Source organism: Sphaerisporangium corydalis, from assembly GCF_025506355.1.
GTDB lineage: Bacteria > Actinomycetota > Actinomycetes > Streptosporangiales > Streptosporangiaceae > Sphaerisporangium > Sphaerisporangium corydalis.
On record NZ_JANZYP010000079.1, the window covers coordinates 1 to 43,930 of the forward strand.

Annotated in this window: 41 protein-coding genes; 12 read left to right on the forward strand and 29 right to left on the reverse strand. The window is 70.4% G+C overall.

Annotation, left to right across the window (positions count from 1 at the left end):
• Positions 1–17: 17 nt before the first annotated feature.
• The 7 genes from NYZ98_RS36180 to ligD (NYZ98_RS36210) all read right to left on the reverse strand — a co-directional run bounded on the left by NYZ98_RS36180 (position 18) and on the right by ligD (NYZ98_RS36210) (position 4,877).
• Positions 18–614, reverse strand: a complete 597-nt coding sequence (locus tag NYZ98_RS36180; protein WP_262848886.1) for a methyltransferase domain-containing protein — start codon at positions 612–614, stop codon at positions 18–20.
• The gene (gene tgmB / locus NYZ98_RS36185; RefSeq protein WP_262848888.1) at positions 611–1,570 is read right to left on the reverse strand and encodes an ATP-grasp ribosomal peptide maturase; all 960 of its coding nucleotides are present in this window, start codon (positions 1,568–1,570) and stop codon (positions 611–613) included. The genes NYZ98_RS36180 and tgmB overlap by 4 nt, the downstream gene beginning before the upstream one ends.
• A 29-nt stretch (positions 1,571–1,599) precedes the next feature.
• On the reverse strand, positions 1,600–1,869 hold the full coding sequence (tgmA, locus tag NYZ98_RS36190) for a putative ATP-grasp-modified RiPP (RefSeq protein ID WP_262848890.1): 270 nt from the start codon (positions 1,867–1,869) through the stop codon (positions 1,600–1,602).
• Between the two features lie 152 nt (positions 1,870–2,021).
• Positions 2,022–2,861, reverse strand: coding sequence for a helix-turn-helix domain-containing protein (locus NYZ98_RS36195; protein ID WP_262848892.1), 840 nt, complete (start codon positions 2,859–2,861; stop codon positions 2,022–2,024).
• A 9-nt stretch (positions 2,862–2,870) separates the two neighbouring features.
• The gene (locus NYZ98_RS36200; RefSeq protein WP_262848895.1) at positions 2,871–3,404 is read right to left on the reverse strand and encodes a DUF6879 family protein; all 534 of its coding nucleotides are present in this window, start codon (positions 3,402–3,404) and stop codon (positions 2,871–2,873) included.
• The gene (locus NYZ98_RS36205) at positions 3,385–3,618 is read right to left on the reverse strand and encodes a hypothetical protein (protein ID WP_262848897.1); all 234 of its coding nucleotides are present in this window, start codon (positions 3,616–3,618) and stop codon (positions 3,385–3,387) included. Before NYZ98_RS36205 ends, NYZ98_RS36200 begins: the two co-directional genes overlap by 20 nt.
• A gap of 248 nt (positions 3,619–3,866) precedes the next feature.
• Positions 3,867–4,877: a non-homologous end-joining DNA ligase gene (gene ligD / locus NYZ98_RS36210; protein WP_262848900.1), complete on the reverse strand. Its 1,011-nt coding sequence runs from the start codon at positions 4,875–4,877 to the stop codon at positions 3,867–3,869.
• A gap of 394 nt (positions 4,878–5,271) precedes the next feature.
• Here ligD (NYZ98_RS36210) and msrB point away from each other — a divergent pair, with 394 nt between their 5' ends.
• Positions 5,272–5,673 (forward strand): peptide-methionine (R)-S-oxide reductase MsrB, encoded by a 402-nt coding sequence (gene msrB, locus NYZ98_RS36215; RefSeq protein WP_262848902.1) that lies wholly within the window; start codon positions 5,272–5,274, stop codon positions 5,671–5,673.
• A gap of 312 nt (positions 5,674–5,985) precedes the next feature.
• Here the strand turns inward: msrB and NYZ98_RS36220 are convergent, their stop codons facing one another.
• The 3 genes from NYZ98_RS36220 to hemG form a co-directional block, all read right to left on the reverse strand.
• On the reverse strand, positions 5,986–6,543 hold the full coding sequence (locus NYZ98_RS36220) for a hypothetical protein (RefSeq protein ID WP_262848904.1): 558 nt from the start codon (positions 6,541–6,543) through the stop codon (positions 5,986–5,988).
• Positions 6,544–6,750: 207 nt separating this feature from the next.
• Entirely contained in the window at positions 6,751–7,392 is a 642-nt protein-coding gene (hemQ, locus tag NYZ98_RS36225; protein WP_262848974.1) for a hydrogen peroxide-dependent heme synthase, read from the reverse strand.
• A gap of 114 nt (positions 7,393–7,506) precedes the next feature.
• The gene (gene hemG, locus NYZ98_RS36230; protein WP_262848906.1) at positions 7,507–8,955 is read right to left on the reverse strand and encodes a protoporphyrinogen oxidase; all 1,449 of its coding nucleotides are present in this window, start codon (positions 8,953–8,955) and stop codon (positions 7,507–7,509) included.
• A 144-nt stretch (positions 8,956–9,099) separates the two neighbouring features.
• Here hemG and NYZ98_RS36235 point away from each other — a divergent pair, with 144 nt between their 5' ends.
• Positions 9,100–10,143, forward strand: coding sequence for a DUF4349 domain-containing protein (locus tag NYZ98_RS36235; RefSeq protein ID WP_262848908.1), 1,044 nt, complete (start codon positions 9,100–9,102; stop codon positions 10,141–10,143).
• Here NYZ98_RS36235 and hemE read toward each other — a convergent pair whose 3' ends face one another.
• A complete protein-coding gene (gene hemE, locus NYZ98_RS36240; RefSeq protein ID WP_262848910.1) occupies positions 10,144–11,181 on the reverse strand; it encodes a uroporphyrinogen decarboxylase in 1,038 nt (345 codons plus the stop codon).
• Positions 11,182–11,886: 705 nt separating this feature from the next.
• Between hemE and NYZ98_RS36245 the strand changes: the two genes are divergently transcribed.
• Positions 11,887–12,489 carry a DUF3000 domain-containing protein gene (locus tag NYZ98_RS36245; protein ID WP_262848913.1) on the forward strand — a complete coding sequence of 201 codons (603 nt, stop codon included), beginning with the start codon at positions 11,887–11,889 and terminating at the stop codon, positions 12,487–12,489.
• Entirely contained in the window at positions 12,486–13,733 is a 1,248-nt protein-coding gene (locus NYZ98_RS36250; RefSeq protein WP_262848915.1) for an HRDC domain-containing protein, read from the forward strand. The genes NYZ98_RS36245 and NYZ98_RS36250 overlap by 4 nt, the downstream gene beginning before the upstream one ends.
• A gap of 24 nt (positions 13,734–13,757) precedes the next feature.
• On the opposite strand, the gene NYZ98_RS36255 is transcribed toward NYZ98_RS36250, so the two are convergent.
• The 3 genes from NYZ98_RS36255 to dxs all read right to left on the reverse strand — a co-directional run bounded on the left by NYZ98_RS36255 (position 13,758) and on the right by dxs (position 18,394).
• Entirely contained in the window at positions 13,758–14,762 is a 1,005-nt protein-coding gene (locus NYZ98_RS36255; protein WP_262848918.1) for a LacI family DNA-binding transcriptional regulator, read from the reverse strand.
• Positions 14,763–14,846: 84 nt separating this feature from the next.
• Complete coding sequence (locus NYZ98_RS36260; RefSeq protein ID WP_316249642.1) at positions 14,847–16,319, reverse strand: amino acid permease; 1,473 nt, start codon at positions 16,317–16,319, stop codon at positions 14,847–14,849.
• A 170-nt stretch (positions 16,320–16,489) separates the two neighbouring features.
• On the reverse strand, positions 16,490–18,394 hold the full coding sequence (gene dxs / locus NYZ98_RS36265; protein ID WP_262848976.1) for a 1-deoxy-D-xylulose-5-phosphate synthase: 1,905 nt from the start codon (positions 18,392–18,394) through the stop codon (positions 16,490–16,492).
• 245 nt (positions 18,395–18,639) lie between these two features.
• Here dxs and NYZ98_RS36270 point away from each other — a divergent pair, with 245 nt between their 5' ends.
• Together NYZ98_RS36270 and NYZ98_RS36275 are read left to right on the forward strand one after the other, a co-directional pair.
• Positions 18,640–19,428 (forward strand): neutral zinc metallopeptidase, encoded by a 789-nt coding sequence (locus NYZ98_RS36270; protein ID WP_262848923.1) that lies wholly within the window; start codon positions 18,640–18,642, stop codon positions 19,426–19,428.
• 107 nt (positions 19,429–19,535) lie between these two features.
• Positions 19,536–20,366, forward strand: coding sequence for a neutral zinc metallopeptidase (locus NYZ98_RS36275; RefSeq protein WP_262848925.1), 831 nt, complete (start codon positions 19,536–19,538; stop codon positions 20,364–20,366).
• A gap of 48 nt (positions 20,367–20,414) precedes the next feature.
• Here NYZ98_RS36275 and NYZ98_RS36280 read toward each other — a convergent pair whose 3' ends face one another.
• The 9 genes from NYZ98_RS36280 to NYZ98_RS36320 all read right to left on the reverse strand — a co-directional run bounded on the left by NYZ98_RS36280 (position 20,415) and on the right by NYZ98_RS36320 (position 32,867).
• Entirely contained in the window at positions 20,415–21,947 is a 1,533-nt protein-coding gene (locus NYZ98_RS36280) for a carboxylesterase/lipase family protein (RefSeq protein ID WP_262848928.1), read from the reverse strand.
• A 170-nt stretch (positions 21,948–22,117) separates the two neighbouring features.
• Positions 22,118–23,320, reverse strand: coding sequence for an ROK family transcriptional regulator (locus NYZ98_RS36285; protein ID WP_262848930.1), 1,203 nt, complete (start codon positions 23,318–23,320; stop codon positions 22,118–22,120).
• Positions 23,320–24,573 (reverse strand): sugar ABC transporter permease, encoded by a 1,254-nt coding sequence (locus NYZ98_RS36290; protein ID WP_262848932.1) that lies wholly within the window; start codon positions 24,571–24,573, stop codon positions 23,320–23,322. Before NYZ98_RS36290 ends, NYZ98_RS36285 begins: the two co-directional genes overlap by 1 nt.
• Positions 24,570–25,346 carry an ATP-binding cassette domain-containing protein gene (locus tag NYZ98_RS36295; RefSeq protein WP_262848934.1) on the reverse strand — a complete coding sequence of 259 codons (777 nt, stop codon included), beginning with the start codon at positions 25,344–25,346 and terminating at the stop codon, positions 24,570–24,572. The genes NYZ98_RS36290 and NYZ98_RS36295 overlap by 4 nt, the downstream gene beginning before the upstream one ends.
• Before the next feature lie 100 nt (positions 25,347–25,446).
• Positions 25,447–26,565 (reverse strand): sugar ABC transporter substrate-binding protein, encoded by a 1,119-nt coding sequence (locus NYZ98_RS36300; RefSeq protein WP_262848936.1) that lies wholly within the window; start codon positions 26,563–26,565, stop codon positions 25,447–25,449.
• Between the two features lie 230 nt (positions 26,566–26,795).
• Positions 26,796–27,485, reverse strand: a complete 690-nt coding sequence (locus NYZ98_RS36305) for a sulfite exporter TauE/SafE family protein (protein WP_262848938.1) — start codon at positions 27,483–27,485, stop codon at positions 26,796–26,798.
• A gap of 87 nt (positions 27,486–27,572) precedes the next feature.
• Complete coding sequence (locus tag NYZ98_RS36310) at positions 27,573–28,769, reverse strand: cytochrome P450 (protein ID WP_262848940.1); 1,197 nt, start codon at positions 28,767–28,769, stop codon at positions 27,573–27,575.
• A 374-nt stretch (positions 28,770–29,143) separates the two neighbouring features.
• Positions 29,144–31,936 carry an aconitate hydratase gene (locus tag NYZ98_RS36315; RefSeq protein WP_262848943.1) on the reverse strand — a complete coding sequence of 931 codons (2,793 nt, stop codon included), beginning with the start codon at positions 31,934–31,936 and terminating at the stop codon, positions 29,144–29,146.
• A 199-nt stretch (positions 31,937–32,135) separates the two neighbouring features.
• Positions 32,136–32,867, reverse strand: coding sequence for a metal-dependent hydrolase (locus NYZ98_RS36320; protein ID WP_262848945.1), 732 nt, complete (start codon positions 32,865–32,867; stop codon positions 32,136–32,138).
• Positions 32,868–33,388: 521 nt separating this feature from the next.
• On the opposite strand from NYZ98_RS36320, the gene NYZ98_RS36325 reads away from it, so the two are divergent.
• From NYZ98_RS36325 to NYZ98_RS36335, 3 genes are all read left to right on the forward strand, one after another.
• Complete coding sequence (locus NYZ98_RS36325; RefSeq protein WP_262848948.1) at positions 33,389–34,123, forward strand: PadR family transcriptional regulator; 735 nt, start codon at positions 33,389–33,391, stop codon at positions 34,121–34,123.
• A 6-nt stretch (positions 34,124–34,129) separates the two neighbouring features.
• Positions 34,130–34,657: a DUF1707 SHOCT-like domain-containing protein gene (locus NYZ98_RS36330; RefSeq protein ID WP_262848951.1), complete on the forward strand. Its 528-nt coding sequence runs from the start codon at positions 34,130–34,132 to the stop codon at positions 34,655–34,657.
• A gap of 265 nt (positions 34,658–34,922) precedes the next feature.
• Entirely contained in the window at positions 34,923–35,555 is a 633-nt protein-coding gene (locus NYZ98_RS36335; protein ID WP_262848953.1) for a DUF6879 family protein, read from the forward strand.
• A gap of 7 nt (positions 35,556–35,562) precedes the next feature.
• Here NYZ98_RS36335 and NYZ98_RS36340 read toward each other — a convergent pair whose 3' ends face one another.
• The 3 genes from NYZ98_RS36340 to NYZ98_RS36350 all read right to left on the reverse strand — a co-directional run bounded on the left by NYZ98_RS36340 (position 35,563) and on the right by NYZ98_RS36350 (position 40,612).
• Entirely contained in the window at positions 35,563–38,052 is a 2,490-nt protein-coding gene (locus NYZ98_RS36340; protein WP_380706556.1) for a polynucleotide kinase-phosphatase, read from the reverse strand.
• Positions 38,053–38,068: 16 nt separating this feature from the next.
• The gene (locus tag NYZ98_RS36345; protein WP_262848957.1) at positions 38,069–39,583 is read right to left on the reverse strand and encodes a 3' terminal RNA ribose 2'-O-methyltransferase Hen1; all 1,515 of its coding nucleotides are present in this window, start codon (positions 39,581–39,583) and stop codon (positions 38,069–38,071) included.
• 105 nt (positions 39,584–39,688) lie between these two features.
• The gene (locus tag NYZ98_RS36350; protein ID WP_262848959.1) at positions 39,689–40,612 is read right to left on the reverse strand and encodes an LLM class F420-dependent oxidoreductase; all 924 of its coding nucleotides are present in this window, start codon (positions 40,610–40,612) and stop codon (positions 39,689–39,691) included.
• A gap of 85 nt (positions 40,613–40,697) precedes the next feature.
• On the opposite strand from NYZ98_RS36350, the gene ligD (NYZ98_RS36355) reads away from it, so the two are divergent.
• Positions 40,698–41,690: a non-homologous end-joining DNA ligase gene (ligD, locus tag NYZ98_RS36355; protein ID WP_262848961.1), complete on the forward strand. Its 993-nt coding sequence runs from the start codon at positions 40,698–40,700 to the stop codon at positions 41,688–41,690.
• Positions 41,691–41,757: 67 nt separating this feature from the next.
• On the opposite strand, the gene NYZ98_RS36360 is transcribed toward ligD (NYZ98_RS36355), so the two are convergent.
• Both NYZ98_RS36360 and NYZ98_RS36365 read right to left on the reverse strand, forming a co-directional pair.
• Positions 41,758–41,955 (reverse strand): transposase, encoded by a 198-nt coding sequence (locus NYZ98_RS36360; protein WP_262848963.1) that lies wholly within the window; start codon positions 41,953–41,955, stop codon positions 41,758–41,760.
• 103 nt (positions 41,956–42,058) lie between these two features.
• A complete protein-coding gene (locus NYZ98_RS36365) occupies positions 42,059–42,907 on the reverse strand; it encodes a helix-turn-helix domain-containing protein (RefSeq protein ID WP_262848965.1) in 849 nt (282 codons plus the stop codon).
• A gap of 236 nt (positions 42,908–43,143) precedes the next feature.
• Here NYZ98_RS36365 and NYZ98_RS36370 point away from each other — a divergent pair, with 236 nt between their 5' ends.
• Both NYZ98_RS36370 and NYZ98_RS36375 read left to right on the forward strand, forming a co-directional pair.
• On the forward strand, positions 43,144–43,377 hold the full coding sequence (locus tag NYZ98_RS36370; RefSeq protein WP_262848967.1) for a hypothetical protein: 234 nt from the start codon (positions 43,144–43,146) through the stop codon (positions 43,375–43,377).
• Positions 43,378–43,381: 4 nt separating this feature from the next.
• Entirely contained in the window at positions 43,382–43,591 is a 210-nt protein-coding gene (locus NYZ98_RS36375) for a hypothetical protein (protein WP_262848970.1), read from the forward strand.
• A gap of 35 nt (positions 43,592–43,626) precedes the next feature.
• Here NYZ98_RS36375 and NYZ98_RS36380 read toward each other — a convergent pair.
• On the reverse strand, positions 43,627–43,930 hold a 304-nt coding region (locus tag NYZ98_RS36380; protein ID WP_262848972.1), incomplete at its 5' end, for a hypothetical protein.

Below are 43,930 nucleotides of genomic sequence, written 5' to 3' on the forward strand. Positions count from 1 at the left end.
CCGCACCCCCCGTTCCTTCAGCTCCGGTGGATAGCGACGCTGGGCAGGGTGAGGGGAACTGGATCGACCTGACATGGACTCCATCCTTTCCAACCGATGAAGTCTCCATCAATCCCGGCGCGGTTCAGTGTGTATCCGGCCTCGGTGATCGCCTTCCCAGCGCGGGCGGCGACCTCCTGGTCGTACTCGATCGAGGTGACGGCCTCCTGACCAAGCCGATGACACATCAACGCTGTCGAGTACCCCGTGCCGGTACCGATCTCCAATGCCGTGTCACCCTCGGCGATCTGAGCGGCCTCCAGCATCAGCACCACCAGACTCGGGAAGGTGGAGGAGGAACTCGGCGATCCCGTCACGACGTCGGTCGCCTCGTCCGCGAGGACGCCCCCGACCTGAGTCACCCAGGTCTGGTCGGCGTAAGCCAGGGCGAGCCACTCGTCCATGCCTACATCGGCACGACGGATGGGAGTCCACAAATCACCACGAGTCTTGTCGGGCCGGTAGACGGCGTCGCCCAGGAACAACTCACGCGGCGTCGCCTCCAACGCCCCGCGCCAGCCGGGAGAGCCGATGCGGTCCGCCAGCGCACGACGGAATTCGGCCGTATCGGTCACGGCCACCATCCTTTCACCAGCACCTCAGCGAAAGCGTCCGCCATCGCATCGGAATCGGGCAGCCAACCCCACTGCCCGTTGGGGTTGCACTCGATGAAAGTCCATCGGTAGGGACCGGCGCTGTCATCTGCCGCTTCGAGAGCGAAATCGAAGCAGCCGAACACCAGCCCGAAGTGATCGAGATATGAGTAAAGAGCGTTCTTGACCGCCTCGGGCACCTCAAGGGGGTCGTGCATCAGTCCGTCCCAGTCACCCGCGCGCCAGTCGACCGCGCCATCGGGCGTGGTGATCCTGCTGGCGAACACGTGCCGGCCAATCACGGTCACCCTGGCGTCGGCAACCTTGTCTATCTCCTGTTGGAACAGGTGGGCGGTCATCGACACCGAATCATCAAGATCCCGCCGAGCGATCCGCTGCGTCCATATCGCAGCGACATGCCCCTCTGGGGTGGGTGGCGCTCCCCGAAACGATTTGTAGACGACGGGCTCTCGCTCAGCGACGAACTTCTTGATCTCCTCCAGGTCGTTCGAGATCAGCGTCACCGGCACCGCGAGCCCCATCCGAGCGGCCACCCGCAATTGCGCCGGCTTGAAATCACTCTTGGTGATGCTGGCCGGATGATTGACGTAGCGGCAGTTCGGAAGGTTCGCGAGCAGCCCGCTCAGGCCGTGGCGAGCTTCGGCGACAGCGAAGTCACGTGCTTGCGGCTCCAGTTCCCTGAACCGCCACGGAGACGGACGGCGGTAGTACACCGCACGCACATCCTCCAGGGCGATGTCACGGCTCGGTGTGCGCAATCGTCCAGACCACTGCCTCTCGCCCCCGCCCATCAGGGCGCTGAACAGCAGGCCTGGCCCGACGTCGGCGGGATCGACGCGGGCGACCAGCGCCCGGCGCTCGTTCAGCACCTCGATGACCAGGTTGGCGGTGACATCCGCCTCCGAGGTGATCACCATCACACAGTCCCGAGCGGGCCGCATCACGGCTAGTCCGTCGCGGTGTCGTTGTTGGAGTCGTCCGCCACCTGCGCCGCCCCGCCCGACCCATCCCCGCCGCCGCCCTTCGACACGGTGACCGTGACGAAGGTCCTGCTGGTGCCATCCTTACCCATGTCCACGATCGCACCCTGTGCGTCGTAGAAGCGGGTGAGCTGAGTCTCGGGATCGAACGATGTCGTTTCGTACGGCGGCGGGGCGGCCGGAAGATGCTCGGTGCTCCGGCTCAGCCCCCACGGCTGGGTCATCAGGCTTCCCATCAAATCCCCTTCTCGGGCCCTGGATGATTCATCTATCTCGGCTTGCCTTTTCGCTCGCCGGAAGGTCCGCGTCGAACCGGTACGGGTTCGGTCACTCAGGTGACGCTAGGGACAGGGAGAAGGAAGCTCCAAGAAGTTTGCCGCAGTTTGCTTCAGTCCGCTGCGAGGGCCCTCAGGGCGTCTGAGATCAGCGCGCGGGCCTTGGGTCCGTAGACGGCCGCCTTTGACATGGTTTGGAAGGCTTTGGCATACAGGGCGATCTCACGGGGTTGCATGATGGTCAATTCCGCCGACACCGCTTCCACGTGAACCATCCGATCATCGAAAATGATGAACTGGTTCGTTGGCACCTGATAGACGGATCGTGCGGGCAGGATGCCCAAACTGACTCGGGCAAGTGAAGATATGGCCAAGAGTCGATCGAGTTGGCCAATGGTGACCGCCGGACTATCGACGACAGTCCAAAGCGCCTGTTGTGCGAGGATGACGTGGAACCGGTGATCTCCTTTGTACAGGATTTGCTGGCGCTCCATTCTCGCCAGGACGCCGGCTTCCAGATCGTCCGGTATGCCATAAAATTCGATGACACGGGCCAAGACGCCAGCCGCGTATTCTGCGGTATGAAAGATGCCTGGCACGAGGACGGGCTCAAACCAGCGAAACAACCTGGTTTCGGCCTCAAGTTTGACGGACTCCGCTTGCCGCCTTCTGGTGCCCGTCCGCAGGTTCCGGCGCCACTCGACGTACATCGATTCGATGGAGCGGACGACCGCGATCAGATCGTTCGCCTGATCGGCGACATCGCACAGCCGACACCATGCCCGGATGTCATCTTCCGAGGGATTCTGCTTGCCGTACTCGATCTTCGACACCTTAGAGCTGTGCCAGCCGGCAAGCGTGGCCAGTTGTCTACCGGTCAGCCCAGCGTCCCTGCGTAGCTCGCGGAGCGCCTGCCCGAGAGCTTCTCTCGCCTGATGAACCGTGCTTGGCAAAGAACACGCTCACCTGGAAGTGTGTTCAGAGTGGACATATTTCCCGCGCGGTATCGCTATGGCCCAGACTTCGTCCCGAACCCTACGGCACTGCTCCACCAGAACCGGGTATCTTACGTCAACGCCGCCAATGAAACGGCCACCCGGCTCGAACACGGTGAAGACGAGACGATCGTCATCGAAGAGCCAGAAGTCATCAGCCGGAAAATCGATGCCTCGCGCCAGATGCCGAGGAAGGTAGCGGATGTCCTCTCCCGCTTCGATATTGAGTCTCGCAACTTCCAGCCCCCATCGCGTGTAGTCCACGTGGGGCACGGTGACGAGTCGGGCTCGTTGGATCTGCTTACCTTGCTGCGTCACTTCGCGAATGAGATTCAGCCAGGACCGATGCCATGCGTATTCATCGAGCCTTCCTTCGAGGAAGAGGCCGAACGGTCCTCTTTCTTCCGGCGTGTCATAGGAGTCTTTCAACTCCAAATGGAATGCCGACCGCTCGAAGGCGTGGAAGAGGTCCTCGAAGTCCTCACCCTTCAGTAGCTCCATGCGGGGTTTCCTCTGGTAGATGACTCATGAGTGCCTTGGGGACTGCGATCACGGTCTCGTGGTCGGGGATGTCGAGTTGCGCCAGCGTCTCAGGATCGGTGATCCGCCAGCCCTGGATCACATAGACCTCCTTGCCGTTCACGATCTCGTCCGTGTCGAACAGCGTCGGCGAGCCGCCGCCCTGCGTTTCCTTACCGAGGAACCGTAGTCGCACGATCTTGTCTCCTGTTAAGCGGTTGCTGGGGTTTGCTGCGTTCTCCCTGGATGGTCGGTCAGATTGTGCGCAAGGTCAAGGCGGCCAGCCGTGACATCTCCCTGGCCAAGCCGGGTTCTGGTGTCCCGCGCCGGCCATCTCCCTCGTTCAGGGCGTGCCGGACCATCGTCTATTGCCTGATCCGGCGGCGGGCGCAGCGACCGGCCGAAGGCCCTTGGGAAACACAGCCCGAGCCGAAGGCGAGGACCTTATTCGGGGGGGTCTTCTGGGCGGGCTTTGCTGGGTTGGACGCGTTTGGGCTCGCCGGGCATTTTGGGGTAGTTGGGGGGGTAGGGCATGTCGCCGCGCTGGTCTTTGGCGTACCACTCCAGGAGGGGGTCGATGGAGAACGCGCGGTCGTCGATCTCGGCGTGGACGTCGCCCAGTTCGGCGAATCGGGGTGGGACGGTGCGGATGTCGAAGTCGCGGGGGTCGGCGTCGGCCAGTTCCTCCCAGGTGAGCGGTGTGGACACCGGGGCGTGCGGCCTGGCGCGCACGGAGTAGGCGCTGGCGATGGTGCGGTCGCGGGCGTTCTGGTTGTAGTCGATGAAGACCTTCTCGCCGCGCTCCTCCTTCCACCAGGCGGTGGTGGTGAGGTCGGGACGGCGGCGCTCCACCTCGCGGGCCAGGGCGATGGCGCTCTGGCGGACCTCGGTGAACGACCATCGGCGCTCGATGCGCACGTTGATGTGGATGCCGCGGGTGCCCGAGGTCTTGGGGAAGCCGCGCAGCCCCAGCTCGTCCAGGACCTCGCGGACGGCGAACGCCGTGACGCGGGCGTCCTCGAAGTCGGTGCCGGGCTGGGGGTCGAGGTCGACGCGCAGCTCGTCGGGATGCTCCACGTCGTCGGCGCGGGTCGGCCACGGGTGGAAGTCGATCGTGCCGAGGTTGGCGCACCAGGCGATGGCGGCGACCTCGGTCACCCGCAGCGCGTCGGCGCTCCGGCCGCTCGGGAACCGGACGGTGACGGTCTCCAGCCAGTCGGGGTGCCGGGGCGGGAGGCGTTTCTGGTAGATCGCCTCGGACTCGACCCCGTCGGGGTGACGCTTGAGGTAGGTGGGCCGGTCTCTGAGCGCGCGGAGAGCACCCTCGCCGACGGAGGCGTAGTACTCGACCAGCTCGCGCTTCGTCGCCCCGATGCCGGGGAAGTAGATCTTGTCGGGGTTGGTGACCTTGATGAGCCGGTCTCCCACGTTGAGCTCGATGAACGGCGACGCCATGTCCTCGACCGTACTCCTCGCCTGTGACAGAACCCGGGATGGGCGGGCCCGTCCCGGAGCACCTCGGTGGCGGACCAGGCTCTCGAACGGGACGGACCTCACGACCGCCCGCCACGACCCTCGGGCGGGCGCTGACGTGCGCCCGCCCACGGGCCTCCCCCGACCGTACGACGGCGCCCGGCGTAGCCGCGGGCACCGCCTGAAGCGGGGATGGACCGGCGATCTCCCTCTAGCCGGAGGTGATCAACCCTCCGCCGATGAAGACGCCTGGAACACCCCGAAAGGATGCTCGGGCCGGGGAATCACCACAAGGACTTTCCGTCGTGTTCTGACGAGGTTCTTACGTCCGGGTGCCCGGGAGCGCCCCGGCGCCGCGCCCGCATAGGCTGGAGGCATGGAGAAGGTGGTCAAGAGTGACGCCGACTGGCGTGTTCAGCTGTCCCCAGACGAGTTCCGTGTGCTCCGCCAGGCGGACACGGAGCGGCCGTTCACCGGAGAGTACGTCGACACCAAGACCGTGGGCGTCTATTCCTGCCGCGCCTGCGGGGCGGAGCTGTTCCGGTCGGAGACGAAGTTCGACTCGCACTGCGGGTGGCCCTCGTTCTTCGAGCCGTCGGAGTCGGAGGCGGTGACGCTGATCGAGGACAGCTCGCTCGGCATGACCCGGGTCGAGGTCCGCTGCGCCCGCTGCGACTCCCACCTCGGGCACGTCTTCCACGGTGAGGGTTACGGCACGCCGACCGACGACCGTTACTGCATCAACTCGGTCTCGCTCCGCCTCCAGCCGGCCGAATAGGCCGCCGGGATCCTGACGTCGCATGGCGGGCGCGTCGCCGCCCGTTCGCGCGTGCCGCGAACGCCCGCTATTGTGATCAAAGGCATACAGAAAGTCACGAGTGGCGCATGCGGGCCCCATCGCCGGGGTAAGAAGGGCGAGGGGTCCCCCTCCCACATGCCAGAGCGCGCCACGTGTCGTCCGGGGGCTGTGTGCATTTACGCCACAGGTGGGAGACCACCGAGGCCATAGGCCAGGTGGTCATCCAGCGCTGCGAGGTCTGCGGCAAAACCCGGGTGCGGGTGTCAGGAGCTCCGAAGCTCCCGGAGCCTCCTACTCCGGAGCCGGGTGGGTGAGCCGGCAGGAGCCGTCGCCGGGGCCGAGGATGTTGGCGAGCACCGGGTTGCCGTTCTGGCCGAAGTGCGCCTGGACGAACACCACGGGGTGCTGGTCGCCGACCTCCTGGACGAGGTACTCAAGGCCCCGCTTGCACAGGTCGATGGCCGGTTTGGAGTTGTGCGCGCTGTCGGGGAGGTCGGTGTAGATGCGGAGGTACTTCCCGACCGTCCTGATGTCGGTGATCCGCTTCACCGCCTTGTCCCGCACCCACCGCGTTTTGAAGTAGTTCACCGCTTTGACGTCGGTGTGCTTGGACGGGCCCGAGGCCGTCTCCGCCGCGCCGCGCGTCTTCTTGGCCTTCTTGCTGGCCGGTTTCACGCCCGGCCCGCCGGTCGCCTCGCCGTCCGGACCGCCGGGCGTCCTTGCCGGGCTCGGCGCGCCGGACGGGACGCCGGCGGCGGCCGTCCCATCGTGCGGGCGCGCCACCACCGCGCCGACCCCCAGGGCCGCCACGGCGACGGCCGCCAGCGCGACCGAACCTTCGAGAACCATCGACCGGCGCGACTTACGGCGCCGGTGCCCCCCTCGCCTGGAACGTGCCAGACCTCTGCCCCTGTTCACCCTCTGCCTCACGTCGACACGGGATTTGCACCGAGTATGGCAAAGATCCCATAGCTGCGGAGCTTCTTCCAAAAATGTGAGACATGAGGCGTTCGGGGTGCATGTGACGCATGTCCGTATATGTCGGCGTATGGGTGGTTACGGGAGGGCGGCGACGAGCTCCTCCAGGGGCTTGCGCGTGCCGGTGTAGAACGGCACCTCGATGCGGGTGTGCCTGCGGGCCTCCGAGGCGCGCAGATGACGCATCAGGTCGACGATGCGGTGCAGCTCGTCGGCCTCGAAGGCCAGGATCCACTCGAAGTCGTTCAGCGCGAACGACGCCACCGTGTTGGCGCGCACGTCGGGGTAATCGCGGGCCAGCCGGCCGTGCTCGGCCAGCATGGCGCGGCGCTCGGCGTCCTCCAGCAGGTACCACTCCAGGGAGCGCACGAACGGGTAGACCGACACGTACCCGCGCGCCTCCTCCTCGGCCAGGAAGGCCGGGATGTGCGACTTGTTGAACTCGGCGGGGCGGTGCAGCGCCATGACCGACCACACCGGCTCGCTCGCCCGGCCGAGGGCGGTGCGCCGGAAGCGGCCGTAGACCTCCTGCAGGTCCTCAGGGGAGGGGGCGTGCCACCAGAACATGTAGTCGGCGTCGGCACGGAAGCCGGCCACCTCGTAGGACCCCCGGGTGACGACGTCCTTCTCTGCGGCCTGGGAGAGCACGTTCTCGACCTCGTGGGACAGCTCCTGCCGGTCACTCGGCAGCGGCTCGCGCACGCGGAAGACCGACCACATGGTGTAGCGGATGACCTGGTTGAGATCGCGCGCCTTGGGCCGCGCACTGCTCTCCGTCACTGATCGCACTCGCCTTCCATCGACAGGTTCGTTCGGACCGGGACGGCCGGCGGCTCAGCGGGAGCCCGCCGCGGGCTCGTCCTCCCGCCATTCTCCCTCGTGCTCCCGCCGGAGGTGCGCGAGGACCCTGCCCGCAGCCGTGCGCGCGGTGGCGACGCAGGCGGGGACGCCGAGCCCGTCGTAGGCGGCGCCGCACACGGCCAGACCGGGTTGCACGGCGACGGCCGCCCGGACGCGGGCGACCCGGTCGAGGTGACCGACATCGTACTGCGGGAGCGCGCCGCCCCAGCGGGTGACCCGGGTCGACAGGGGCAGCCCGCGGACCCCCATGACCTCGGCCATCTCCGCCATGGCCAGCGCCACCAGCTCGCCGTCGTCCCGCTGCAGGACGAACTCCTCGCCCAGGCGGCCGATGGAGCAGCGCAGCACCAGCAGGCCGGGGTCGGCCTCGGCGAGGTGGGGCCACTTGACCGTGCTGAACGTCACGGCCTTGACCGGGCGGCCCTCCACCGAGGGCACCAGGTAGCCGCTGCCGGACGGCGGCTCGGGGAACGCCGAGCGCTGGTAGGCCAGGGTGACGATCGCCATGCTGGCGTACTCGATGCGGGCCAGCTCGGCGGCGGCCTTGGGCACCTCGGCGGCGAGCAGCCTGCCCGCGGCGGGCGCAGGCACCGCGACGATCACCGCGTCGGCCTCGATCGTCTCGGGGTCGCGGGTGGACCCGGTGACGACGCTCCAGCCGGTGGGGGTGCGCCTGAGCTCGCGCGCCGTCACGCCGGTCCTGACGTCGGCGCCGGACGCGGCGGCGACCGCCGCGGGCAGGCCGCCCATGCCCTCGCGCAGGGTGGTGAAGACCGGTCCCGCGTCCTTCGGGGCGTTGCGCGAGATCGCCTTGGCGGCGGCCAGCAGCGAGCGCTCGGTGCGGGCGGCCGTGGCGACGTGCGGCATCGTCGCCTCCAGCGACAACAGGTCCGCGCGCCCGGCGTAGACGCCGCCGAGAAGCGGTTCCACCAGACGGTCGACGACCTCGCTGCCCATGCGCGCCCTGATGTACGCCGCCACCGACACATCGGAGGTGACCAGCGTCGCGGGCAGGATCTGGTCGAGCGGCACCCGGGCGAGGCCGGCGGGCGACAGCAAGCCTGAGCGGGCGAGCCCGACGACGTCGGACGGGACGCCCATGACGTGGCCGGGGGGCATGGTCCGCAGCGCGCCCCTGGTCCACACCGAGGCGCCGGTGGTGCCCGGATGGACCAGATGGTCGCCGAGCCCGACCATGCGCGCGAGCTCCTTGCCCTCGGGGCGGCGGGCCAGCATCGCCTCGGCGCCCTCGTCCACGAGCACGCCCTCGATCTCCGAGGCGCGCAGTTTGCCCCCGACGCGCGGGGAGCCCTCCAGCACGGTCACCGCGATGGTCGCGTCCTCACGGTGAAGATGCCATGCCGCGGCCAGCCCGGCGATGCCCCCGCCCACGACCACGACGTGCCGCCGAGTCCCTTTCATGTTTTCAGACGTTACCCGTCCCCGGCCACCGCGCGCGCTGGCCACGACGGGGCTCCGAGCCCGGGAAGGGAGAACGTGACGCCATTGTGACGCGTACCCCCAAACCCCGCCATCGCCGGTCCCGTCAACAACAGCATGAGGACTTTGAGGTTCAGTCCGCCTGTGGCGGTGGCCCTGGCGGCCGTCGTCCTCACCCTGTCGGGGTGCGGCGGCGCGGACAGCCAGTCGAGCGACGGCGGCGGGATGGCCGCCGCGCCCGTGCAGAACCAGGCCGCCCAGCCCGAGCGGGCGACGGCGGGCGGCGTCGCGAAGGACGCCGGGGTACCGGCCCCGAAGGCGACCTCGGCGTCCGGGGCGCCCTCCACGGTGGAGGTCGAGAAGGCGGACCGGGCGATCGTGTACACCGGGGAGATGACGGTCCGGGTCAAGGACGTCGCGGCGGCCTCCGACCGGGCCAAGCAGACCGTCACGGCGGCCGGCGGGCGCCTGGACCGGGAGCAGGCCGCCTCCTACAGCGGCGAGGACACCTCGACCCTCGTCTTCAAGATCCCCCCGGCGAACTATCCGGGCATCGTGGACCGGCTCGGCAAGGAGCTGGGCAAGCGGCAGTCGATCAACCTGGGCACCGACGACGTGACCCAGCAGGTCGCCGACGTCGAGAGCCGGGTGAAGTCGGCGCGGTCGTCGCTGGAACAGGTCCGCACGTTCCTCGCCAAGGCCAAGACCATCACCGAGGTGCTGGAGGTCGAGCGGGAGATCTCCTCCCGTGAGGCCGACCTGGAGTCGCTGCAGGCCCAGCAGACGTCCCTGGCCTCCCAGACCGCCATGGGGACGCTGACCCTGCGCCTCGTGCGCGTCGGCGGGCCCCCGACGGCCAAGCCCAAGGCCAAGCCGGCGCCGAACTTCCTGAGCGGGCTGAAGTCCGGCTGGGGCGCCCTGACCGGCACGACGCGGGTCGTCCTGACGGTCATCGGCGCGCTGCTGCCCTGGCTCGTGGTGCTCGCCGTGCTGTGGATCGCCTACGCGGCCGTACGGCGGCGGGTGCCGTCCCTGCCGTACCCCGCCCGCCGTCGCCGCCCCGCACCGGGCGTACCCCCGGCGGACGCGCGCCCGCCGGACGCGCCCGAACCCTCCGTGCCCGCCGCGATCGGCGACGCGGGTGGGAAGGACCGGCCGGGCGAGGGGTGATCAGCGGGCGGAGACCTCGTGGACGAGGTCGGTGAGGCGGCCGAGCTGGCCGGGGTCGGTGGTGGGCGGCACCCCGTGGCCGAGGTTGAACACATGCCCCTCGGCGGCCTCGCCCCTGGTCAGGACGTCGCGGGCGCGGCGCTCGACGACCTCCCACGGGGCGAACAGGATGGCCGGGTCCAGGTTGCCCTGGAGCGCCTTGCCCGGGCCGACGCGCCGCGCGGCCTCGTCCAGCGGGACCCGCCAGTCGACGCCCACGACGTCGGCGCCGGCCTCGCCCAGCAGGCCGAGCAGCTCTCCGGTGCCCACGCCGAAGTGGATGCGCGGCACGTCCAGGTCGGCCAGGCCGGCGAAGATGCGGCTGGTGTAGGGCAGGACGAACTCGCGGTAGTCCTCGGGGGCGACGGCGCCGACCCAGGAGTCGAAGAGCTGGATCGCCGAGGCGCCGGCGTCGGCCTGCAGGCGCAGGTAGGCCAGCGTGATGTCGGTGAGCCGCCCCATGAGCGCGTGCCACAGCGCGGGGTCGCCGTACATCATGGCCTTGGTGTGGTCGTGGCTCTTGGACGGCCCGCCCTCGATGAGGTAGGACGCCAGCGTGAACGGCGCGCCGGCGAAGCCGATGAGCGGCGTCGCGCCGAGCTCCTTGGTCAGCGTGCGGATGGCCTCGGTGACGTACGGCACGTCGCCGGGGTCCAGGGCGCGCAGGGTGTCCACCCCGGCGGTGTCCCTGATCGGGTCGGCCACGACGGGGCCGACGCCGGGCTTGATGTCGAGGTCGATCCCGATGGCCTTCAGCGGCACCACGATGTCGCTGAAGAAGATCGCCGCGTCGACTCCGTAGCGGCGCACCGGCTGCATCGTGATCTCCACGATGAGGTCGGGGGTGGCGCACGCCGTCAGCATCGGCACGTCGGCGCGCACGGCCCGGTACTCGGGAAGCGAGCGGCCGGCCTGGCGCATGTACCAGACGGGCGTGTGCGGCACGGGCAGTCGCCGGCAGGCGCGGACGAACGGGGACTCGGCGGTCTCGGGATTCACGTTTCCAGGGTGCCATGCGAGGGGGCCGGTCCACGCACCGCGTGCGCAAGGGGAGCGTCTTAAGTCGTACTCGGCGATACCAAAGCTTGCCGTAAAAGAGATATTTACTAGGCCAATGTCCGGTGATGCTAATGGAAGCCGCGAAGCATACGCTATGTCTGATTCGGCGAGGCAGGCCGGGAAGCGGTACGCGGCCGGCCGCGCCAACCCGTTCCAAAGCGCCGGTACAGTACGTCTCACGTGAGGTCCGTGATCATGTCGCGGCTGGCCCAAAAGTTCGTCAAATCCCCGCGCGGCGCTGATTCGGTGACCACTTTCGGGACACGCCGAGCGCGTTGCGGGGAAATGTCGCCGCGACGTGTCAACGTCGGACCAGCCCTCGAGCTCACGGACAAGGGCGCGCGGGGGGAGCGCCGGCCAGGCCACGCGCACTCCTGTCCGTGCGAGCTTTCGATCTTGGGACCCGACGAAAGGCCCGCGATGACCGCGATGTGGAGTTCCTCCGAGCACCGCAGTGTGCATTGTGCGCGCCGTGCCGGTGAACCGGCGTTCGAGCGGCGACCCCGCCTCGACGGGCACGACGACCACGGCCGGTCCTACGTGGAGCGTCGCGGCGACCCGGTGATCGTGGCTTGATCACCACTCATGTTCACCGCGCATACCCCCCTGCTTCCGGCTCCGCCCGCTCCGGCCTACTCTGCAACCATGACCATCGGTGACGCGCCGCCGGCCCCTGCCGCATTCCGGCGGGCGCTGGAGAGCCTGCGCCCGGCCGAGGTCAGGCCCGAGATCGAGCTGGAGGACATCCCCGCCCCGCAGCGGCTTGCCCCCTACTCCGGCGCCGTTGGCGCCTCGGTCTACCGCGACGACGACGAGCTCGCGGTCGGCCGGTTGATCATGCTGTTCGACCCCGACGGCCAGCGCGGCTGGGACGGCCCGTTCCGCCTGGTCGCCTACGTCCGCGCCGACATGGAGCCGGAGATCACCTCCGACCCGATGCTCGGGCCCGTCGCGTGGAGCTGGCTGACCGAGGCCCTCGACTCCCGGTGCGCCCGCTACGCCGCCGCCGGCGGCACGGTCACCCGCGCCGTGTCCGAGGGGTTCGGCAACAAGGCCGACGATCCGGTCACCACCGAGCTGGAGCTGCGCGCGTCGTGGTCCCCGCTGGAGGAGGACCTGTCGGCGCACGTCGCCGCCTGGTGCGACCTGATGTGCCTCGCGGCGGGCATCCCACCCCTGCCACCCGACGTCGCGGCCCTCCCACCGCGGTCCGCGCGTCGCGAAGACCCGGAGTCCTTCAGGACGTGACCGACGACGAAGACATCCCCGCATCCGAGATCGAGCCGCTCCTGGAACCCCGTGAGGGCATCCCGCCGGTCATCGAGGACCCCGCCGCGCTCGCCGCGGTCGTACAGGCGTTCGCCGGCGGCACCGGCCCGGTCGCCGTCGACGCCGAACGCGCCTCCGGCTACCGCTACAGCGGCCGCGCCTACCTGGTACAGCTCCGCCGCACCGGCTCGGGCAGCGCGCTCATCGACCCCATCGCCTGCCCCGACCTGTCGGGCCTGGACGCGGCGGTGGCCGGCGCCGAGATCGTCCTGCACGCCGCGACGCAGGACCTGGCCTGCCTGGCCGAGGTCGGCTTCACCCCCCGCGAACTGTTCGACACCGAGCTGGCCGGGCGGCTGCTCGGCTACGAGCGCGTCGGCCTCGGCACCATGGTGGAGAACGTCCTCGGACTGCGCCTGGAGAAGGGGCACTCCGCGGCCGACTGGTCCCACCGGCCGCTGCCCGAGGACTGGCTGCGGTACGCCGCCCTGGACGTCGAGGTGCTCATCGAGCTGCGCGACATCCTGTACGACGAGCTGGACGCCGCCGGGAAGCTCGCCTGGGCGCAGGAGGAGTTCGCCTCGATCCTCGCCGCTCCCCCGGCTCCGCCGCGCACCGACCCGTGGCGCCGCACCTCCGGCATCCACCGCGTGCGCTCGCTGCGCGGCCTGGCCGTGGTCCGCGAGCTGTGGACGCTGCGCGACGAGCTGGCGCGCGAGGCCGACCTCGCGCCGGGACGGGTGCTGCCGGACTCGGCGATCGTGACCGCCGCGCTCGACCAGCCGCGCACCACCAAGGCGCTGACCGACATCGCCCCCTTCACCGGCCGCAGCGCCCGGCGTCACCTGCGCGACTGGCTGAACGCCATCGGGCGGGCGCGGGTGCTGCCCGAGACCCAGCTCCCGCAGCCGAGCGGCCCCGGCGACGGGCCGCCGCCGGCCAACCGCTGGGCCGACCGCGACCCCGCCGCGGCCAGGCGCCTGGCCGCCGCCCGGGCGGCCGTCGCGACGCTGGCCACCGAGCACCACATGCCCACCGAGAACCTCCTGCAGCCCGAGGCGATCCGGCGCCTCACGTGGGAGCCGCCCGCCGAGCTCGACGAGGACACACTGGCGGCACGGCTGCGCGAGCTGGGCGTGCGCGAGTGGCAGATCGCGCTGGCGGCCGGTCCGATCTCCGCGGCGCTGACCCGGCTGTCCGCCAAGGGCGACCCCGAGGACTGAGCCATGCCGCCGGGCCTCACGTGCTCACGGGAGTCTTCTGACGCTCTCGCGGAGGACGACCTCCCCGGCGACCGGCTCCTCCCGGGCGACGTCCTCGTAGCTGAGGGCCAGGTCGAGCGCCAGCGACCCCATGTGGGCGAGCGGTAGCCGCACGGTCGTCAGCGCCGGCACCAGGTCGCGCAGCGAGGCGATGTCGTCGAACCCCGCCATCGACATGTCCTGCGGCACGCTGACCCCGAGCTCCCTGAAGGCGGCGAACGCCCCCACGGCCATCACGTCGTTCACCGCGAAGGCGCAGGTGGCGCCGGTGTCCATGGCGACCAGCTCGACGGCCGCGGCGTGCCCGCCGTCCCGGTCGAACCCGCCGTGGACCACGGCCGGCTCGGGCAGCCCGAGCTCGGCGAGCCCTTCACTGAACCCCTCGGCCCGGTCGACGGCGGTGTACAGGTTCGCCGGCCCGGCGAGCAGGGCGAACCGCCGGTGCCCCTGGCCGGCGAGGGCGTGGGCGAGCCTGCGGCCTCCCTCGCGGTTCAGCGGGGCCACGGTGTCGGTGCCGAGGAGGTTCTGCCCGATGATCGCCACCCGGCCCCCGGAGGCGCGGTAGACGTCCAGCTCGGCCCGCAGCCGGCGGATCATGACCTCGTCCACGACGCGGGACCCGGCGATCAGCACCGCGCGGGCGCGCTGGGCGTTCAGCGTGGCGACCAGGGCGATCTCCCGCTCGGGGTCACGGTAGGTGGTGCCGAGCGTCACCACCATCTCGTGCTCGTCGGCGCCGCGGATCGCGCCGTCGGCGATGGCGGCGAAGTAGGGGTCGGTGAGGTCCTGGATGATGACGCCGACGACGTTGCCGACGCCCCGGGCGAGGGTCTGGGCGGTGGCGTCCACGCGGTAGCCGAGCTTGGCGGCGGACGCCTCGACCTTGACCCGCAGGGACGCGCCCACCTGGCGGCTGCTGCCGTTGAGCACCCGCGAGGCCGTCGCCAGCGACACCCCCGCGTGCTTGGCGACGTCTTCCAGCGTGACCATGGTCGTCCCTCCGTGCCCTGCGGCTTCCCCTCCATTGTCCAGCGGGAGCGGAGGGCCCGCGCACAGGCTCGCGGCACGGGACCGCTACCCTGCGGAGGCGGCCCGGTCCTCGCTCACCCGGCTGTGCCGCATGCCGTACACGAAGTACACCACGATGCCGATCGCCATCCAGATCAGGAACCGCAGCCAGGTCTCCACGGGCAGGTTCAGCATGAGGTATATGCAGGCCATCACCGACAGGGCGGGCACCAGCGGGACCAGCGGGGTGCGGAAGGCCCGGGGCAGGTCGGGCCGGGTCCTGCGCAGGACGACGACGCCGACCGAGACCAGGACGAAGGCGAACAGCGTCCCGATGTTGACCAGCTCGGCCAGGGCCGACAGCGGGATCAGCCCGGCGAGCAGCGCCGTCACCACCCCGATGATGATCGTGATGCGGTACGGGGTGCCGAAGCGGGGGTGGACGGCGGCCAGCCCCCGGGGCAGCAGGTTGTCGCGGCTCATGGCGAAGAAGATCCGGCTCTGCCCGAGCATGAGGATCATCACGACGGTGGTGAGCCCGGCCAGCGCGCCGACGCTGATGACGGTGGCCAGCCAGTCCTGGCCGACCGCGCGGAACGCCCCGGCGAGCGGGGCCGACCTGCTGAGCCGGTTGTAGGGCTGCATGCCGACGACGACCAGCGACACCGCGACGTACAGGACGGTGCAGACCACCAGCGAGGCGATGATGCCGATGGGCAGGTCGCGCTGCGGCTTGCGCGTCTCCTCGGCGGCGGTGGCCACCACGTCGAAGCCGATGAAGGCGAAGAACACGACGGCCGCGCCGGAGAAGATCCCGGCGAGGCCGTAGGCGACCGGGGAGATGCCGAACATCACCTGGATCAGCGGCGCCTTCAGCCCGCCCACCGCCGGGGTGGGCTGCGCCGACGGGACGAACGGGGTGTAGTTGGCGCCCTTGATGAAGAACAGCCCCGCGACGATCACCAGCAGGACCACGGTCACCTTGATGGCGACGACGACCAGGTTGACCCGCGAGGACAGCTTGATCCCGGCGACCAGCACGGCGGTGAGCGCGAGCACGACCAGCACGGCGGGGATGTTGAAGGTGGCGTGCTCGCCCGCGAGCGAGGCGGGCAGATGGATGCCGAAGGTGGCCAGCAGCTCGGAGAGGTAGCCGGACCAGCCCACCGCGACCACGGCGCCGCCGAGCGCCAGCTCCAGCATCAGGTCCCACCCGACGATCCAGGCCGGGAACTCGCCGATGGTGGCGTAGGAGAACGTGTACGCCGACCCGGCCACCGGGACGGTGGAGGCGAACTCCGCGTAGCACAGGGCGGCCAGCGCGCAGACGACGCCCGCGACGACGAACGACAGCGCGACGGCCGGGCCGGAGGTGTCCCTGGCCACCTGGCCGGTGAGCACGAAGATGCCCGTCCCGACGATCACGCCGACGCCGAAGACCGTGAGGTCGAGCGCGCTCAGGCTGCGGCGGAGCTGATGCTCGGGCGCTTCGGTGTCCTGGACCGACCGTTCCACCGACTTGGTCCTGAAAATGGACATCGGCACGCCCCTTGATCGTCATCGATCGGACAGGACGCCTTCTCCGGGAGGGCGCAGGCCTTGCCTACCCCCCCATCCGGCGAACATTCCTCGGCCCGAGGAGGAGATCTCAGCCCGCCGCACGACCCGTCCAGCGGCCGCTCGGCACACCGGACGAACCCCCGGCGGCCTCAGCCGGCCGGATGGCCCTCCAGGAGCGAGGAGCGCCGCGCCACCGCTTCGGTGATCTCGCGGGCGAGGTCCTGCCCGGTGAGGCCGATCTCGGCGAGGATCTTGGGGCGCTTGGCGTGCTCGAGGAACCGCTGCGGAATGCCGAACGTGCGCACCGGGACGTCGACGCCCGCGTCCCTGAGCAGGCGGGCCACCGCGTCGCCCACCGCGCCGACGCGGCCGTTGTCCTCGACGACGGCGACGAGCCGGTGGGCGCCCGCCGCCGCCACCAGGGCGGGGTCCAGGGGTTTGACCCAGCGCGGGTCGACCACGGTCGCCGGGATGCCCTGGGCGTCCAGCAGCGCCGCGGCGTCCAGCGCGATCTGGGCCATCGGGCCCGCGGCCACCAGCAGCACCTCGGCCTCGTCGCCGGCCTCCCGCAGGACGTCCATCTCGCCGAGCCTGCCCACGGCCTCGATCTCGGGCCCGACGGCGCCCTTGGGGAACCGGACCACGGTGGGGCCGTCATCGACGGTGACCGCCTCGCGGAGCAGCTCGCGCAGCCGGACGGCGTCGCGCGGCACGGCGATCGACAGCCCGGGGACCACCTGGAGGATGGACAGGTCCCACATGCCGTTGTGGCTCGCGCCGTCGTCGCCGGTGACGCCCGCGCGGTCGAGCACGACCGTGACCGGCAGGCGGTGCAGGGCGACGTCCATGAGGAGCTGGTCGAAGGCGCGGTTGAGGAAGGTGGCGTAGATGGCGACCACGGGGTGCAGGCCGCCGAGCGCGAGGCCGGCCGCGCTGGTGAGGGCGTGCTGCTCGGCGATGCCGACGTCGTAGATGCGGTCGGGGTAGGCCTCGGCGAACGCGGCCAGGCCGGTGGGGTGCAGCATGGCGGCGGTGATCGCCACGATGTCGTCGCGCTCGGCGCCGAGGCGCACGAGCTCCTGGCCGAACACGTTGGTCCAGCCGTGCGCCTTGGGCTGCTCCTCGCCGGTCAGCGGGTCGAACGGCTGCGGGGAGTGGAAGCGGTCCTCGTCGTGGTTCTCGGCGTGCGCGAAGCCGTGCCCCTTGGTGGTGAGGACGTGCACGATGACCGGCCCGCGGAAGTCGCGGGCCTTGCGCAGCGCCACCTCGACGGCCTGCTCGTCGTGGCCGTCGATCGGGCCGACGTACTTCAGGCCGAGGTCCTCGAACATGACCTGCGGCGCCAGGACGTCCTTGAGGCCCTTCTTGACGCCGTGCAGCGTGTCGTACAGCGGGGTGCCGACGACGGGCACGCGGGCGAGGCTCTGCTTGACGAACTCCAGCGCGTGCTCGTAGTTCTGCGTCATGCGCAGGGACGCCAGGTGGGAGGCGAGCCCGCCGATCGTCGGGGAGTAGGACCGGCCGTTGTCGTTGACGACGATCACCAGCGGCAGGTCGGGGTCCTTGGCGTGGCCGGCGATGTTGTTGAGCGCCTCCCAGGCCATGCCGCCGGTCAGCGCGCCGTCGCCGATCACCGCGACGACCGTGCGGCCGGTCTCGCCCCGCAGCTTGTAGGCCTTGGCCAGGCCGTCGGCGTAGGACAGGGCGGTCGAGGCGTGCGAGTTCTCGATCACATCGTGGTCGGACTCGGCCTGGCTCGGGTAGCCAGAGAGGCCGCCCTCCTGGCGCAGGGTGGTGAAATCGGCGGCGCGCCCGGTGAGCATCTTGTGGACGTAGGCCTGGTGGCCGGTGTCCCACAGGATGCGGTCGCGGGGGGAGTCGAAGACCCGGTGCAGGGCGATGGTCAGCTCGACGACGCCGAGGTTCGGGCCGAGGTGGCCGCCGATGCGGGAGGTCGTGGAGACCAGGAGGTCGCGCAGCTCGGCGGCGAGGCGCGGCAGCTCGCCCGGCTCCAGCCGCTTGAGATCTCCCGGACCCTTCACGGTCTCCAGCAGGTCGGCCCGCCCGATGCCAGAACCGTCGCTTAGCTGGCTCCGCTCGCTCACGGAATCATCCCCTCCGCCTGTTGTCGACCCGCCCGAGTCTATTTGCCCTGTCGCTCCGCCCCAGCGGCGCCATGGGATCGACCTAGCGTCTCACCTTGATGGCGCTCTGGGGCCAACCTCGCGAAACCCTCTAGTTTTCTTCACATTAGTTTGGTTTTACGGCAAGCGGGCGGCTCGCGTACCCTCACGGGACCATGCGAACGTCCTCACTCGCTCTCCTTTTGGTCCTGTTCACCGGCCTGCTGTCCGGTGGCATGGCCCACGCTTCCCAGACGTCCTATCCGATCAGGAACGCGGACGCCCTCACCAAGAGCCGGCTGTACCTGTCCGGCCGGCTCCCCTCCACCCGATGCCCCGAGCGGCCCGTCGTCGCGGGCGACGTGGCGTCGGTGAAGAACTACCTCCTCCCCCTCGTGAAGTGCTTGGACGTCGCGTGGAGCGCCCAGTTCGCCAAGGCGCGCCTGCCGTACGTCAAGCCGCGTGTGACCTTCATCACCAAGCCGCAGCGGATCTGCGGCGAGAAGTGGGGCAAGGACGTCCAGGCGATCTACTGCAACGCCGACCGGCGGATCGTCTTCATGCTCGACAAGGACGTGATCGCCGAGCCGGAGGACCTGTTCCTCATGGACGTGATCGCCCATGAGTACGGCCATCACGTCCAGAACGTGGCGGGCATGTGGCGCGCGTTCGACCGCCTGCCCAACAAGGGCAAGGCGGAGTACTACGAGCAGACCCGGCGGCACGAGCTCCAGGCGGAGTGCCTGGCCGGGGCGTTCATCGGCAGCGTCTGGCCCTCGCTGGGCCGCACGGGCGAGGACTGGAGCACCCTGCTGGACGCCGACCGCCGCAGCGGTGACGAGACCACCGACGTGCGCGACCACGGCAAGGGCCGCAACATCGCCAACTGGCTGAGCCGGGGCTTCAAGGCCGTGGGCCCGGCCGCCTGCGACACCTGGATCGCCCCCTCGGCGATGGTCGCCTGACGGTCCCGCCGGGCCCGCGCGCCGCGGGCCCGGCGGCCGGACCGGAAAGTCACCACCTGACGCATCTATCGGACTTTGCGTAGATATAACAGCTAATCTGCTCTGCTGTGATCACTCGAAAGCCCTCCATCGCGCTGGCCGCCGGACTGCTGGCGAGCATGCTCCTGCCCGGTACCGCCCAGGCCGCGTCGCCGGCCGCCGCGCCGGCGTCCGCGAGCGCTTCCCCGGTCCGGGCCACCGCCCTCACCCGGAGCCCCCTGTACACCTCCGGCAGGCTCCCGGTCACGAGGTGCACCGAGCCGTCCGTCACGCCCGGGAGCGTGGCCTCCGCCCGGCGGTACGTCGTGCCGCTGTTCAACTGCCTCAGCCGGTCGTGGGCGACCCAGCTCAAGAAGGCCCGCATCCCCTTCTCCAAGCCGTCCCTGCAGTTCATCTCCAAGCCCCAGCGGGTGTGCGGCGCGAAGTGGCCCGGTCACGCCCAGGGCCTGTACTGCCCGAACTACCGCCGCATCGTCGTCCTGCTGGACAAGAACATCACCCAGCAGGCCGAGGAGCTGTTCCTGATGGACGTGATCGCCCACGAGTACGGGCACCACGTCCAGAACGTCTCCGGGATCGAGCGCGCCTTCAGCCGCCTGCCCTCCCGGAACAAGTCCGAGTACAACGAGCAGCTCCGGCGCCTGGAACTCCAGGCGGAGTGCCTCTCGGGCGCGTTCATCGGCAGCGTGTGGGACTCCCTGGACCGCCCCACCGACGACTGGGAGTTCCTGCTGGACGCCACGCGCGAGAGCGGCGACGAGCACAGCAAGGTCCGTGACCACGGCAAGGGCCGCACGATCGCCAACTGGCTCAGGCGCGGCTTCCAGGCCGCGGGCCCCGCCGGCTGCAACACCTGGATCGGCAGCTCGGCGATGGTCGCGTCCACCCCCGCGAACTGACCTTCCGCGTGGCCGGGCCGTCCGCTCGGACGGCCCGGCCACGCGGCGCTAGCGGCTGATCAGCGGCAACACGGGGAAGGCCTGGTCCTGCCAGATCAGGCGGGAAGCCTCCTCGGGGTAGGCCGTGACCGCCGGATCGGTGTCGAAGCGCTGGACCAGGCGCCGGCCGGTGTCGTACGCGGGCCAGCCGGGGTCGCCGCCCACGGCGAACGAGGTCCATGCCGCGCGCATCCGGGCCGACAGGGCCTCCCCCTCCGGGGAGGGCCCGCCGATCAGCTGGGCGGGCCCGCCGCGGTCCAGGTTGCCGAAGACGAGCGGGACGTCGAGGCCGTGGCAGGCCCCGAAGGCCCCGCCCATGCCCGGCGCCGCCCAGGTCAGCTCGTAGACGTGCGCCCGGCCGCCGCCGGCCGTCTGGGCCTCGGCGAGGTGCAGCGAGGGCATGCGGAACAGCCAGTCGGAGTGGACCAGTTCGTACAGCTCCTCCGGGCCCGCCGCCGGGAAGGCGTCGCGGTAGCGGCGCGCGCCGTCCGGGCCGGGCGCGAAGAGCCGGAGGGCGTTCTCCGCCTGCTCCTCGGTCACCTCGCCGAGCATGCCCCTGATGACGGTGAACAGGCGCTGCTCGTCGCGGGTGTGGCCGGTGAGGAGGTCGACGCCGCGGCCGGCTCCGCCGGACAGGGCCTGCCATGGTGTGACGGCCAGGACCTCGCCGTCGACCACGGGCGCGAAGGGGAGCCCTCCGTGCGCGGCCAGGCCCCAGCGGTCCGCCCACTGGTCGATCTTGGCGCCGACCGCGTCGGCGGCGGCGGGCAGCTCGCGAGGGGCGACTCCGGACAGGTCGGCCACCGTGGGCCGCAGCCCCAGCTCGGCGGCGAAGGCGGCGGCCATGTCCGCCGCTAGCTCCGGCGAGAAGAACGGGCCCGGCACGCTCTGCGCGATGGCCCGGCGGAACAGCCCGGCCGCGCGGTCCATCGCCAGCAGCGCGGCGACCGATCCCCCACCGGCCGACTCGCCGAAGACCGTGACCTGCCCGGGGTCGCCGCCGAAGGCCTGGATGTTGTCGCGCACCCACTCCAGGGCGGCGACCTGGTCGAGCAGGCCGCGGTTGGCGGGCGCCCCCTCGATCTGCGCGAAACCCTCGACGCCCACGCGGTAGTTGAACGTCACCACGACCACGCCGCCCTCACGCGAGAGCCGGCCGCCGTCGTACTCGGGGAGGCTCGCCGTGCCGATCCCGTAACCGCCGCCCTGGATCCACACCATCACCGGCAGCCCGGCGCCCGGGCCGGGTTCCGGCGACCAGACGTTGACCGTCAGCCAGTCGTCGCCGGCGTCCCGCGTCCGCTCGTCCATGCCGAAATGCCCGGCCTGCGGGGGCGGCGGGCCGAACGAGAGGGCCTCCAGCACCCCGCTCCAGGCTTGGACCGGTCGCGGCGCGGCGAAACGGGCCTCGCCGACCGGCGGCTCGGCGAACGGGATGCCGCGGAAGACCGCCACGCCCTCCTCCCGGACGCCGCGCAGCCTTCCGGCCGGCGCGCGGACCTCGGGCCGGGATCCGGACGGCGTGGACTCGGCATCGGTCATCGGAACTTCCTCTCAAGCAGGGGAGGGCTCGCGGTGGCCCCCGATCCTGCCGATGATTCACCGCCGGTCGGACGCGGCGCCATCGATTTAACGCCGGCCCGCCCCGCCTGGACCGGGACCCGCCGTCTTGATGATCTTCACGGACGGGACGCGCACCGGCGTGTTCCCCGCTAGGGGCCGACGCGCGCGAGGGCGTCCAGGGGGTCGGCGAGCACCTGGGCGAAGGCCAGCTCGGCGGCGCCGACCAAGGTGGTGTCGTCGCCGAGGATCGGGGTGCGCAGCCGCAGGTTCTCGCGCGAGGCGTACAGCACGTCGGTAGTGATGCGGCTGCGCACCTGCGCCGCCGCCCCGAGGTAGATCTCCCTGAGCATGCCGCCGAAGATGACGATCTCGGGGTTGAAGATGTTCACCAGGTTGGCCACGCCGAGGCCGAGCCAGTCGCCCACCCGGGCGAGCGCGTCCTGCGCGACGATGTCGCCCCGGTCGGCGGCGTCCACGACGGCCCGCACGGCGTCGCGGCCGATCTGCGGGCCGAAGCGGCCCGCGGCCTCCAGCAGGGCGCGCTCCCCCACCTCGGCCTCCAGGCAGCCGCGCGACCCGCAGCCGCAGGGCCGGCCGCCCGCGTTGACGACCATGTGCCCGACCTCGCCGCCGTAACCGCCCCGGCCGCCGAGTAGCTGGCCCGCCGCGATGATGCCGCCGCCGATGCCGACGTCCCCGTGCAGGTAGATGAGGTCGCGGCAGCCCACGCCCACGCCCCGGGCCTGCTCGGCGAGCGCGCCCACGTTGGCGTCGTTGCCGACCGCGACCGGGATGCCGAGCGCCAGCCGGCTCTCCAGCCGCTCCCCCAGCGGCACGTCCTCCACGCCGAGGTTCGGGCTGAACCGCACGACGCCGTCGGAGCTGCGCACGCCGCCGGAGAACGCGACGCCGACCCCGACGCACACGGTGTCGGACCTGGTCTTCTTGAGCATCGCCCCGGTGAAGGACGCCAGCCGGTCCACGACGTCGTCGAGGACGAACGGCCCCCGGTCGCGTACGGCCTCACGCCGGTCGAGGATCACCCCGCCGAGGCCGACCCTGGCCGCCACGACCCGGTCGACGCCGATGTCGAACGCCAGGACGTAGACGCGCCGGGACTCGGGGCGGACGACCAGGGAGGGCCGCCCGGCCCGGCCGGTCTCGCGCGGCAGTTCCTCGCGTACCAGGCCCGCCGCCGTCAGGTCGGCGGTGAGCGCCATGATGGTGCTGCGGTTGAGCCCCATCTTGGTGGTCAGTTCGGCCCGGGAGGTGGGCCCGCCCAGGTGGACGTGGCGCAGGAGGACGCCGAGGTTGTGGCGCCGGATCTCCTCCTGTGAGGGGCCGGCGCGCATCACCTCAGGCCGGAGGCGGCGGCTCGCTTGCGGGACAGGGCGTCGACGCCGGCGGCCAGGAGCAGGACCAGCCCGGTGACGATGTACTTCACGCTCGCGCTGTAGCCCATCAGGCCCATGCCGTTGTTGATGACCGCGACGACGGCGCCGCCGAGGATGGCGTCCAGCACCCGGCCCTTGCCGCCGAACAGGCTCGTGCCGCCGATGACGGCGGCGCCGACCGCGAACAGCAGCACGTCGCTGCCGCCCGTGCTCGGGTCGACGGAGCTGGCCTGGGAGGCCAGGACGATGCCGCCGATCGAGGCCATGCCGGAGCAGATGACGAAGGCGCTGACCCGGATGCGGTCCACCCTGATGCCGGCCCGGCGGGCCGCCTCGGCGTTGCCGCCGACGGCGTAGATGTGCCTGCCGAACGCCGTGCGGCGCAGGATGAACGTCCAGAAGACCAGCAGCGCCAGCACGATGGGGACGACGATCGGCACGCCCTTGAGCGAGACCAGCAGGGCGTTGCGGCTGCGCTCCAGGTTCAGGGCGTAGACGGCGAACCCGCCGAGCAGGGCGAGCACGCCCACCCGGACGGCGATGACGGTGGCGGGGTCGGCCACCAGCCCCCGGCCGGAACGGCGCCGCGCCCGCACGATCTGCACGGCGGCGTAGATGACGACGCTGACGACGTACAGGATCCAGCCGAGAAGCGGCGGCACGTACCTGTTCTCGATCGCGATGATCGTGGGGTCGCGGATGGCGATGTTGTTGCCCTCGTTGACCAGGACGAGCAGCAGGCCCTGGAAGGCGAGGAACGCGGCCAGGGTGACCACGAACGAGGGGACGCCGAGCTTGGCGACCAGCGCGCCGAGCACGAACCCGATCACCACGCCGGTGAGCATCGCGGCGGCGACGCTGAGGTACCAGGGCTGGCCGTGGCTGGTCATGGTGACCGCCAGCACGGCCGCGCAGACGCCGCTGGTGTAGCCGGCGGACAGGTCGATCTCGCCGAGCAGCAGGACGAAGATCAGTCCCATGGCGATCAGGCTGATCGCGGCGCCCTGGGTGAACAGGTTGGCGAAGTTGATCGCCGACAGGAAGACCGGCCGCAGGATGGCGAAGGTCGTGCAGAGCACGATGAGGCCGAGGATGGCCGGCAGGGCGCCCATGTCACCGCCCCGCACCCGTGCCACGTAGCTGCGGATGTTGCCGCCGATGCCGGGGGACTGTGCGGCGGCCTCCTGCCCGGGAAGCATCGTCGTGCTCATGCGGTGACTCCGTTGACGTTCTGCAGGCCGAGGTCGCCGCTGCGACCGGAGGTGATGAGCTCGACGACCTGTGAGTGGGTGACGTCGGCCGTCTTCACCTGCGCGGCCATCCGGCCCAGGTAGAGGGCCGCGATCCGGTCGGACACGGCGAAGACGTCGTTCATGTTGTGGGAGATGAGGATGACCGCGAGGCCGTTGTCGGCCAGGCGGCGGACCAGTTCGAGCACCTGGGCGGTCTGCGCCACGCCGAGCGCCGCGGTGGGCTCGTCGAGGATGACGACCTTGCTGTTCCACAGCACGGCCTTGGCGATGGCGACCGTCTGCCGCTGGCCGCCCGAGAGGCTGGAGACGAGCTGGCGGATGGACTGGACGGTGCGGACCGACAGGCTGTCGAGGGTCCTGGCCGCCATCTGCTCCATCGTGGCCTCGTCAAGGACGAGCCCGCTCTTCTTCTCCCTGCCCAGGAACATGTTCTGGACGATGTCGAGATTGTCGCAGAGGGCAAGATCCTGGTAGACGATCTCGATGCCGAGGTCGGCCGCCTCGCGCGGGCTGCTCACGGTGACGGGGCTGCCGGCGAACAGGAACTCCCCCGCGTCGATCGAGTAGGTACCGCCGATGCACTTGACCAGGGTGGACTTGCCGGCACCGTTGTCGCCGACCAAGGCCGTGACCTCGCCGGCGTGCGCGGACAGGGCGACGTTGTGCAGGATCTGCACCGGGCCGAAGCTCTTGTCGAGCCCGCGGATCTCCAGGACGGGTTGGGATGACACTTTGCTCCTCAGAGACTGACGGTACGGCCCGCGCCCCCCGCCGGAAAGACCCCTTTCGCGGGTCTCTCCAGCGGGGAGCGGGCCGTACCGGACCGCGCTGCTACTGGACTCCGGCCTCGGTGCACTTGGCCGCGAACTCGCCCTTGCACAGTTCGTCCTTGCTGACGAACCCGTCGGCGACGACGTCCTTGACGCTGTCGAAGGTGATCGGCTGCGGGTCGAGCAGGACCGAGGGGACGTCGGCGTTGGTCTGGGTGTCCTTGGTGACACCGCTGACCGTCGGCTTCTCGCCCTTGGCCAGCGCGATGGCCAGCCCGGCGGCCGCGTCGGCCTCCTTCTTGACCGCCTTGTAGACCGTCATGCACTGGTCACCGTTGAGGATGTTCTGCAGGCCCTGGACGCCGGCGTCCTGACCGGTCACCGGGACCTTGCCGTTGAGCTTCTGCTTCTTGAGCACGGTGATCGCCGCGTTGCCCAGGTTGTCGTTCGCGGCGAGCACGCCGCCGATCTTGGGCGCGGAGGTCAGCATCTGCTCGAAGATCGTGCCGCCCTTGACCGGGTCCCAGTCCGGCACGGACTCGTCCGGGCCCTTGGTGTACTCGCCCGCGTCGTACTTCGGCTTGAGCACGCCGTCGTAGCCGGCCTTGAACTGGGTCGCGTTGTTGTCGGTCGGCGAGCCGTTGAGCTCGGCGATCAGCGGCTTCTCGACCTTCTTGTCGGCGAGGCACTTGACCAGGCCCTCACCCTGGAGGGTGCCGACCTTGGTGTTGTCGAAGCTCACGTAGTACGAGGCCCCGCCGCCGAGCGTCAGGCGGTCGTAGTCGATGACCGGAACGCCCTGGCCCTTGGCCTTGTCGATGACGGCCTTGCCGGTGCCGCTGTCCAGGTTGACGATCAGCAGCACCGTGGCGCCGTTGGTGATCATCTGGTCGGCGATCGTCTGGAAGGCGGTCTTGTCGTTCTGGGCGTTCTGGATGTCGTACTCGACACCCGCGGTCTTGAAGGCCTCTTCGAGGTACTTGTGGTCCGCGGTCTCCCAGCGGGGAGACGACTTGCTGTCGGGAAGGATGACACCGATCTTGCCCGCCTTCGCGGCGGCCGAGGAGGAGGCGGGGGCTGCGCTCTGGGTGCTGGTCGCACCGTCATCGCCCCCGCAGGCGGTGAGACCGAGAGAGAGCGCCGCGGCGGCGGCGGTCAGGCCGAGGATCCCCTTGCGCATGGGTGCACCGGGTCCTTTCTGCAGAATGGCCACTCAAGACGTGGCGTATGGGGGTCTGTGAGGCTGTGCCCGGCCGAGCTCTGACCGGGGGAGAGAACGGCTTTCGCCGGGTCTCGGCTTGACCGTTTCTTTGAATGTTGTTTGCGGCAACGTATTCCGAACCCGGGCCATGCGCCAGACCTCGGACGGTCAAAGTTTGTTGTCTCCGGTAACAATCAGGAAACGCCAGATTAACCGGCCAGGCTCTGCGTGATCAGGACGAAGGCCGAGGCGGCGGCCACAACGAGGATCCCGGCGCGGACCCGCCCGCCGTCCAGGAAGCGGCGGAGCGGGCCCGAGGCCGCGAAGCCCGCGACCATGAACGGGATCAGCACCGCGCCCGCGACCACCGACCGGCCGGGCAGCTTGCCCACGGCGGCGAGGATGGCCAGGGACTGGCTCGCGGACAGGAAGAAGTACATGGCCAGGGTCGCCCTGATCTGCGGGCCCTTGGCGTGCTGGTAGACGATGCCCATGGGCGGGCCGCCGATGCCGGTGGCCGTGCCGGTGATGCCGGACAGGAAGCCGGCGGCGGTCAGCGTCGCCCCGTTCCTCGGGATCGCCAGCGCGGACGCGGTCACCGCCACGGCGACCAGCACCATCACCCCGACCAGGATCCCGAGCATCCGGGTGCTGACGTAGACCACGACCAGCGCGCCGATCGCACTGCCGGGGAGCCTGCCGAGCAGCGCGAAGCCGAGGCCCCGCCAGTCGATGCGGCGCCATTCGGTGAACAGGGTGAACAGGGGCAGGGTGAGGTTGACGACCTGGATGGCCCCGGGCATGGCGTCGGGCCGCAGCAACGTGATGATCGGAGCGGCCACCAGGCCCAGGCCGAAGCCCACCCCGCCCTGGACCACCGCCCCGACAAATACCGCCAAACCGCCAAGAAATACCAGAAATACCTCAGTGCCCATGCGTCGCACGGTAGACCGTCGCCACCCGGGCGGCCCACCGGGTTTCCGGCCCTACCAGGCGACCGGCAGCCGGTGGACCCCGTAGATGGCCATGTCCGAGCGCGTCGCCACCTGCTCGGGTGTCACCGCGAGCCGCAGTTTCGGGAACCGGTTCAGCAGCGCCGGGTAGGCGATGCGCATCTCCATGCGGGCGAGCTGCTGACCGACGCACTGGTGGATGCCGTGTCCGAAGGCGAGGTGCCCGGTGGCCGGCCGGGTGATGTCGAGCCGGTCGGGTTCGGCGAACTGCCGGGGGTCACGGTTGGCGGTGGCCAGGGACACCGTCACCGACTCCCCCGCCTTGATCATGTACCCCTCGACCTCGACGTCCTCGCTCGCGGCCCGCACCAGGCCCATGTGGATGATGGAGAGGTACCGCAGCAGCTCCTCGACCGCCAGCCCGGTGAGGGCCGGGTCGTCGCGCAGGACCGCGAGCTGCACGGGGTTCTCCAGCAGCGTGAACGTGCCCAGCGCGATCATGTTGGCGGTCGTCTCGTGGCCGGAGACCAGGAGCAGCATCGCCACGCCCGTGATCTCGTCCTTGGTGAGCTCCCCCGTCGACACCAGGTCGCTGATCAGGTCGTCGCCCGGCTCGGCGCGCTTGCGGTCGACCAGGTCATGGATGTACAGGGCCATGCCCTCGATGGCCCCCCGCACCTGCGGAAGCCGGGACTCCAGGCTGAGCATCTCCGAGGACTGCCGCTGGAACTGGTCGTGGGCACTGTAGGGGACACCGAGCAGCTCGCAGATCACCATCGAGGGGAGCGGGAAGGCGAACGCGGACACCAGGTCGGCGGACGGGCCCCCCTGCTCCATGCCGTCGAGCAGGCCGGACGTGAACCGCGTGACCGTCGGCTCCAGCCGCTTCATGTTGCGCAGGCCGAAGTGGCCGGCGACCATCCGGCGCAGGCGGGTGTGCTCGGGCGGGTCCTGGTTGAGGAACAGGCCCGGCAGCTTGCCGAGGAACCGCTGGATGGACCGCCGGCCGATCTGCGGGTGGACCAGGTCGGGGTCGGCGCTGAAGCGGGCGTCGCCGAGCACCGATCGCACCGCGGAGTAGCCGGTCACCAGCCAGCCGACGTGCCCGTCCGCGTAGAGCATCGGCCGCAGCGGGCCTTCGTGACTCCACCGGCGCAGCTCAGACGGTGGGTCGAAGGGATTCTGACGTTCCAGGGGAAGTGTCACCGGGCTCGGCAGAGCATGCGTCATCGCACGATCCCCCCTTTCACCACCAGACCCTACAAGCTATGAAATTCCGTTTAATTAAAGAAATCATCTGATTAAGTCAAGTTTGTCCAGCGGGACGGTGATGGGCATCACACCTGGTGGGGGCGGCATCGAATTCCCGCGACGCAGCAGGGAGAGCGGTCCTCCGGGACGGCGGGGAGGGCGGCCGGCCGCGCACGGGAACGGTCGCCACCCTCCCACGGAATATCCGAGGAATTCAGTAACTTACTCGGAAATTACTGCGCCCGATAATGGACCACGGCCGCACGTCGGGACCGGGGGGAACACCGTCCGGGGCCGAACGCGGACGCGCCCGCCCCCGCCTCGGCGGCGGGGACGGGCGCGCGGCGGCCTGGTCAGCTCTTGGCGAGCAGGGAGCGCAGGACGTACTGCATGATGCCGCCGTGGCGGTAGTAGTCCGCCTCGCCGGGGGTGTCGATGCGGACGACCGCCTGGAACTCGGTGTCCCCGGCCCGTACGGTGACGGTCGCCGGGGTGGTGCCGGAGTTGAGCTCCTCGACGCCGATGACGTCGAAGGTCTCCTCGCCGGTCAGGCCGAGCGAGGCCGCGGTCTGGCCCTCCGGGTACTGCAGCGGGAGCACGCCCATGCCGATCAGGTTGGACCGGTGGATGCGCTCGTAGGACTCGGCGATCACCGCGCGGACGCCGAGCAGCGCCGTGCCCTTGGCCGCCCAGTCGCGTGAGGACCCCGAGCCGTACTCCTTGCCCGCCAGCACGACCAGCGGGACGCCCGCCGCCTGGTAGTTCACCGAGGCGTCGTAGATCGTGGAGACCGGGCCGCCGTCCTGGGTGAAGTCGCGGGTGAAGCCGCCCTCGGTGCCCGGCGCGATCTGGTTGCGCAGCCGGATGTTGGCGAACGTGCCCCGGATCATGACCTCGTGGTTGCCCCGGCGGGAGCCGTAGGAGTTGAAGTCCTTCAGCTCGACGCCGTTCTCCTTGAGGTAGCGCCCCGCGGGCGAGTCGCCCTTGATCGAACCGGCCGGGGAGATGTGGTCGGTGGTGACCGAGTCGCCGAGCAGCGCGAGCGTCCGGGCGCCGTGGACGTCGGTGACGGCCTCCGGCTTGCTCGGCATGCCGTCGAAGTACGGCGCCTTGCGCACGTAGGTCGAGGCCGGGTCCCACTCGAAGGTGTCGCCGGTCGGGATCGGCAGCGACCGCCAGGCCTCGTCGCCCTTGAACACGTCGGCGTAGTCGCGCCGGAACATCTCCACGTCGATCGAGGCGTCGACCACCTCGGCGATCTCCTCGGTGGTCGGCCAGATGTCCCGCAGGTACACCGGCTGCCCGTCGGCGCCGGTGCCGAGCGGCTCGGTGTCCAGGTCCAGGTCCATCGTGCCGGCGAGGGCGTAGGCGACTACCAGCGGCGGCGAGGCCAGGTAGTTCATCTTGACGTCGGGGTTGATCCGGCCCTCGAAGTTGCGGTTGCCCGACAGCACGGCGGTGACGGCCAGGTCGGCGCTCTGCACGGCCTCGGAGATCTCCTCGGGCAGCGGCCCGGAGTTGCCGATGCAGGTGGTGCAGCCGTACCCGACGAGGTTGAACCCGAGCTTGTCGAGGTAGGGGGTGAGGCCCGAGCGCTCGAAGTAGCCGGTGACGACCTGCGAGCCGGGGGCCAGGGAGGTCTTCACCCACGGCTTGCGGGTGAGGCCCTTGTCGACGGCGTTCCTGGCCAGCAGGGCGGCGCCGATCATGACGTACGGGTTGGAGGTGTTGGTGCACGAGGTGATCGCGGCGATCACCACGGCGCCGTGGTCGAGCTCGAACGAGGTGCCGTCGGCCGCGGTGACCTGGACCGGGTCACGCGGGCGGCTTCGCTGGGAGACGCCGGGCGCGGACGCGGCGAACGGCCGGTCCTCGGTCTTGTCGTGCCCGTTGGCCTGGGCGTTGGAGGCCGGGGCGTCGGAGGCGGGGAAGGACTCCTTGCCCTCCTCGTCCGAGCCGTCCTCGTCGGCGACGAAGACGCGCACGTCACGGCGCCAGGTGTCCTTGGCCGATGACAGCGCGATGCGGTCCTGCGGGCGCTTGGGCCCGGCGATCGAGGGGACGACGCTGCCCAGGTCGAGCTCGATGTACTCGGAGAAGACCGGCTCGTGGGAGGGGTCGTGCCACAGGCCCTGCTCCCTGGCGTACGCCTCGACCAGCGCGACCTGCTCGTCGCTGCGGCCGGTGAGCCGCAGGTACTTCACGGTCTCGTCGTCGATCGGGAAGATCGCGCAGGTGGAGCCGAACTCCGGGCTCATGTTGCCGATCGTCGCGCGGTTGGCCAGCGGGACCGCCGTGACGCCGTCGCCGTAGAACTCGACGAATTTGCCGACGACGCCGTGCTGCCGGAGCATCTCGGTGATCCGCAGGACCAGGTCGGTCGCGGTCGCGCCCGCCGGGAGGCGTCCGGTGAGCTTGAAGCCGACGACGCGCGGGATCAGCATGGAGATCGGCTGGCCGAGCATGGCCGCCTCGGCCTCGATGCCGCCGACGCCCCAGCCGAGCACGCCGACGCCGTTCTCCATGGTGGTGTGGGAGTCGGTGCCGACGCAGGTGTCGGGGTAGGCCTTGCCGTCGCGGATCATGACCACGCGGGCGAGGTGCTCGATGTTGACCTGGTGCACGATGCCGGTGCCGGGCGGGACGACCTTGAACTCGTCGAACGCGGTCTGGCCCCAGCGCAGGAACTGGTATCGCTCGTGGTTGCGCTCGTACTCGCGGTCCACGTTGCGCTGGAAGGAGTCGGGACCGCCGAAGAAGTCCACGATGACGGAGTGGTCGATGACCATCTCGGCCGGGGCCAGCGGGTTGATCCTGGCGGGGTCGCCGCCGAGGTCGCGGACGGCCTCGCGCATGGTGGCCAGGTCGACCACGCAGGGCACGCCGGTGAAGTCCTGCATGATCACGCGGGCCGGGGTGAACTGGATCTCCACGCTCGGCGCGGCCTTGGGGTCCCAGCCGCCCACCGCGCGGACGTGGTCGGCGGTGATGTTCGCGCCGTCCTCCGTGCGCAGCAGGTTCTCCAGCAGGATCTTCAAGCTGTACGGGAGGCGCGCCGACCCCTCGACGGCGTCCAGCCGGTAGATCTCGTAAGCCGCGTCACCGACGCGGAGGGTGTCACGGCTGCCGAAGCTGTTGGCGGACACGGAGACTCGCCTCCCTACATTTCACGCTCATCGTCACTGATGATGGGTCGCACAGATTGCCTGGTTCGCCCCATAGATCCTGCCGCACAGGTGGTATGCCATCGCCAGTTAGGCTGGCCTAACCACGCGGTCGCGGCAGATGTCTCGACATCAAGATATCGGGTCAGATATCTCGACATCAAGTTACTTGCCGGTAGGGTCAGATGACCGCCGGCATGAGGCGGACCGCGAACAGCCCTATCACGACGACCGACAGCAGCGGGCCGAGAATCTTCACCTCGAAGGCCCGGCCGGTCTTGATGCCGATGTCGTACGGCAGGACCCATCGCTGCTTCAGCGGCCACAGCACCGGGCAGCCGCGCTCGGTCAGGCAGTCGCCGATCACGTGGGCCAGGCATCCGATGGCGATGGCCAGGCCGAGCCACAGGTACCCGACGTCGCGGAAGTGCAGCAGGAGGAACATCACGGCCGTCAGGCCGATGTTCACCAGCGCCGAGGTGATCGTCTTGCCGGGGACGCCGATGCCGATCGAGCGCAGGGCCAGCCCGATCATCAAGATGACCACGACGTCCCTGCCGATCGGGACGTGGTCGGCGAGCAACTGGCTGCCGATGCCGGCCACGATCGCGAACAGCAGCGAATGCGTCGCGTGGCGGTGGCCCCCGCTCGCCCAGTTGAACGCCTTGCTCAGCACCCAGGTGGCGGGCCCGAACGCCTGGGCGATCGTGGCGTGCGGATGGTCGAGGTCGGGGAGCATCGCGGCCCCCGCGCAGACCAGGGCGCCGGCGATGAGCTCGTTCGGCGCGGTCAGGTTGGCCACCGCCGGCGTCAGCTCGCCCGCGATGCCGCCGAGCCCCGGAAGCGCGGCGAGCCCGGGAGCGACGAGCAGCCAGAGCGCGGCACCGCTCAGGGCGTGCGTATGCCCCATCATGCGTAGATCACGATCGGGCACCCTACGGCAAAATCTTCGCCAAACAGAGGAACCGACTCGTCTGCCATGCGGCGTGTCGCCCGCCCTCCGGGGGAGAAGGGATCGGTTTCACGCCCATTGTGCGGCCCCGCGCGGCCCGCGCAAGCGTCCCTGACGAGACGCTCCGGAAGGCCGGAGGTCCTTGCTGGTCAGGGGATCGGGAAATCGCGGACACAGAAGACGGGACCGTTCCGCTCCAAGAGCACCCCCCAGCCCTCTCAGAGCAGAACGACCCCGTCCGAATCCTGATAACGCACGGATATCGGCGTCTGTTCCCGGCACAGCGTGATTCACGTCACTTCCTGAAAAAAGTGGCCGCCACCAGGTCCCCGCACGCCCGCCGGCCGCGGTGCTCTCCGTCCCGTCCGCTCGGCGGGCGGTCGACGATTTTTTGCCGAGGGCTTGTCGTTAAGAACGTTCGCGATATATCGTTGAGCCATCGAGAACGGTCGAAAGTCGATCGCAACCGCAAGGGGGAAGACATGACTCACGCACATTCGATGGGAGGACCTCCCTGGCCCGACGCGCGCGCCCTGAAGGCCGCCCTGGGCTCCATCGTCGGCGCCTGGCAGCAGGATCCGCACCGCGGTGGTCCCCACCACGGCCCGCATGGCCACCCGCACGAGGAGGGCGGCCATGAGCGCCGCTTCCGCGGCCACCGCGGCCCCGGGCCCTTCCCGTGGGACTTCGCGCGCGGCCCGTTCGGTCCCGGTTTCGGGTTCGGCGGCGGGCGCTCGCCGTTCGGGAGGGGAGGCCGCAAGGCCAAGCGCGGCGACGTCCGCGCCGCCATCCTGGCCCTGCTCGCCGAGGAGCCGCGCAACGGCTACCAGGTGATCCAGGAGATCGCCGAGCGCAGCCAGGGCGGGTGGAAGCCCAGCCCGGGCGCGGTCTACCCGGCGCTCCAGCAGCTCACCGACGAAGGTCTGGTGCGCGCCGAGGAGACCGACGGGCGCAAGACCTTCGCGCTCACCGAGGCCGGTCTGGCCTACGTCGCCGAGCACCCCGAGGAGGTGCGGGCCCCGTGGGAGGACATGACGCCGAACGTGGACGACAGCGTCTACGAACTTTTCGATTTGTCGCGCCAGGCCGCCGCGGCGCTCTTCCAAATCGCGCAGACTGGTAGCGACGGACAAGTCGGACAGGCGAAGCAGATCCTGGCCGAGACCCGCCGCAAGCTGTACCAGATCCTGGCCGACGGCGACACCTCGGAGGAGTGACCCTCGATGACCTCGCGGGACGATCTGCGGATCGGTGACGCAGAACGCGACGAGGTGATGACCGCCCTGCGCGAGCACTTCGCGCAGGGCCGTCTCACCCACGACGAGCTGGACGAACGGCTCGACACCGCCCTCGGGGCGCGCACGGTGGGCGACCTGCGGCGGGTGACGGCCGATCTACCGGAACAGCGGTCGCAGCGTCCGGCCGCCTACGACGCCCCCTGGCGGCCCGAGGGCATGCCCCTCCCGCCGCGCGGCGACCTCGGCACCTGGGGCCATCACATGGCCGACCTGCCCCGGCCGCCGTTCCAGGGCCGGCGGCGGCACGGCGGGCCCCCGGTCTTTCTGATCATCCTGGCGGTGTTCCTGGTGGCCTCGGCCGTCGGCGGCGCCTTCGCGCCGCTGCTCGGGCTGCTGAAGGTGCTGTTCATCATGGGCGTGGTCTTCGCGATCGTGCGGTTGGCCCACCACCGGCACCATGGCCACCCCCACCTGGGGCACCACCACTCCCACCTGGGGCGCCGGCACCGCTGACGTCCCGCGGGGCCGTCGGGCACCACGGCCGGGCCGACCTTCACGGGTCGTCCCGGCCTTCGGCGTGCCCGCCCTCGCTCCGTGATTTGGGTCTTGACGCTCGCAGTCAGCCGTTTCATGATCGGCCTGTCTTCCCGACCGCCGCCATTTCCGGGTTTCGGCTCCTTCAGGTCCGGGCATGGTGGCGCTCGTTCTCCCCGAATACCTCGCGCCACCGGCCCGCGCGGACGCCGCGGGTTCCGCACCCAATGACGAGGAGTAGCCGATGGTCCCGATAACGGACAATCAACTTGATTGCCACGTTTTCGAGCGGGTGCGTGAGGTGGAGGCGGCGGACATGCCGCCGGAGGTGTACGGACCGGAGTTCCGCGAGGCCTACGAGAGCGCGAACGGGGTGGTCTGGAAGCTCGAACGCGCCCAGCACTTCCACGAGCCCTACGAGCCGAGCTGGGCGGCGATGGCGCAGGGCGACTGGGAACGTTCCCTTCTGCTGGTGGACGAGATGCGCGGCTCGCTGCGCGCCGAGTACGACGGGTACGCCGAGTTCCGCCGGGTCCGGGTGGTGGAGACCCCCCTCACGCCCTACATGCAGTGGGAGCTGCACGTCCTGGCCGCCCGCTCCGAGGCCGGCGAGCGGAGCCGGGTGATCCCCGCGACCGCCGTCCGCGCCTACGAGCCGTCCGGGCCGCTGCCCGAGCTGTTGATCTTCGAGTCCACGCTCATGTACGAGGTCCTGTACGACGAGAACGGCGCCCACCTGGGCGGGCGCCGCATCACCGACCACGACGTCGTCGCGCCGTGCCTGGCCGCCCTGATCGCGCTGTACGACCTGGGCGAGGACCTGCGTTCCTACCACCGGCGCGAGGTGGCCCCCCTGCCGCCCCCGGACGCCTCCTGACCCGTCCTCAGAGCCGGGGGTCGACGGGCTCGGACTCCAGGGCCAGCACCGCGAACACGGCCTCGTGCACCCGCCAGAGCGGTTCGCCGCCCGCCAGCCGGGCCAGCGCCTCCAGGCCGAGCGCGTTCTCGCGCAGGGCCAGCGACCGCTTCCTGCCGAGGAAACGGCGGCGCAGGACCCCGAGGCTCTCGGTGTAGTCGGGCCCGTAGATGATCCGCAGGTACTCGCGCCCGCGCACCTTCACGCCCGGCTGCACGCGGCCGGCCGAAGGATGCGCGGGCTTGACGACCATCCCCTCTCCCCCGGCCTCGGTGAGTGCGGTCCACCACTCGGTGGCCGCCGCCTGCGACGCCTCGGAGTCGAGCGACACGAAGACGTGCCTGGTCGGGGCGATGATGCCGGAGTCCAGCCGGCCGAGGGCCGCCAGGTGCCAGGCGTGCGGCTCCTCCGCCGCCGTCGCCCGTCCCTCCACGGCGAGGATCTGGAACGGAGCCAGCCGAATACCGTCAAGTCCCGACACCGGCCAGCAGTACCGGGCATATGCCTCGCTGAACCGGGCAGCGTTCCCGGAACGGCGCCGGGTGCGGTCAAGAATCTCGCCCACACCCATACCGCGCCCGGCCGCCGCCTCCAGCACCGCCACGGCCTCGGGCAGGGCGGCGCGCGCGGCGGCGCCCACGGCGGCGTACTGCTCGCGGATCAGGCCGCCGGCCTTGGCCGACCAGGGCAGCAATTCGGCGTCGAGCACCATCCAGTCGGTGCCGAGTTCCTCCCAGAGCCCGGCGTCCGACACCGCCGCGCCCAGCCGGGACACCAACTCGGCCATCAGCGCGGGGTCGTCGAAGAACGGGCGCCCGGTCCGGGTGTGCACGACGCCGCGGGTGCCGTCGGTGACCCCGAAGCGCGCCGCGGCGGCCTCCGGGGTGCGGGCGAGCACAGCGACGGCCCGCGAGCCCATGTGCTTCTCCTCGCACACCACCTCGGTGACACCCGCCTGGTGGAACTCCTCGAACGCCTCGGCGGGGTGCTCCAGGTACCCCTCCAGCGACGAGGTCTCCGGCGGGGCCATCGTCGGCGGCAGGTACACCAGCCACCTCGGGTCGACCGCGAACCGGCTCATGATCTCCAGGGCGGCGGCGGAGTTCTCCTCCCGGATCTTGATCTTGCCGCCGGTCTGGATCTCGACGTACCGGGTGCCCTGCACGTCGCCGATGTCGAGCAGGCCGGGGTCGCGCCCGCTGACGGGCGCGAGCGGCCGGGCGGGCTCGTACCAGACCCGCTCGGCCGGCACCGAGACCAGCTCACGCGTGGGGTAGCGCAGCGCCGTCAGCTTCCCGCCGAACACGCAGCCGGTGTCCACGCAGATCGTGTTGTTGACCCACTCGGCCTCGGGGATGGGCGTGTGGCCGTACACGACCATCGCCCGGCCCCGGTAGTCCTTGGCCCACGGGTAGCGGACCGGCAGGCCGTACTCGTCGGTCTCGCCCGTGGTGTCCCCGTACAGGGCGAAGGAGCGCACCCGGCCGGAGGCGCGGCCGTGGTAGGCCTCCTTCAGGCCCGCGTGCGCCACGACCAGCTTGCCGTCGTCGAGCTGGTAGTGGCTGATCAGCCCGTCCATGAAGGCCCTGGCCTCCTCGCGGAAGGCCTCCGGCTCGGCCTCGAGCTGCTCCAGGGAGCGTTCGAGCCCGTGCGCGACCGTGACCTTGCGGCCGTTCAGCGCACGGACGAGCTTCTGCTCGTGGTTGCCGGACACGCACAGCGCCGTCCCGGCCGCGACCATGCCCATGACCAGCCGCAGGACGCCCGGCGAGTCCGGTCCCCTGTCGACCAGGTCGCCGACGAACACGGCGGTCCTGCCCTCCGGATGCCCGGCGCCGACCGGTCGGCCCGCGTCGTCGCGGCGCAGCTCCCAGCCGAGCGTCCCGAGCAGGGTCTCCAGCTCGGCGCGGCAGCCGTGCACGTCGCCGATCAGGTCGAAGGGACCGGTCAGGTCACGGCGGTCGGTCCAGGCCCGCTCGTAGGTGACGGTGGCGGCGGCGATGTCGTCGCCCCTGAGCACGTGCACCCGGCGGAAGCCGTCTCTGGACATCTTGGCCAGCGACCGCCGCAGGTCCTTGCGCTGCCGGGTGATCACGTGGGCGCCGAAGTCCCGGTCGGGCCGCAGGGCGTTGCGGGCGACCGCGACCTCCTCCGGCACGTCCAGCACGATGGCGTCCACGAGCACGTCGTGGCTCTTGGCCAGCTCGATGAGCTTCTTGCGCGCCTCCCACTGGACGTTGGTGGCGTCCACGACGGTGAGCAGCCCGCGCCTGAGCCGGGTGCCGACGATGTAGTGCAGCACGTCGAAGGCGTCGGGGGTCGCCACCTGGTCGTTCTCGTCGTCGGCCACCAGGCCGCGGCAGAAGTCCGAGGAGATCACCTGGGTCGGCCGGAAGTGCTCGCGGGCGAAGGTCGACTTGCCGCTGCCCGACACCCCCACGAGCAGGACGAGCGACATCGCGGGAACGCTGATCTCAGCCACGGCTGAACACCCCCATCTGGGTCGGCGGCCCCACCTCGGGATCGTCCCCGCCGACCGGACGGTACCTGACGCGGTAGCCGTACTCCCTGCAGACGCCCTCGGCCCACGCGGTGAACTCCGCGCGGGTCCACTCGAACCGGTGGTCGGGGTGGCGCATGCCGGTCAGGAACTCGTAGCGGACGTTGTACTCGCTGTTGGGGGTGGTCACGATGACGACGCGCGGCCCCGCGGTGCCGAAGACCACCCGTTCGAGCGCGGGCAGCCGGGGCGGGTCGACGTGCTCCACGACCTCCATGAGGACCGCCGCGTCGTACCCGGCGAACCGGTCGTCGGTGTAGGTCAGCGCGCCCTGGAACAGGTCCAGCCGGGCGCGGCGGGCCTCGGGCATCCGGTCGAGCTTGAGCCGGCGCGCGGCCATCGTCAGCGCCCGCGACGAGACGTCCACGCCGGTGACCTTGGCGAACTCCGGGTGCGTGAGCAGTTCGCCGACGAGCTGGCCGGAGCCGCAGCCGAGGTCGATGACGGTACGCGCGCCCTCCTCGGCGAGCGTCGCGACGACCGCGTCCCGCCGCAACCGGGCGAGCGGCGTCCGCACGGTCACGGTCTCCTCGGCGGGCGTGCCCTCGTCCGGCGCGGGCTCCCCTGGTACGGACTCCGCGGGTACGGTTCCTTCGGGAGCGGTTTCTTCGGGCACGGCCTCCTCGGTGTGCGTGCCTTCGGCGGGCGCGGACTCCTCTTCGGTCGGGGGCGCCAGGTCCTCCTCGACGTCGTCGCCCAGTTCCGCCAGGCGGGCGAAGGCCGTGCTGGTCAGGCCCCTGCGGCGGCCGAGGTAGCGGCGGGTGATCCGCCCGCGCTCGGGGTGGGACGCCAGCCAGCCCTCCCCCGCGCGGATCAGCTTGTCCACCTCGTCGGGGGCCATCCAGTAGTGCTTGGCGTCGTCCAGCACCGGAAGCATGACGTACAGGTGGTTCAGCGCGTCGGCCAGCCGCACCGGGCCGCGCAGCACGAGCCGCACGTACCTGGAGTCGCCCCACTCGGGGAAGCCCTCGTCGAGCGGCAGGGCCCGCGCCTCCACCTGCCAGCCGAGCGGCTCGAACAGCAGGTGCGCCAGCTCGGGACCGCCCCGGCAGGGCAGCGCTGGCACGGTGATCTCCAGGTCGATCGGCCCGGCCGCCAGCTCGGGCCTGGCCTGGCAGACGCCCGCGCGGGCGGTGCGGAAGACGTCGGCGAGCGCGACGGCCATCATCGAGGACGCGGCGTACGGGCGGTCGTTGACGTACTGGCCCAGGCTGAAGTCGGGCGAGGACGCGCCGCGCGAGCGGACCAGCCGGATCGGGTCCACCTCCAGCAGGAGCGCGGCCGTGCAGCGTTCGGCGCCGGCCTCGGGGTAGAGGACCCGTGCGACGCCGAACGACTGGTCGAACCGCTGGACCCGGTCCGGATGCTTGTGCAGCAGGAAGCCGAGATCGGTGGCCGGACGCGTGGTCGTGGAGATGGTCAGGAGCACATCGCCCGATTTTTCCCTATAGCGATCGACCGGGCCACCGCTTTGCCAGGCGCCCGTACAACGCCACGCGCCGCGCGCCCGTACGACGCGCGGCGGGACGGCCGCTCAGACGTGCGGCAGGATCTCGGCGGCGATCAGCTCAAGATGGTCGATGTCCGCCATGTCGAGCACCTGGAGGTACATGCGCTCGCTGCCGGCCTCGGCGAAGGAGCCGATCTTGTCAACGACCTCCTCCGGGGTTCCCGCCAGGCCGTTCTCGCGCAGCTCGGAGACCTCGCGGCCGATCGCCGACGCCCGGCGGGCCAGCTCGGCCTCGTCGGCGCCGACGCACACGACCTGCGCCGCGGAGTAGATCATCGAACGTCCGCCGGCCACCTCACAGGCCTCCCTGACCCGGCCGAAGGCGGCCGAGGTGTCGTCCAGGCCGCCGAACGGCACGTTGAACTCGTCGGCGAACTTGGCGGCGATGCGGGGGGTCCGCTTGGCGCCGGTCCCACCGATGATCACCGGCGGGCACGGCTCCTGGGCGGGCTTGGGCAGCGCCGGGGAGTCGGCGAGCCGGTAGTAGGCGCCCTCGAAGGAGTACGTCTCGCCGGGCTTGGTGGTCCACAGCCCGGTGATGATCTCCAACTGCTCCTCGAAGCGGGCGAAACGCTCACCGAGCGGCGGGAACGGGATGCCATAGGCCTTGTGCTCGGCGTCGAACCAGCCGGTGCCGAACCCGAACTCGACCCGGCCGCCGCTCATCTGGTCCACCTGCGCCACGCTGATCGCCAGCGGGCCCGGCAGCCGGAAGGTGGCGGCGGTGACCAGCGTGCCGAGCCGGATCGTCTCGGTCTCGCGGGCGATCGCGCCCAGCGTCACCCAGGAGTCGGTCGGGCCCGGCGCCGGGTCGCCGTCGCCCATGCGCAGGTAGTGGTCAGAACGGAAGAACGCGTCGAACCCGAGCCGCTCGGCGGCCTGTGCCACGCGAAGCTGGTCCTCGTAACCGGCCCCCTGCTGGGGTTCAGTGAAGATCCTTAATTTCATGGGCCCATTATCCCGGTTGTTCGGGTGGATCTTTGGGGCGGCATAGGGGTTCGTACAGATCTCCGCAGCGGGTAAGAAAGCGCCCATGGGGGGATTTCCTGCCTACATGCCGATGCTCGCCCAGCTCGGGCCGCTCCCGCCGCCGGGCGAGGAGGACGCGTGGGGCCACGAGATGAAGTGGGACGGCGTGCGCGCGCTCGCGTACGCCGAGGACGCCGCGCTCAGGCTCATCTCCCGCACCGGCAAGGAGATCACCGTCGCCTACCCCGAGCTGCACGCGCTGGCCGGCGCCGTCGGCGGCCACGACGTCGTGCTCGACGGGGAGATCGTCGCCTTCGACGAGGCCGGGCGCCCGAGCTTCTCGGCCCTGCAGCCGCGCATGCACCAGCGGCGCGAGGAGCGCGTCAGGAAGCTGGCCCAGGCGATCCCGGTGACGTTCATGCTCTTCGACGTCCTGCACGTCGGCACCGAGTCCCTGGTCGGCCTCCCGTACGCCGAGCGCAGGGACTTCCTGGAGAACATCGTCACGCCCGGGACCCGCTGGCAGGTGCCGGCCTGGTTCCGTGACGACGGCGCGCAGGCGCTGGAGCTGAGCCGGCGGCTCGGCATGGAGGGCATCGTCTCCAAGCGCCTCCAGTCGCCGTACCGGCCCGGCAGGAGGTCGCCGGAATGGACCAAGGTCAAGAACTTCCGGGCGCAGGAGGTCGTGATCGGGGGCTGGACGCCGGGCCAGGGCCGCCGGTCGGCGACGTTCGGCTCACTGCTGGTAGGCGTGCACGAGGGTGATCGGCTGGTCTACGCCGGGAACGTCGGCACGGGATTCACCGAGGAGACGCTGCACGCGCTGGCCGGGATCCTCGCGCCGCTCACCCGGCCCACGCCGCCGTTCGACGGGCCGGTGCCGCGCGAGCAGTCCAGGGGCGCCCGCTGGGTGGACCCGGTGCTGGCCGGCGAGGTCCAGTACGCGGAGTGGACCCACGAGGGCATGCTCCGCCACCCGTCCTGGCGCGGCCTGCGCGACGACAAGGACCCGAGGGACATCTCCCGCGAACCCGACCCCCCGCCCCCGGCGGCCTGACCCGGCGGCCGTACCTGTCGGCGGCTGGGGGCGGGCCCACGGGCTGGGTCACTCTCCGGACCGGCCCTCACGCCCGATGATGCGCCCCCTCCACCGGCAGGGAGACCAGCTCGACAAGCTCCTCTAGATCAACATATTTCGTGACTTCGGCCACCGAACGGCAGTAGGCCACCGTGACGCCGTACTGACGCACCCGCAGCATTGTCCGCCCGTCGAGCCTGATCGGCTCCACTTCGTACCCGTTGCCACCCACCCATCGCGACATGCCGGAAGGATAAGAAACCGCACGTCAAAGGCATGCAAACCCCTAAAACCAGCCCTTGAACCGACCGTGTCGGGACTCGATGTCCGGACCACGAGCGCAGGTGCTACACACGGTGGCGCATGCGGCCGTCCGAGGCGGGGGCGAGCTCGGTCAGCGTGCGGAGCGCCTCCTGGGAAGCGCTTCCCAACTCGGGCTGACCGGCGAAGATACGCAGCCCGGGCGCGCTGTCGATGCCGAAGGTCTCGTGCCAGAGCGTCACGTCGCCCACCTCCGGGTGGTGCAGGCGCACGATGTTGTGGGTCTTGGCCCGCACCTCGTGGCGGGCCCACACCTCGCGGAAGAACTCGCTCTGGAGCGAGAGCTCCTCCACCAGCTCGAGCAGAAGAGGATCGCCGCTGTCCACCCCCGCCACGGCACGCAGGTGGGCCACCTTGGCGACGGCCTCGTGCTCCCAGTCCCGGTAGAACAGGCGCGCCTCGGGGTTGAGAAAGGTCAGGCGCAGCAGGTTGTCGTTGTACTCCAGCCCGTCGAACAGGGCGGCGAAGACCGGGTTGCAGGCGAGCACGTCCAGCCTGTGGTTCACCACGAAGGCCACGACGTCGTCCCACCTGTCGAGGAGCTTCATGATGCTGGGATTGACCTCCTCGGACGGCCCGCGGACCACGACCTCGCACGCCCGGGGGTGCGCGAGCCGGTAAAGGTGCACGGTGGCCTCGTGGTCGAGCCGGAAGGCGTGCGCCAGCGCGCTCAGCACCTGGTCCGACGGGCGGCGCTCCCTGCCCTGCTCCAGCCGGACGTAGTAGTCGGTGCTGACCCCGGCCAGCATGGCGACCTCTTCACGGCGCAGCCCCGGCGTCCGCCTGCGTCCAGAGGGCGCCAGACCCACCTGATCAACGGTCGTGACCTGGCGCCGAGCACGAAGGAACTCCCCCAGAGGCCCTCTGGCGTCCATACCCTAAAACTACGACACTTCGCCCACACAAAAAGTAGCCACCCCACACCCCCCCAAACCCCCCATTTCTCCCCCAAACCTCCCCCAAGCCGACCCCCCTCGTCACCAACCCCATCGACAAGAGATGCACTCAGGGGACCGATCCCCCACCATTCGGACGACCATCACTCTACGTATTCACACGGCCACGAAGATTCGTCAAAGACCAGCGTGCGAGGCCGTCGTAGAGTGAGAATATGGCCATGCTGACCGTACAGATCGACGCCAAAGCCGAGAAGGCGCTGGCCGAACTGACCGCCGACGGAAGGTCCGCAAACGACGTCGTACGTGAGGCGCTTCTGATCTCCAACCACCTCCGCCGCATGGAACTGGCCAGAACCGAGGCCCAGGAACTCGCCAACGACCTGGAGGACCTCGCAGAAATCCGCGCGATCCGCCAGGATTTCGGCGTCACGCCAGGTCCCGGCTGACCCCATGCCCTCCCTGAAGGAGCGGGTCTCGAACACCGAGACCGGCATCGCCGAGATCAAAGACGACGTCAGTGCTCTCAGGGCAGAACAGTCCGCGCTCGATAGGAAGCTCGACCACGTCGTCACGGACATCGGGGACCTCAGTGCCGGCCATATCGAGATCCGCGACCTCCTCGCACGCGTAGTGGCACGCCTGGAAGGCACCGCCTCCTAGCGGCTCAGGATCCGGTGAGACGCCTCCAACGTGGCTCAGGAGCCCGTGGCGTAGCGGATTTGGTGGGCGATCTCGTCTTGTACGGCGAGTTGCATGACCAGGGCCACGACGTCACCTCTGGCGAAACTCGGCACCAGGCCCGCCGCGCGTTCGGCGTCCGACAACGAGACGTACCTGGTGGCCCACCACCCGCCCGGGGTCCCGTCCACCCGCCTGACCCGGGTGATCCGCCACGCCGGATACGTCTGGTTGAGCGCGACAAGCTGCAACTCCACCAACCCCTCCACCTCACCCGCAACCCCACCACCCCCGCCCCGGCCCCCCACCCCACGATCCCCC

What these genes read in the sequence shown, in the direction of transcription:
- tgmB (WP_262848888.1), bottom strand. Translation starts at nt 1,570, where the DNA reads ATGGTGATCACCTCGGAGGCGGATGTCACCGCCAACCTGGTCATCGAG.
- tgmA (WP_262848890.1), bottom strand. Translation starts at nt 1,869, where the DNA reads ATGGGAAGCCTGATGACCCAGCCGTGGGGGCTGAGCCGGAGCACCGAG.
- NYZ98_RS36200 (WP_262848895.1), bottom strand. Translation starts at nt 3,404, where the DNA reads ATGGAGCTACTGAAGGGTGAGGACTTCGAGGACCTCTTCCACGCCTTC.
- ligD (WP_262848900.1), bottom strand. Translation starts at nt 4,877, where the DNA reads ATGGCGTCGCCGTTCATCGAGCTCAACGTGGGAGACCGGCTCATCAAG.
- msrB (WP_262848902.1), top strand. Translation starts at nt 5,272, where the DNA reads ATGGAGAAGGTGGTCAAGAGTGACGCCGACTGGCGTGTTCAGCTGTCC.
- NYZ98_RS36220 (WP_262848904.1), bottom strand. Translation starts at nt 6,543, where the DNA reads ATGGTTCTCGAAGGTTCGGTCGCGCTGGCGGCCGTCGCCGTGGCGGCC.
- hemQ (WP_262848974.1), bottom strand. Translation starts at nt 7,392, where the DNA reads ATGTGGTCGGTCTTCCGCGTGCGCGAGCCGCTGCCGAGTGACCGGCAG.
- hemG (WP_262848906.1), bottom strand. Translation starts at nt 8,955, where the DNA reads ATGAAAGGGACTCGGCGGCACGTCGTGGTCGTGGGCGGGGGCATCGCC.
- NYZ98_RS36245 (WP_262848913.1), top strand. Translation starts at nt 11,887, where the DNA reads ATGACCATCGGTGACGCGCCGCCGGCCCCTGCCGCATTCCGGCGGGCG.
- NYZ98_RS36255 (WP_262848918.1), bottom strand. Translation starts at nt 14,762, where the DNA reads ATGGTCACGCTGGAAGACGTCGCCAAGCACGCGGGGGTGTCGCTGGCG.
- NYZ98_RS36260 (WP_316249642.1), bottom strand. Translation starts at nt 16,319, where the DNA reads ATGTCCATTTTCAGGACCAAGTCGGTGGAACGGTCGGTCCAGGACACC.
- NYZ98_RS36270 (WP_262848923.1), top strand. Translation starts at nt 18,640, where the DNA reads ATGCGAACGTCCTCACTCGCTCTCCTTTTGGTCCTGTTCACCGGCCTG.
- NYZ98_RS36280 (WP_262848928.1), bottom strand. Translation starts at nt 21,947, where the DNA reads ATGACCGATGCCGAGTCCACGCCGTCCGGATCCCGGCCCGAGGTCCGC.
- NYZ98_RS36285 (WP_262848930.1), bottom strand. Translation starts at nt 23,320, where the DNA reads ATGCGCGCCGGCCCCTCACAGGAGGAGATCCGGCGCCACAACCTCGGC.
- NYZ98_RS36290 (WP_262848932.1), bottom strand. Translation starts at nt 24,573, where the DNA reads ATGAGCACGACGATGCTTCCCGGGCAGGAGGCCGCCGCACAGTCCCCC.
- NYZ98_RS36300 (WP_262848936.1), bottom strand. Translation starts at nt 26,565, where the DNA reads ATGCGCAAGGGGATCCTCGGCCTGACCGCCGCCGCCGCGGCGCTCTCT.
- NYZ98_RS36310 (WP_262848940.1), bottom strand. Translation starts at nt 28,769, where the DNA reads ATGACGCATGCTCTGCCGAGCCCGGTGACACTTCCCCTGGAACGTCAG.
- NYZ98_RS36320 (WP_262848945.1), bottom strand. Translation starts at nt 32,867, where the DNA reads ATGATGGGGCATACGCACGCCCTGAGCGGTGCCGCGCTCTGGCTGCTC.
- NYZ98_RS36325 (WP_262848948.1), top strand. Translation starts at nt 33,389, where the DNA reads ATGACTCACGCACATTCGATGGGAGGACCTCCCTGGCCCGACGCGCGC.
- NYZ98_RS36330 (WP_262848951.1), top strand. Translation starts at nt 34,130, where the DNA reads ATGACCTCGCGGGACGATCTGCGGATCGGTGACGCAGAACGCGACGAG.
- NYZ98_RS36335 (WP_262848953.1), top strand. Translation starts at nt 34,923, where the DNA reads ATGGTCCCGATAACGGACAATCAACTTGATTGCCACGTTTTCGAGCGG.
- NYZ98_RS36340 (WP_380706556.1), bottom strand. Translation starts at nt 38,052, where the DNA reads ATGTCGCTCGTCCTGCTCGTGGGGGTGTCGGGCAGCGGCAAGTCGACC.
- NYZ98_RS36350 (WP_262848959.1), bottom strand. Translation starts at nt 40,612, where the DNA reads ATGAAATTAAGGATCTTCACTGAACCCCAGCAGGGGGCCGGTTACGAG.
- ligD (WP_262848961.1), top strand. Translation starts at nt 40,698, where the DNA reads ATGGGGGGATTTCCTGCCTACATGCCGATGCTCGCCCAGCTCGGGCCG.
- NYZ98_RS36360 (WP_262848963.1), bottom strand. Translation starts at nt 41,955, where the DNA reads ATGTCGCGATGGGTGGGTGGCAACGGGTACGAAGTGGAGCCGATCAGG.
- NYZ98_RS36365 (WP_262848965.1), bottom strand. Translation starts at nt 42,907, where the DNA reads ATGGACGCCAGAGGGCCTCTGGGGGAGTTCCTTCGTGCTCGGCGCCAG.
- NYZ98_RS36370 (WP_262848967.1), top strand. Translation starts at nt 43,144, where the DNA reads ATGGCCATGCTGACCGTACAGATCGACGCCAAAGCCGAGAAGGCGCTG.
- NYZ98_RS36375 (WP_262848970.1), top strand. Translation starts at nt 43,382, where the DNA reads ATGCCCTCCCTGAAGGAGCGGGTCTCGAACACCGAGACCGGCATCGCC.